Genomic DNA, 57,099 nt, shown 5'->3' on the forward strand with positions numbered 1-57,099 from the left:
TCGTGCAGGAGGAAAAAGGCACGCTCGACAAATACATCGGCGATGCCGTCGTGGCGATCTTTGGAGCGCCGTTGCCAGTGCCGGATCATGCGTATCGCGCATGTCTCGCGACGATTCGCGCGCAGGAGCGCATCGGCGATCTGCGCGCAAAATGGAAAAGCGAGGGCACGAAATGGCCGGCCGTGGTGCACGGATTGCGCGCGCGCATTGGTTTGAACACCGGCAGCGCGATTATCGGCAACATGGGCAGCCGCACGCGGTTCAGTTATACGATGATGGGCGACAACGTGAACCTCGCGGCGCGCATGGAGTCAGGCGCGAAGAGCTGGGGCGCGTTTATCATGGTGACGGAAGTTACCAAAACGACCTGCGAACAACACGGCGGCGACCGCGTCGTATTCCGTCCGTTAGCGCGCATCGTGGTGAAAGGCCGCTCGCAACCGGTGCCAGTTTACGAAGTCGTGGGATTGAAAGAAACGCTGAGTGAGAAAACGCGCGAGTGTCTTAAGATTTTCGCCGAGGCGCAGGCGAAGTATTACGCGCGCGATTGGGATGGCGCGCTCGAGCTGTTCAAAAAATCCGCTGCGCTCGAACCGCTCGTGCCGGGCGTCGACGCCGGCGTGCACGGGAATCCTTCTACGACCTACATAGAGATTTGCTACGATTACAAAGAGACGCCGCCGGCGGATAACTGGAACGGCGTTTACGTGATGACAGAAAAATAAGGATTGGCGCGTGCGCCACCATTCAGCGCAACACGCTATCCAGAAAATTGATCGCGCGCGCTTCGGAGCCGCCTTCGAAGATAAATGCGCCGATGTGACCCCGGCCTTCGATCCAGTAAATTTCATTGCTTACCCCCGCGCGATCCAACGCGTCTTTCATGACGCGCGCGTGCTCGGGCGGCACAAGTTCATCTTTCGTTCCGTGATAGAGGAAGAAAGGCGGATCGTCCTTCGTGACATGTGTGACAGGTGAAGCTTCGCGGAATTTTTCAGGAACGTCGTTCTGGAAACCGCCGAGCAGATCCGGCACGAGTTTGCCACCTGGATAAAGTCGCAGGTCGGTCGGTGCGCCGCCAGCAACCACGGCTTTAACTCGAAGCTCGGCGGGAGCGTCGAGGGTCCCGATGAGTGCCGCCAGATGTCCACCGGCTGAGTAGCCGTAAGCCGCAATCCGGTCTATTTGGATGTGATAGCGCGTGGCGTTGGCGAGCAGCCAGCGTTGAGCTTCACGCAGGTCGTCGATTTGAGCAGGGTAACGATAGCCGGGCGCGCCGCGATAACTTGTGTTCATAACGAAGTAGCCGCGCCGGGCAAGTTTCTCGGCGATCGATTTCATCTGGGAGCGATTGTCTTTCGCTTTCCAGCCGCCGCCGTAGATCAATAAAACTGCTGGCCTAGGTTGGCTGCCGTCGGGAATATAAAGATCGGCTTTCAGTTCTTCCGGCCAGCCGGCGGGAGTAAACACGATATCTTTTTCGCGCGTGTAGTCGGTGCTCACGGCCTTTGCCGACGTCGGCTGGGGAGCGGTGCGGGTTGAACCACAGCCGAAGAGAAGCAAGGTCATGGCGGAAAAAATAAGAGGGAGTCGCATAGCGGAAATACGTGTCACCGGCGGGAAAGGATTCCAGTATTCGAAATATTTACCCGGTGTTATTGTTATCGTTGCGAATTTCCGACCTTCTTCACGTTTACTCCGTTCCGGGTGTTTCCTGCGCGCCAATGAATGGGGCTTTTACCGGAGCGATTGTGAAGGGCGCAAAAAAAGCCGCGCTGGTCAGCGCGGCTTTGAAGAAATTAGCGACTGAAAATTACTTCGTCGCGGAGACGTAGTTTTTCTCCGCGGCATCCCAGTCGACGACATTCCAGAAAGCGGCGATATAGTCGGGGCGCTTGTTCTGGTAATTCAGGTAATAGGCATGTTCCCAGACATCGAGACCGATGACGGGTTTGCCTTCGATGCCAGCGACGGCTTTGCCCATCAGCGGGCTGTCCTGATTGGCGGTCGAACCGACGGCGAGTTTACCATTGTTGACGACGAGCCAGGCCCAGCCGGAGCCGAAACGCGTGGTCGCAGCTTTCGCGAAATCTTCTTTGAGCTTCGCGAAGCCACCGAGTTCAGCATCGATCGCGGCAGCGAGCGCGCCTTTCGGGGCGCCACCTTTGCCCGGGCCGAGAATCGTCCAGAAGAACGAATGGTTCGCGTGACCGCCGGCGTTGTTGCGGATCGGGCCGCGGATGGATTCAGGAACTTTCGAGAGATCGGCGATCAACTGTTCAACCGGCAGCTTCTCTAGATCGGGATGATCCTTGAGGGAGTTGTTGGCGTTGGTGATGTAAGTCTGGTGATGCTTCGAGTGATGGATTTCCATCGTCTTCGCATCGATGTGCGGAACAAGAGCGTCGTAAGCGTAGGGCAGTTTAGGTAGTTCGTATGCCATGATTTATGTGGGTTGAAGAGTGGGACTACGTTGCACGCAATAAGTGCCGCGTCAACTTGCGGGAAATTTTTATGCCGCGATCACGCGTCTCGATCTTCCGCGCGTTTCAGCCGAAAATAAGCGCGCAAAAGTTCCAAGCACGGCTGGTCGAGCACACCGCGCGTGATTTCCAAATGATGATTGGATTGCGGCAGGGCGTTGAGGTCGATCGCGCCGCCGAGGCAGCCCATCTTGGGATCGGGCACGGCGAACACGACGCGTTTGAGGCGCGACATCAGGGTCGCTCCGGAACACATCGGGCAGGGCTCTTTGGTGACGTAAAGGGTCGCGTCGTTCAGTCGCCAGTTCCCGATGGCTTGCGAGGCTTGGCCGAGGGCTAGAATTTCGGCGTGGGCGGTGGGATCGCGGGTGCTGTCGCGCTGGTTATGCGCCGAGGCAATGATCTCGCCACCGAGTTCGATCACCGCGCCAATGGGGACTTCGTCTTCCCTCCAGGCATCGATGGCTTGGTTGTAGGCGAGCCACATGTAGAACGTGTCATCCCGCTGCAGTTGCGACGGATGGACCTTTTCGAAAGGGCAGGGCAGGCTCGGGCGTGGTTCGTGATTGCTCAAAGCGGCGAAGGCGAAAGTGAGTTGTCACGCGGCGCCGGATTTGGGCGACGCGGGTAAAGCCTTGACTTACGTAGCCCTTATCGCAGTTACAAAGCTTTTTACGCACTTATTTCCTGCATGACCAACACCAGCAATCCACTCTCTTTTAAAAACCATGTCTGACGGCAAAGCGATCGAAGTAGAGGGTAGGATTACCACGGTGCTCCCGGGCACGATGTTCCGGGTGCAACTGACCAACGGGCACACGGTGTTGGCCCACATTTCCGGCAAGCTCCGCAAGCATTTCATCAAGATCGCCGCCGGCGACATGGTGAAGATGGAGATGAGTCCCTACGATCTCGATAAGGCGCGCATCACGTATCGCATTCGCGAACAGAATCCGAATCCGATGCCGGCCCGTCGTCCGCAACGTCGCTACTAAGCGACCGCGCCGCGCGATTTTCCATGGCGCGCAAGTCTCCGAGGAATGAGCGCGATCACGTCGCGGACGCGCCTGAAGCGTTTCAGGAAGATATCCGCTCGTATCTAAATACAATTTTGCTGGAGCGCGGACTCTCGCGCAATACCGAGGTATCCTATCGCAGCGACTTGATTCAGGCCGCCCGCGTTCTCGAGAAAATCGGTGCCAAAAATTGGGCAACGGTCACCGCCGCGCAACTGACCGCGTGGCTGCATTCGTTAGGCGGTGGCGAGTTCACCGAAGCGAGCCAGTCGCGCAAGCTCACGGCGGTGCGCATGCTTTGCAAACACCTCGTGCGCGAACGCGTCCGCGACGACAATCCGTCAGAATTGCTTTCCGGCCCGAAGATTCGTCGCAAGTTGCCGCAAACTCTTTCGCCGGCCGATATGGAAAAACTCCTCGCGGCTCCGATGGGCGGCGACGCTTACGCGATTCGCGACAAAGCGATGTTGGAATTATTTTACTCGAGTGGTTTGCGCATTTCGGAATTGAGCGGGCTGACGTTGCAGCAAGTCGATTTGGAGCACGGTTTCGTGCGCGTCTTCGGCAAAGGTTCGAAAGAGCGCGTCGTGCCGCTCGGCGGGCAGGCGCGTGACGCGGTGATGACTTACCTCGCCTCGGGTCGCCCGCGATTGGTGAAGCCGCGCACGGGGAGCGAATTGTTTATCAGCGAGCGCGGCAAAGCCATCTCCCGCAAAACCGTGTGGGTGATCGTCAAAAAACACGCGAAGAATGCGGGTATCGAAAAAATGGTGAAGCCGCACTCCTTGCGCCACTCGTTCGCCACGCATTTGCTCGGCGGGGGCGCAGACTTGCGCGCGATTCAAGAAATGCTCGGACACGCGAGCATCGGCACGACGCAGATTTACACGGCAGTGGAGAATTCACGTTTGCTCGATCAGCACGCGAGACACCATCCGCGCAATAAACTGAAGTCACGGAAGCAAGACTGACTCAGATGTGTTGGACGATACGGGTGCGCGGGAAACGCACCTTCGGCGCGGTCGCATATTTGTCCTGTGAGTCACGGTAGCCAAGGCCGACGATGACCGCGCTCGCGAGCCCCTGCTTTTTTAAACCGAGGATGTCGTCGTAGCGGGCGCGCTCGAAACCTTCCATCGGCGCGGCATCGATTCCGAGCAGCGCGGCGCTCGTGAGGAGATTACCGAGAGCGATGTAAGTTTGGTTAAATGCCCACGCGTGGCGTTCGCTGTCGTTCATGCCTTGCACCGTGCGTGTCGCCATCGTTCGCAAGCCGGTGAGGGCTTCGATCGGCACGCCGCGCATTTCCGCCATGTGGCGCACGTGGGCGTCGACGTCGGTTTCGTTATAATTCGTCTTGGCGGCGAGCACGACGAAGTGCGATGCGTCGACGACTTGGGGCTGACCATAAGAGGCGAGCAAAAGTTCGGCGCGCACTTTCGGGTCGTCGATGACTAGAAATTTCCAAGGCTGCAGGCCAATGCTCGAAGGCGTGAGCACGAGCGTTTCTTCGAGTGCGAGCCAATCTTCGGAGCTGATTTTTTTGGTGGGATCGAACTGCTTCGTCGCGTAACGCCAACGGAGTTGCGTGAGGAGTTGTCTGCCGGAGATCGTGGTTTCGGCTGCTGAATCAAGGAGAGTGGAATTCATAGAAAGGTGAGGTGAAAATTAAACTCAGGCGGCCTGCGTGATTGCGACGTGGGTTGGGCGGATGTGGAGTTGCGTCCAATCGAGTGCGTAGTCGGCGACTTCTTCCCAACCGCGTTGACCGGCGATGAGATGCGAGCGTCCGGCGAATTCCTTGTAGTCAGTGATGCCGGGTGAAGCGGCGTGTTTCTTAAACGTGTCCTTCACGGCGGCAGGCGGGACGATGTGGTCGTCGGAGCCGGCGATGAATAACAACGGCGCACGATCCGCTTTCTTGAAATTCACGCGATTCGGCGTCCACGGATTGAAGTTAGCCGTGGCGACTTCGAAGAGTGGGCGTGCCGGGCCGGGAATCACGTCGCGGTCGTAGGCGACGCGAGCGTCGGCTTCGCTCATGTTGTTGGCGAAGGCGTAGCGGAATTGCTCGAAGCTGAACGCGGGCGTGCGATTGAAATTAAACGGATTGGCGAGAATCTTGAAGGCCGAGCGCAGCGTGGTGAGCGGCAGCCGCAAAATGCCTTTCGGCGTGCCGGGTTCGATGGCGACGCCAGCCGCGCCGACGCCGCGATCAAGGAGCATTTGCACCACGAGGCCACCCATGGAGTGACCGACGAGGATCGGAGCTTCGTCGAGCGTGCGGATGAATTTCTCGTAGTGGTCGGCAATCTCGCGAAGTCCGAGTCCGTCGAGGGCAGAAGGATTGAGACGGGCTTCGGCCACGCTGCCGGCGAGCCGCGGCCAGGCGGGCGTGAAGACCCGGTAGCCGCGTTGTTCGAAACGGCTGCGGAAATTATCCCAGCTTTGGGGAGTCATCCAGAGGCCGTGGATCAGAACAATGGTGTTGGACGTGGGAGAGTTCATGGTAATTTGAATTGAAGCAGTGTGAGTGTAGAAGAGTGAGGATTAAGCCGCCGCGCCGCCGTCGATGAGGAGGCTGGCGCCGGTGATGTAGCTGGCGTCCGGGCTGGCGAGGAAGGCGACGAAGTTGGCGACTTCCTCAGGGCGACCGTAGCGTTTCAGCGCGGTGAGAGTGCGGAGGCTGTCGGCAAAGGCGCCTTGGTCGGGATTCATCTCGGTGTTGACCGGGCCGGGTTGAACGTTGTTGACCGTAATGCCGCGTGCGCCGAGATCGCGGGCGAGGCCTTGCGTGAAGCTGGCGACGGCGCCCTTCGTGAGGGCGTAAACCGAGCCGCCGGCGAAGGGCATCCACTGGCTGTTCACGCTGCCGATATGAATAATGCGGCCGTTGTCGCGCATGTGACGTGAGGCTTCCTGCGTGGCGACGAAGACGCCGGTGACGTTGACGGCGATAAGGCGTTCGTAGTCGGCATCAGTGAATTGCTCGATCGGCGCCATCGCGGCGATGCCAGCGTTGTTGACCAGGATGTCGATGCCGCCGAACGTGGCAACCGTTTGCTGAACCGCGGCGCGCACCGCGGCGGGTTGCGTGGCATCGGCTTTGATCGCGAGGGCGCGACCTCCGGTGGCTTCGATGGCGCGGACCACTTCGTCGGCCTTGGCCGGCGAGGAACTGTAAGTGATGGCCACAGCGGCGCCGTCCGCCGCAAGGCGCTGAGCGATGGCGGCGCCGATGCCGCGGGTGCCGCCGGTGACAAGGGCGACTTTACCAGAAAGTTTGAGTGAGGAAGCGGAGGAGGAAATAGCAGTGTTCATGGAAGGGAGGGAATGAGGGTTGAGTTGAATTGAAGAAAAACGAGTTGGCGGTTGGACGGTGGTTATTCGCTTTGCATCTCGGAACTGTCCCAAGAGATGAGGAGGACGAGGGCGGTGAGGGTGACGATGAGGGCGATCATGGTGATGAGTGGTTGAAGTGGTGCTTGGCGGGTGTGAGCAGAGAATATCGGAAAGCCGTCATTTCGCCCAATGCCGTGTTTTTGGCCTCGCTCATACTTTCAGTAATAGCTGAGCTGCGCGCGTGGAACTACGTCACTTGCGTTACTTCGCGGCTGTTGCCGCCCATGGGAACTTCAGCCGCGCGGCGGAGAATTTGCATCTCACGCAGCCGGCGTTGAGCCGTCAGGTGAAGGATCTCGAAGACGAACTGGGCGTGCCGCTGTTTGTGCGCGGTCAGAATTTTGTGAGCCTGACTCCGGCGGGAGAAATTTTTTACCAGGAAGCACGCGATTTGCTGGCGCGTGCCGACCAAGCGGTGCAACGCGTGCGCGGTGAAGTGAAACAGGAGACGCTGCGCGTCGGCTACGGGCCGTCGCTCACGGCGGGGATTTTGCCGAGGGCGCTCGAGAAATTTCAAAACGAGTCGCCGCGCGTGCGGATCGAACTCGAGGACTTGGCGCCCACGGAAATGGTCGACAAGGTAAAAGACGGTCGGCTCGACGTGGTGATTTCGCCCACCGGGCTCGAACTCAAATTGCCGGAGTATGAGTGGACGGAACTGCGCCAGATTTTCATGGTGCTCGTGCTTTCGCCCGCGCATCCGCTGGCGAAACTAAAACGCGTGCCCCCGGCGCGCTTGAAAGGCGTGCCATTAATCGGGCTCGGGCGCGTCAATTTTCCGGACTACCTGACGAAGATGCGCGCGGTCCTAAAACCGTTCGGCGTGGTGCCTGATTTTTTCACGACGGTGGAAGACGGCGTTAGCCCGATCTTCACAGCCTTGGAGGCCAAAGTGGGAGCGGCGATTCTGGCGGACGGGATCATGCACACGCTGCCGCGTTCGCTCGAGGTGCGACCGTTTTACCCGCCGCTGCCGCCGTTGTTGCTCGTTGCGGGTATTCCGGCCGTGCGACCGAATCCACATGCGGCAAAATTTGTCCAGCTGCTGCGCGCCGAGGCGTTGAAACTGAAAAGCGCGTGAGCTGCGGGCAGGATGGTCCCGTTACACTTGCTTGAGTTTCCAGCGTCCGGCTTTGAAGAGCCGGTAACTCCAGAGTGCGAGCACGGAAAAAGAAATGGTTGCGGCGATGAAAACGCCCGTCGGGCCAAGGCGCAGGGGTTGCGAGAGCACCCACGCAAGAGGAATTTGCCCGAGCCAGAAGCAAAAGAAATTCAGCCGCGTCGGCGTCCACGTATCGCCCGCGCCGTTGAAGGCACCTTCAAAACACATGCCGGCTGCGTAAAACGGAAACGCCAGGCTGATCACCCAGAGTGCGCGCGAGCCCTGCTGCAACACTTCGGGATCGGTGGTGAAAATCCCCACGATAGGCCGGGCGAACACGACAAAACTCAAGCCGACGAATCCGAGGAAGATCATGTTGAACTTCGTCGCGATTTTCACGGCCGCTTCCGCGCGATCGGGTTGTTGCGCGCCGAGATTTTGCCCGACAAGGGTTGCGGCGGCGTTGGAGAGGCCCCAGGCCGGCATGAGCGCAAACATCACCACGCGGATGGCGATGGTGTAACCCGCCATCGCGGAACTGCCGAACATCGCGAGGATTTTAAATAACCCGACCCAACTGGTCGTGCTAATGAGTAACTGCGCGATGCCGTTGCGCGCAGTGTTCATGATCGAGCCGATCAACGGCCAGTCCGGGCGCAAATCCAGCAAATGCACGCGCAACCGACTCTGGTTCCCGGCGAGATGCCAGAGTTGATAAATCACGCCGATGCCGCGACCGATATTGGTCGCCACGGCGGCGCCAGTAACGCCCATCGCGGGAATCGGGCCCCAGCCGAAAATGAAAATCGGCCCGAGCGCTATGTTGAGCGCGTTGGCGAGCCAGAGCGTGCGCATCGCAATCACCGCATCGCCCGCACCGCGAAAAACCGCGTTGATGAGGAAAATCATGAACACGGTCATGTTTCCGCCGAGCATGATGCGCGCGTAGGTGGTGCCTTGGGCGACGATGGCTTCCTCCGCGCCCATGAGCCGGAGAATTTCCGGCGCGAAGAAAGCGAGCCCGGCGCCCAATGCAGCGGAGATTGAAAAGCCCAGTAATAAAATTTGCCCGGCGGCTTGAGCGGCGCGTTGCGGATCTTTTTCGCCGATGCGGCGCGCAATGATGGCGGTGGCAGCGAATGAAATCCCCATGGCCACCGAGTAGATCAACGTCATGACCGACTCGGTGAGACCGACGACCGCGATGGCTTCCTTGCCGAGCCGTGAGACGTAAAACACGTCCACGACGGCGAACAGTGATTCCATAATCATCTCCAGCACCATCGGCACCGCGAGCAGGAGCACGGCGCGATTTAAACTGAGCGCCGTAAAATCATGGCTCTCGCCGCGCAACGCCAGCCGCACTGTTTTCCAGAAAGACATGGGCGGCGCAGGTTGCGCGGGAGCGGGCGGCGGTATGACGGACTCTGGCATGGGGTGGGCAAGGTGGACGAAGCAAAACGGTCGCCAAGATTTTCAGGCCTGCGCAGCTGAAGCGAGGCCGGAACTGTTACGCCAAGCGCACCAGGTTTTGCCGCAAGGCCTGTGCGACCGCCGCGGGCGCGTCGCCGAAATGGCGTTTGAATTCCCGACTGAATTGCGAGGCGCTTTCGTAGCCCACGCGCAAGGCCGCGCCGGCGGCGTTCATGCCATCGTGCACCATCAGCATGCGCGCTTTGTGCAAACGAATGGTTTTCAAATACTGGAGTGGCGACGATGACGTGACGGTTTTGAAATGTGCGTGGAACGTCGAGACGCTCATGCCCGCTTCGCGCGCGAGGGTTTCCATGTCGTGCGTTTGCGCGTAGTCGGTGTGAATGCGAGTCAGCACGCGGCTGATCTGGCCGAAGTGGCTGTGCGGTGCCGCGAGCGCGCGCAGGTTTGCCCCGAGTGGGCCGCGCAATACGCGATAGGTGATCTCGCGAACACACTGCGAGCCGAGGATGCGGGCGTCGTCGGCATTCTGCAAAGTTTCCATTAAACGAATGGCCGCGGCGGCGAGGGAGGCGTCGAGCGCGGCGGCTTCGATGGCTTGCGGGCGAGCGAGCGGGTCGGTCGGACTTTTTTCAATTTGCACGAGCAACTCGGCGACGAGTGCGGGGGTGACGCCGATCGAAACGCCTAACACCGGATTTTCCGGCGTGCCGAAAGTTTCGCATTCGAACGGCAGGTGCATCGCGAGCACGAGGTAGTGGTTGGCGTCGTAGGTGAACGTTTTTTCGCCGAGGCGCCCGCTTTTGCGCCCTTGCGCGACGATCACGATGCTCGGTTCGTAGGCGATCGGCGACGGGGCGATGTAGCGCGTGGAGCGCATGAATTTCACGCCGGGCAGGATGGACTGGCTGAAGCCTTCGCCTTTCGCGAGCGCGCCGAGCAGCGAGACCATCGTGGGTTTAGTCGAGGCGGATGTGGATTTGGTGACAGCCATAACGTTGGAGAAATAGGCAACGTTTCACGCTTAAAAGACAAATTCGTTCTACGGGTCTGGAGAATTAGGCAATATGTTCGGAGGCCTGTGTATTGTGGGTTCGAGCGTGTTTCGGTAGAGTAGGCGAGTCAGCAGCGAAGGAATGATCCTTCCGCTGACGCTCTTCACTCCCATGTCCAACCTCGCTCAAAAAGTAATCCTCGTCACCGGCGCCAGCAGCGGCATCGGTGAAGCCACTGCCCGCCACCTCGCCGCGAAAGGCGCACGCGTCGTCCTCGGCGCCCGGCGCACCGATCGCCTTGAAAAACTTGCCGCTGAAATCCGCGCGGCCGGCGGCACAGTGGAAATTCGTGCGCTCGACGTCACCAGCCTCGCGGACACGCAAGCGTTCGCCGACTTCGCACTCAAGCAATTCGGCCAGATCGACGTTATCATCAACAACGCCGGCGTCATGCCGCTCTCGCCGCTCGCCGAACTCAAGGTCGACGAATGGAATCGCATGATCGATGTGAACATCCGCGGCGTGCTGCATGGCATTGCCGCCGTGTTGCCGCATATGACCGCCCGCAAGTCGGGTCAGGTCATTAATGTTTCTTCCATCGGCGGGCACCGTGTGTGGCCGACGTGCGCGGTCTACAGTGGAACTAAATTTGCCGTCCGGGCGATTTCGGAAGGCCTGCGTCAGGAGACGGAAAATATCCGCGTCACGATCATCTCGCCCGGCGTCGTTGAATCGGAGCTCGCCGATACGATTACGTCGGCTGCGACCAAGGCGGCGATGGATGATTTTCGCAAAGTCGCGCTCACCCCGGATGCGATCGCGCGTTCCATCGCCTACGCGATTGAGCAACCCGCTGACGTCGACGTAAACGAAATCATCGTCCGTCCCGTCGCGAGCATCCACTAAAACCTCTCAAACCGAATGACACGTAATACGTGTCATTCCAAAAAATGCTCACTCTATGAAACATGAAAATAAGATCGCGCTCGTCACTGGCAGCAGTCGCGGACTGGGTCGCAATATCGCCATCACGCTCGCACGCTCCGGTGCGGATGTGATTGTCACTTACCGCAGTGGTAAAGCCGAAGCGGACGCTGTGGTGACCGAAATTAATGCGCTCGGTCGCAAGGCAGTGGCGCTGCAACTAGACGTCGCTACTGTTGCCTCGTTCGCGCAATTCGCGTTGGATCTAAAATCCGTTTTGCGCGCGACCTGGCTGCGCGAGCAATTCGATTTTCTTGTGAACAACGCCGGCATTGGCATCCACAAACCCTTCGCTGAAACCACCGAGGAGGATTTCGACGCGTTGATGAATGTGCATTTCAAAGGTGTTTTTTTCCTCACACAGAAATTGTTGCCCTTGCTGGCTGATGGCGGGCGCATCGTGAACACATCCACCGGACTCGCGCGCTTTAGCGCACCGGGCTATGCCGCTTACGCATCGATGAAAGGCGGCGTGGAAGTGCTCACGCGCTACCTCGCTAAAGAACTCGGCGCTCGCAAGATCAGCGTGAACACCGTGGCTCCAGGCATCATCGAAACCGATTTCACGAGTGGCGCCTTGTCGCACGCAGGCGCGGCTGAGTTTTATGCGAAGAATATCGCGCTCGGTCGCGTGGGCGTGCCGGACGACATCGGTGGCGTGGTGGATTTCCTCTGCTCCGAGGGCGGTCGCTGGGTCAACGCGCAGCGGCTCGAGGCTTCCGGCGGGATGTTCATCTAGCCCCGATTTGCAGAGGCAAAAAAGGACGAGCGACAAGCTCGTCCTTTTCTTGGGGGGAAAGAACTCGGAATCAGGTGCCGCGTTTTAATTTGGCCAAGTCGGCCTCGAATTTTTCCTGGGCTTCGGCTTGTTCTCGATAACGGGTGTAGTCGGCACCGGAGTTAATGGGAATTATCTCGGAATCAGAACTCGTCCCGAGTTCTTGGCGTGCAGCCCGTAGTGCATCGGCACTGGTGGCGTATTTGCCACTATCGATCAGTTCGCGCGAACGGTTCCAAACCGCACGCTCGTTGTGCACCGATGTGACGCCTTGCACTGGTGGCAACGGTCGACGCAGCTTGGCATTCGAGGCCTGCGCACGCGAATTACAACCAGTGAACAAAATTAATAAGCCGGTCATTACGACCGCCGCACGAACAGCAACCACTCGGGGTAAGTTCATGCACGATAGCTAACCTAGTCGCGTTACCGGTCAATGCGGCAAGTGCCGTGGTTGGTTCTAGGTGTTGAAATCAAATTTCACTTCGCCGTCGATCACCTTGAGCTTTGCCTCGAATTGCTTACCGGCCTTCGAGGTAAATCCGGTGAGCGTGCCGGTGACTTTCTCCGTCAGTAGTTGTTGCACGATGTCGGGGCCGATCTCTTTTTGCGCGATGGTTTTCCAGACGACGAATTTGCAACCGTTGCGCCAGTTCGAGCAGCCGTAGTTCTTTGCGCCGACGACCACGTCGCCGGCGCATACCGGACACGGGCCGAGCGACTCAGCATTGCCGGTTTTTTTGGCGACCTCGGCGATGTCGAACGCCGGTTTGTAATTTTTATCCAATCGCAGGTGGGCGAAATGAGGAACACCGTCGACGTCGATCGGATGCGGCGTGAGCGTGCGTTTGTGAATCAAGATCTCGCGCGCGAGGAGCGGGGAAATGGTCAAGCCCCACAGCGTCCCCGGGAGCACGAATTTGCAGCCTTCTTTCCACTTGGAACAACCATAGCCACTGCGACCGCGCATCACCGGCGCGTGGCATTGCGGGCAATCGCCCAAGTTCGCGAGATTGAGAGTGGCCTCGGCTTTACCTTCGAGAATTTCACGGGTGTAAGCGGCGACTTCGCTCATGAACACGCTGGGTTCGTATTCGCCGCGCTCGATTTGTTTTAAACGGTATTCCCAATCGCCGGTGAGTTCGGGGGATTTGAGGCGTTCGTCACGCACCAACGCGATCAAAGCGCGGCCTGAATCCGTGCTGACGAGATTTTTTTTCCGACGCTCGACGTAGTTGCGCGTGATGAGGACCTCGATAATCGATGCGCGGGTCGCAGGCGTGCCGACGCCTTTGTCTTTGAGTGCTTCTTTGAGCGTTTCGTCGGTCACTATTTTCCCGGCTGTTTCCATGAGTTGGAGCAGGCTGGCTTCGTTGAAACGCTTCGGGGCGGACGTTTTGAACTGAGGGAGCGAGGGCTCGTGCGGATTGCGTTCGCCTTCTTGAAAAGCGGGCAAGGCTTGCGCGGGTTCCTCGGCAGTGGCCGCGGCGTCGCCGTCCTTGGTTTCTTTCTTGGTGGATTTAGACGCGCCTTCGTCCTCGTCGGAATCGCCACCGTAGAGCGCCGTCCAACCTGGATCCACCAGCACGATGCCGCGGGCGCGAAACGGTTCTTCCGCCGCGACCGCTTCCACCGTGGTGACGGCGCGCACGCACGACGGATAAAAAGCTGCGATGAGTCGCATGACGACCGCGTCGTAGAGCTTGGCCTCATCGCCCTCGAGATTCTCGCCGAGAATCGTGGTCGGGATGATGGCGTGGTGATCGGAGACTTTTTTGTCGTCGACGATGCGTTTCGAGAACGGCAGCGCTTTGAGGTCGAGCTTGCTGATTTCAGTCGCCTTCAACACGCGAAGTTTTTCCAGGAGCGGCGCGACCGTGGGCTCCAAATCCTTGCTCAGGTAACAGCTGTCGGTGCGCGGATAGGTGAGGTGTTTGCTCTCGTAGAGCGTTTGCGCGAGCTTGAGCGTGTGGTCGGCCGTGAAGCCGTGGCGCTTGTTCATGTCGCGTTGCAGGCTCGTGAGATCGTAGAGCTGGGGTGGGTGCGCGAGCGCGTTTTTTTGCGAAACGGAGGTGATGACGAGTTCCTTCGCTGTGATTTTATCGATGATGGCCTGCGCTGCTGCCTGCACGGTGAACTTACCGGCGGTGTGAGTGAAACGCGCGCCGCGACAACGCGTGTGCACTTCCCAAAAATCCTCGGGCTTGAATCGCTCCACGTCGAGGTCGCGGCCGACGATCATCGCAAGAATCGGGGTCTGCACGCGACCCAGACTAAGCAATAAATTGCGCCGACCATATTCGACGGTGAAGAAGCGCGTCGCGTTAAGCCCGACGATCCAATCGGCCTCGCTCCGGCAGCGGGCGGCACGATAGAGACGGTCGAAGTCGGTGCCGGGTGCGAGTTGCGCGAAGCCTTTGGCGATGGCTTCGTTGGTCAACGAACTGATCCAGAGCCGGCGAAACGGTTTTTGGGCGCACCCGCTCCATTCGAGGATGTAGCGAAAAATGAGTTCGCCTTCACGCCCGGCATCAGTCGCGCAGATGATTTCTTCGGCTTCGGTGAAAAATCGTTTGATCGTCTCGAGTTGCTGCAGCGCGGAACCTTCGGCGCGCGGACGAAGTTGGAACGGTTCGGGAATGATCGGCAGGTTGGCGAGGCGCCACGCTTTCCACTCCGGGTGGTAGTCTTCGGGTTCTTGCAACTCGACCAAATGGCCGAACGCCCACGTCACGACCCAACCTTCGCCTTGCAGGAAACCGTTTCCGCGTTGGTTCGCGCCCAAGTGTTTCGCGATGTCGCGGGCGACCGAAGGTTTTTCTGCGAGCACAACTTTCATGCGGGCGTCAGGCGATTTTAGAGGAGTGGAGCGGCACGGCTACAGAAAGAAAAGCTGCGGTTCATGGGTCGATAACGGAATCGCACTCGCCGAAGATTTACAGGGTTGCGCTTACCGGAAGAAGGCCGCTGCGGTTAAGCAGACCGCTTCACGATGTGGTAAGGCGCAATAATCATTCAGGCTGGGACGCGAACGCCGCTTGCGGCTGTCGCGGGCGAGGGTAGCCTCAGCACCATGGACGACTTGGTTGCAGCCCGCGCCACGATGGCCTTCTCACTCGGCTTCCATATTATTTTTGCGGCGATCGGGATGACGATGCCGTTCTTTATGTCGGCGGCGCATTACCGCTACTTGAAGACCAAAGATGAAGTTTACCTCGAGTTGACGAAGATGTGGATGAAGGGCGTCGCGATTCTTTTCGCGGTCGGCGCGGTGTCGGGCACGGTGCTCTCGTTTGAGCTTGGGTTGCTGTGGCCGGGTTTCATGAAACACGCGGGTGCGATTATCGGCATGCCGTTTTCGTGGGAAGGCACGGCGTTCTTTTTGGAGGCGATTGCGATCGGATTGTTTCTCTATGGCTGGAAACGAATGAATCCGTGGCTGCATTGGTTCACTGGACTGATGGTGGGCATCTCGGGATTCGCGTCGGGCATTTTTGTGGTGGCGGCAAACGGCTGGATGAACGCGCCGACGGGGTTCGATTGGGTCGATGGGGTCGCGCAGAATATCGATCCGGTGGCGGCGATGTTTAATCGCGCCTGGGCGCACCAAAGTTTGCACATGCAACTCGCCGCGTTGCAGGCGGTGGGCTTTGCGGTGGGAGGAATTCACGCGTTGCTTTATTTACGCGGTCGCGCGCCGGACTTGAATTTAAAGGCCTTACGGATCGCCATGGTCTTCGGCGCGGCGGCATCAATTGCGCAGCCGTTTGCCGGGCATTTCGCGGGGCAACGCGTGGCCGAGTTGCAGCCCGCGAAACTGGCGGCGCTTGAGGGGCATTTTGAAACGGGGACGCGCGCGCCGCTCTACATCGGCGGCATTCCCGACATGGAGAAACGCACGATGGAGTGGGGTATTCCGCTGCCGGGCATGCTCAGTTTGATGGCGCACGACGACATCAATGCGGAGGTGATCGGCCTCGATCAGTTTCCGCGCGAGGATTGGCCGAATGTGCCGATCGTGCACATCGCGTTTCAGATCATGGTCGGCATCGGCACCGCCATGGCGGCGTTGGGTGTGCTTTATTTTTGGTTTCGAAGAAAAGCTGAGTTTCCGCGGTGGTTTTTGCGGGCGCTCGTCCTGTTTATTCCGATGGGCATGATCGCCATCGAGGCGGGGTGGATTGTCACGGAGGTCGGACGCCAGCCGTGGATCATCTATGGGTTCATGCGGACGAAGGACGCGGTGACGCCGGTGCCGGGCATGGTGTATCATTTCTATTTATTTCTCGCGCTCTACCTGACGCTGGCGGTGGCGTCGGCGTGGCTGTTGCGCCGGCAAATGCGTGCGGTGCAGAAAAAAATCGGAGGCTGAGATGATCGACATCCTGGTTTTCTTTATCGGTGCCGCGCTGCTGCTCTACGTGTTGTTGGGCGGATCAGATTATGGCGCGGGGATTCTCGAATTGTTGCCGGCGGGAAAACTACGCGGCGCGCAAAAGCATTTGGTTAACGAAGCGATGGGCCCGGTGTGGGAGGCGAATCACATGTGGCTGATCCTGGTGGTCGTGATTCTGTTCATGGGCTTTCCGAATATTTTCACGACGCTGATGGTGGCGCTGCATTTTCCGATGCTGGCGTTGCTGACGGGAATTGTGGTGCGCGGGGCGGCGTTTACGTTTCGACACTACGATGCGGTGCAGGAAGACGCGCGCACGCAACGTATCTACACGTGGCTGTTTGGGCTTTCGAGTTTGTGGACGGCGTTTTGGCTCGGGATCATTGTGGCGAGTTTAAATCGTGGCACGATTGACCTCGAAGCGCGCGATCCTTGGACGGCGTATGTCGCGCCGTGGGTGGGTGTTTACCCGCTGGCGGTGGCGGGTTTCGTGATCTGTATTTTTTTGTTTTTGGCCTGTGTTTACCTGACAGGTGAAACCGATGCGCCGGAGCTGCGGAGTCGATTCTCCCGGCATGCAGCGATTGCCAACGGGCTGGTGATTCTCTCAGGCGGGTTGGTGTTCGCGACGTCGTTGCGTGAAAAGCGGAGTTTGCCGGCGGAGTTCATGCACAATCCGAAACTCATCGCCGTGATGGTGCTCGCCACGCTGTTGTTCGTGGCCTTGTGGTGGTTCATCAATCGCAAGCGCACGCTGTTGACGCGCGTGGTCGCCTCGGGCCAGGTGACGCTGATTCTGGCAGGCTGGTATTTGCTCTACGCGCCCAACGCGCTCGTGACGGTGCAGGGGCCCCTCAGTTTTTATCGCGAAGCTGCGCCCGATGCGACCTTACGGCAGCTCGTGATCGCGTTGCTCGTCGGCAGCGTTTTTATTTTTCCGAGCCTGTTTTTTCTTTTTCGGGTGTTTAAATCGAAACGCCGAATCGAGCCGGATGAAGTCTGAATTTTTTAACCACGAATGGACACGAATTCACACGAACACAGACACAGTGGTATTCTATTCGTGTGAATTGGTGTCCATTCGTGGTTGATTGAATCTTGACGTAATCAGCGGTTACGTGAGCCCATGAGTAATGGCCACGCCGACCGAAGAAAATTTTAACGACTACAAGAAAGCCGAGCGCAAAGCGCTGGAGTTGCTGCGCGAAATGAAAGCGACCAGCCCCAAGAAAATGGACATCGAGCTGGCCTTGCTCGTGGCGGTGTTCGAGTTGCACAAGGATTCGCTGCCGGCTTCGACCATTGCATCGATCATCCAAGGGCACCTCAAGCAGATCGTGCCGCATTACTCGTCGACGAAACCGCCGGCGTCGCAGAACTAACGCGCGGTTTTCCGGACGCGGAAGTGAAGGAAGTAGGCGACGACTTGCGCGTCTTGTAAGATCGGCCAGCGCTCGACGGTCTCGTTGGCCGGTTTCGGTTCGCCGACGTATTCGATCTGAAAGCCGGCGGCGACGAGGAGATTGAACCATTCGCTGATCGGGCGGTGAAAGCGGGGCACGCGGAATTTTGGGTAACGGCCGCGCAGCGCTTCGGGTGCGACGCCAAACGTCCATTCGTCCACGCGGCCCCGAGCGTCGGTGAAATATTCGCCGACTTCGACCGCGTAGGTGACATTATCCTCGTCGCGGCAGTTGTGGCGATGCGGCGGATTGAAACAAGGGTGGAGAATCGAAAACTGCAGGAATCCGCCGGGACGAATCACGCGATGCGCTTCGGCGAGCACCAGTTGCGTTTCGGGAATATCCATCAGGCTCATGAATCCTGTCGCGAAATCGAATGCGGCGGAGTCGAACGGCAGCGCGACCGCACTGGCTGTCTGATACTGAATGCCCAGCGGAGAGATGGCTTCTTTCGCTTTGGCGTGGCGAATAAAAATCTCGGCAATGTCGATGCCGGTCATGCGTGCACCGCGTTGCGCCACGAGTCGCGTGTTGTGGCCTTCGCCGCAGCCGATGTCGAGGCCGTGAAGTCCGGTGACTTCGGGTAACGACGCGAGAAACGCCGGCGTGTTCAGGTGATCGCGATAGACGTCGTAGCCGGCACGCGACAGTTGCGTCCACGCTTCCGCGTTCGCGTTCCAGAGCGCTCCAGCTTCGAGATGGTTCATTTAACGGATACGCGGGTGCGGACTCAGGCGAGTTTGCGTTTGAAGAACGCGACGGTGCGCGTCCACGAAAGTTCCGCCGCTGCCTTGTCGTAGCGCGGCGTGGTGTCGTTGTGGAAGCCGTGGTTCACGCCCGGATAGATAAACGCTTCGTAGTCGATCTTCGCGGCTTTGAGCGCGGCTTCGTAGGCGGGCCAGCCGGCGTTGACGCGTTCGTCGAGTTCGGCGTAGTGCAGGAGAAGTGACGCTTTAATTTTTGGCACATCCGCGGCTTTAGGCTGGCCGCCGTAGTAGGGGACCGCGGCTTTGACGATTTCCGGCAGGCGCCACGCGAGCGTGTTGGCCATGCCACCGCCAAAACAAAATCCGGTCACGCCGAGCGAGCCGTTGCAGTCGGCGCGCGTGTGCAAAAATTTTGCCGCCGCGACGAAATCCTCGGTGACTTTTGCGCGATCGAGTTTCGACTGCATGGCGCGGCCTTCGTCGTCGGTGCCGGGATAACCGCCCACGGCGTAGAGCGCATCGGGCGCGAACGCGACGAAACCTTCGAGGGCGAGGCGACGCGTGACGTCTTCGATGTAGGGATTCAGTCCGCGGTTTTCGTGCACCACGATGACACCGGGGAGTTTGCCGGTGGCGTTCGCAGGTTTGGCGAGCAGCCCGCGCATCTCACCGTGACCGTCGGGCGAGGGATATTTTACGTAGTCGGAAGCGACGCGCCCGTCGTCCTTCGGCACTTGCGCGGCGAACGCATAATGCGGGCTCAACATTTCGAGCAAAGCGACCGCGGTCAGACCGCCGACGGCAAATTTGGCGGCGCGCTCGAGAAACGTGCGGCGGTCGATCTGGCCGTGCGCGTAGTAGTCGTAGAGGTAGAGCAGCTCCTGGTCGAATTCCTGGGCGTTTTTGCGTTCCATGGTGGCGGTGTTTTGGAGGTTAACGATGGGCGAGTTGCGCGATGACGGGAGGGAGTTCGCGCATGGTTTTTAACTTAAAGAGACGGTTCTCGTAGCCGACGGGCTCGCTCGCGCGTTCCATGGCCCACGTGAGATGATACGGAATGTAAGCGCCGGTGCCGCCGAGCTCGAGCACGGGAAGAATGTCGGACTTGAGCGAGTTGCCGACCATGAGAAATTGGCGTGGATCAATTGCATGGCGGCGAAACAGACGTTGGTAGGTGACGGTGTCTTTTTCGGAAACGATTTCGATGTGCCGGAAATGATCGGCGAGGCCGGATTTGCCGACTTTGCGTTCTTGATCGCGCAGATCGCCTTTGGTGATGAGCAGGAGGCGATGCTCGGGTGAAAGCGAAGTGAGCGTTTCGGCGACTCCTTCGAGGAGGTTCACCGGATGCGCGAGCATCTCGCGGCCAAGTTCGAGCAGCTGTTTTATTTCGGCCGGACTGATGCGGCCTTCCGTGAGTTCAATCGCGGCTTCGATGGCAGAGAGTGTGAAGCCTTTGATGCCGTAGCCGTAGAGTTCGAGGTTGCGGATTTCGATCTCGAGCAGAATGCGATCAACGGTCGCGGCGTCGTGGTAATTCGCCAGCAGCGCGCGATAACGCTCGTGCGTTTGCTCGAAAATCACCTCGTTGTGCCAGAGCGTGTCATCGGCATCGAAACCGATGGTGAGGTCGGGAAAAGGCATGAAGTGAGTCACGCCCGATGCGCGTGGCGAGTCAAGTTTGCCGGGCGTCGGTTCGAGTGCCCCGCCATTTCGTTTTTACGGGGAACATTTCACCGCAAACCGTCTCTGTAGTCGTTGAACATAATCCGTTGAGTGCGTGATTCACTCAACCCATCTTAAACCTTCAAGGAGCCTGTCATGGAAAGCCACTTCCCTAATATCGGTAACGCCCAAAGCGAACTTGCCCGCGAACGCGTGCTGGCGGACTTGCGCGCCTTGACTACGGACTCGGAGCTCTTGCTTAAAGCGACCGCCGATGATGTGAGCGAGAAGGCAGCGGAAGTGCGCGCGCGGCTCATGGCCAATGTCGACCGCGCCAAGGCAACGATCGCGGCGTTGCAGGAACGCGGTGTGGCGGCGGCGCGTTATGCGGATGAGACCATTCGCGAAAATCCATATAAATCGATCGGCGCTGCGTTTGGGGTCGGTGTTTTGCTCGGGTTGTTTTTGAGCCGCGATTAATGCGCGCGTGACCGGCTCGTCGGACGACGCTGCTCGCTGATTTTCCTCCACGATTTTACGTGGGGGTTTTCCCGCACCCCTAAAGAGGGATGAAGCATGCGACGGGTTTGTGTTAATTATTAGGTGCTGGTGCCACCCCCACGGGATCCCCTCCGTCAGGTGCCGGTAAAACCTCAGTTACGTAACCCTGAAATGAATATCAAAAAACTCAGTGTCCTCGTTAGTGCCGTCGCGCTTCTTGGCGGTTTAGCCTCCACCTCGCAGGCGCAAGTCGCCAATGGCCCATGGTCGTCCTGGTCGCCTTCCTACAACACGCAGACGTCCGGCAGCGGCTCGATCAGCGGCACCACGTTTTCGCTTTCGAGCAGCAGCTCGAGCGGCGAACACCGGGCCGAGCGTCGCTACGTCAGCTTCTCGTCCGGCTCGCGCCAGTTCGAAGGCACGGTGCGCGTTAACAGCCTCGGCGGCGACCGCATCTGTTTGAAACAAACTTTCCAAGATGGCACCGGCCCATGGAACATGATCGCGGTGAAGAAACCGGGCTCACTCTATGAAGTGCAGGGCGGCGCGACGCTCGCCGGCTACACGATTGGCAATTCGGTTCGCATCAACACGGTTTCCTACACCGGCAGTCAAAAAGTCGTGGTCTATATCAACGGCTCGCAAGTCGAGACGATCACGGGTGGCACGCTGCCGTTCTACGACAAGCTCGGCGCTTACCGGACCAACAGCGGCAACGGCCCGGTTTCCGTGACGTGGAGCGGGATCCGTTTCTGGCAAAAGTAACCGCGGTTATCGGTTAACTAACCCACTGATTCCGGCGACCGTTTCAGTCGCCGGAATTTTCCCGCCTTTCACTTCTTCCGCATGTTCCTCCGTGGTATTTTTGCCGTGTGTGTTTTCGGGACGTCGTGGCTTGCGTCGAACGCCGCGACTGCATCGAAGCTTACGCTGACCGCGACCTTGGTGTCGCCGATCGACATCAAACTGGCGTGGACCAATCCCGATCCACAAGCTGCCGGCCACGTCGTCGAATATGATACCGATCCGAAAGGAGAGTTTGTGATCCTGGAATTTTGCCCAGCCGGTCAGAGCGAATACCTGCATCCGCGCCTGGTGCCTCAGACTAAATTTTATTACCGCGTCCGGCCGTATTACGGCCCCGCGACCGATCCGGTGAAGGTCGTAATTGCCGAGGGCATCTCCGACGAAGCCTACGCGAAAGCTTACGAACTCGGCGAAGATTACTCCTGGGCCGCGCCGCAAAAAAATCCGGATGATGCCGGCGGCGCGAAGGAATCGATCAAGGGCGCCGCACGATCCCAAGAGGCTTCGCCCACGGCTTTAAAAGCGACCGTCATCAAGACCACCATCAGCGGATTCAAGCTCACGTGGAATGATCGCTCGAGTGACGAGACAGGGTTCATGCTGGAACGGAAACGCGCGCACGAAACGGGTTTCTCCGTGTGCGCGATTACTGAGGCCGACATCACATCGTTTGGCTGGGCTTTTGAGCCGCCGGAGAGAATGGCTGAGTTTCGGATTCGCGCGTATCATTTTGGTGCGCCAACCGCGATTGTCAGTCAGCAGAGCCAAGGTGAACCCGAACCGGAAGACGCTCCTGCGCCGGCGAAAACCAATTCTTGAGACACCTTTCGTTTCCGTGACGCGCGAAGAAAAAAAACGTCGTAAGTTCCCTCGCTGGGCGTGGGTCAGCGCTACGGTGGGAGCTATTTCAGTCGCGGCGTTCTTCCTATTCGAAACCTCCGCGCCCAAACCGGTCGACAAGCGCGCGGAGGAGGTCGTTCGTATTTCAAATATTCCACCTGCTCTGATGTCGCTCGATAAAGTAGCCGTTGTTGAGAGCGACTTCGATTTGTTAACCGCGCTGCGAAAGCGACTCGGCGCAGACGCATCGGCTGAAAGTATGATGGCTGCGCTGGAGGAAATCGCGGTGACGCAGCCCGCGCTGGCGATCGATTTTGCGCATGAGCTTGGCCGCACAGCCGGAGAAAAATCCATGTTGGTCAGCGAGCTCGCTAAAAATTGGACGACCAAGTCGCCGCAGGAAGCGTGGGCATGGCTGGGGCAGCTTTCGTATCGGCGCATCGATGAACTCGCCGAAGGCGGCGTGCCGGCGGTGGTGTTTGGCACGATCGCGCGAAACCAGCCTGAAATGCTTGTCACCAATCTGAACGACGCTCTTCGCGCCGGCGAAACCGCTCAAGGTGTCTCGCGAGCCGTGACCATTCACCTGGGTTTGGAGTCGCTCGTGGAAAACGACGGACTTGAAGCTGCGCGCCGCTCGGTGGAAGGCTGGGCGACGGATGCGTCGAAACCGGCGATCGGTTCGTCGGCGTATTTGACCGTCGCGAATGCGATGCACGAAAACGATCCCGCCGCCGCGACGCGTTGGTTGGAGGCGTTGCCGGCGTCGAATGATCGCGACGAAGCGTTTTCTGAATTTGCCGCGCACTGGGCGCAGAAAGATCCGCGGGCAGCCTTGCATTGGGCCGAGTCGTTGCCGGGGGCCGAACTGCAAATGAGCGCTGTTCAACGCACGTTTAACGACTGGGTCGAGCGCGACGCCGCGCCGGCGACCCAGTGGCTCGGGGATTTTCTTTCCCGCGCACCGATCAATGCAGAAACCGATCGCTTGATTGAAGCGGCGATCAATCTCAGTGGTTCGCTGAAAATCTCGCCGGCCGATGCGTTGCAGTGGAACGATTTGATTTCCGACGCGGTCAAGCGAGCGGCCTACGAAGAGAAAATTGCGCTGCGCTGGGGTCGTCAGGACCTGGCTGCCGCCACCAATTATGTGTGGAATAGTCGGAGTATTTCGAGCGAGCGGAAGCAAGCGGTCATTCAACAGATTAAGCAGCAGCAAGGGCGTGAGTTTAACGATTAATATCGTTTCATGACGCGCAACTTTGAGTAATGGTCTGCGTCTTCTTCTCCATGCTGCCCCAACTTCGCGTGCGTTGTCTGATCGGATGTCTCAGTGCGTGGTGCGCGCTTTCGGCCCACGCGGCCGATCCGATCAAAGTCGAGTCGAGCATCGAATTGCCGAAATACACGGTCATCGACACCCGACCGTTGCCCAAGCCTGAGCGTTGGCTCTACGCGGAGTTTCCCGGGTTCGAGGTGTTGTCGAATGCGTCCGATCGCAACACGCGACAAATTCTCGAAGATTTTCGTTTGTTCGAGCAGGCGCTGGAGATCGTCTGGCCGACGCTCAAAGGCAAAAGCCAGGTGCCCGCCACGCTGGTGCTATGCGGGAAAAATCATTTTGATTCTTTTGTCCCCGATGCAGCTAAGCTGACAGATGGCAGTCAGGGAACCGCGTCACTTTTTTTCGACAACGGCCCGCGTTCGGCCATCGTCGTCGACGTGGGCGTGTCGGTGTTGAACCTGAACACAACAGACAGTGCGGCGCTGAATTCAGCAGGTGTCACGACAGCGGGAATCGAAGTCGAAGAGGGCGAACAGCTGAAACGTGAATACATCCGCCTGCTATTGTCGCGCTTGCAGCCGCGGTGGCCCGCGTGGTTTGAAGAAGGGCTCGCCCAGTTATTGCGGGGGATGGAAGTGACGGAGAAGCGGATCACGTTCGCCAAACTGGAGGATCCGAACGAAATTTCGATCACGCAGGCGCAGGCGATTGAAAGTGCCCGCCAGAACGCGGACGCCGGAATCGATTTATCGTCCTCAGCTCCGGCGGAAGATCGCGGATTTCAATCGGCGCTCGCGCGCTCGGCGTTGATGGGGTTTCCGGAGATGTTTGCCGTGAAACGCGAATCCCGGCTGGCGCAAAATCCCATCGGCAGCTCGTGGGCGAAACAGTGCTACGCATTTGTGCACATGTGCCTCTACGGGGAAGGCCAGCGCTACCAAAAAGGATTTTTGAAATTTATCACCCGTCTCACTAAAGAAGAACCGAGCGAGGCGTTGTTCAAAGAATGTTTCGAAACGGGCTATCGTTCCATGGGCACGACGTTACGAAGTTACGTGACTGGGGCGGCCTACAAATCGATGGAGTGGAACGCTGGGAAGGGCAGCAAAGGATTCGCGGACTTCAGCAAAATTGTCCCGCGCGAAGCCACCCAAGGAGAAGTGGGGCGAATCAAAGGCGAAACTTACACGCTGGGCGGGCATCGCGACGAAGCGCAGCGCGAATTAATCACGGCCTATCGCCGAGGCGAACGTGATCCTCGACTGCTGGCCGCGCTCGGACTATTCGAGCAAAGCGGCGGCGACACGGTGAAGGCGCGCAAGTTTCTTGAGGCTGCCGCTGAACAAAAAGTTGTCCGCGCCGAGGCGTATCTGGCGTTGGCAAAACTACGTATTGCTGAAGCGTCAGCCAACGCGGGCGAGGAGAAACCGTTTACCGTCGCGGAAGTGGATGCGATCACGGCGTTGTTGCGCACCGCCGCGCAACAGCCGCCCGCGATGCCTGAGGTCTACGAAACGCTGGCGGATACATGGGCCCGCAGCCCGGAGAAACTGAAGCGGGAGCAAGTGGTGGTGCTGGTGCGGGCGAGTGTGCAGAATCCCGCGCGCCTGCGTTTAATTTATCAAACCGCGCAGTTCTGCGCGGATGCGGGCATGCTCCAGGAAGCGCACGCGCTGACTGATCACGGATTGGTGTATGCTCCCACGGAGAGCGTGAAGCAGCGATTTAGTGAATTGAAAGCCAAGTTGCCGCCGGCTCCTCCCGCCGCCAAATCCTCCAGCTGAACCGGGAAAGTGCGCCGCGCGTCGAACCAATGCGGCTTCGCGCGGTCGTTAGGCGTATGAGCTTTTCAATCGCCGATACCGTCCAGCTGGCCAGCGGCCGGAAAATGCCACGTTTGGGATTCGGGACGTGGAAACTAAAAGACGGAAAAGAAGTGAAGGAGGCGGTCGCTCACGCCATCGAGGCCGGTTATCGCCACATCGACACGGCAGCGGCCTATGAAAATGAAAAAGGCGTCGGCCAGGCGATTCGCGACTGCGAGGTGCCGCGCGAGAGTATTTTCCTGACGACGAAAGTGTGGAACGACGACATCCGCGGCGGCCACGCGGGAGTGAAGCGCGCGTTCGAGGCATCCCTCAAAACACTTGATGTGGGGCACATTGATTTGTTGCTGTTGCACTGGCCGATCACGCCCGCGAAAAATCGCGATGCGTGGAAGACGCTCGAAGAACTTTATCACGCCGGGAAAGTGCGTTCGATCGGGGTGTCGAATTACCTCGTGCATCATCTTGAGACGTTGCTCGAAACCGCCGAAGTCACGCCGATGGTCAACCAAGTGGAATTTCATCCGTATTTGTTGCAGCCCGAGTTGGCGACGTTTTGCCGCGATCACGGCATCGTGCGCGAAGCGTGGTCGCCGTTGATGCAGGGCGAAGCGGCGAAAGTCCCCGAAATTGTGGCGATTGCCAAGGCGCACAACCGCACGCCCGCGCAAATCGTGCTGCATTGGGATTTGCAGCATCAGGTCCTCACGATTCCGAAGTCGACGAATCCGAAGAGGATCAAAGAGAACGCGGGGCTGTTTGATTTCGAATTGACGCCGGATGATATCGCGAAGCTCGACCAGCTTGATCGTGGACAACGCTTCGGGCCCGATCCGGATAAGGTGGATTTTTGAAGTGGAAGAAAGTGACGCGGGCTTCGTGACGCGTCTTGGTAAATGAGCTAGACGGTGTCTCGGGTGATGTCAGGGTTCACGTGCACGTGAATTCTGAATCTCCAACTTTAGCGCCGAAGCGCTTGATCGAATGTGCGGACGCGATTCCGTGGATGCAGACGCGTGGCGTGATCGACGGAGCGTGTGCGATCACCTCGTTGCCAGACGTGTCGGAGGTTAACTTGTCGCTGCCGGCATGGCGCGAGTGGTTTCTCGGCGCGGTAAAACTGGTGGTTGATTCGGTGTCACCGGACAGCGCCGCGATTTTTTTTCAATCCGACATCAAGCGGGACGGCGCGTGGATTGATAAAGGCGCACTCGTCACTCGCGCGGCGGAAGACGCCGGCGCGCAGATTCTTTTTCACAAGATCGTGTGTCGCCGTCCGCCGGGCATGTTGACGATGGGGCGGCCGGGATTCACGCATTTGATTGTGGTGTCGCGAACGATGAAATGTCCGGACGTGCTGCCGATTCCCGATATCATCACCGATGCGGGTCGCCAGCCGTGGGTGCGCGCCATGGGCATTCGGGGCGCGGCTCACGCGGTGCGCTTCGCGAAAGAGCAGGTCGGCGCGAAACTCATCTTCGATCCGTTCTGTGGCGTGGGCACGGTGCTCGCCGTGGCCAATACTTTCGGCCTCGACGCGCTGGGCGTGGAGAAATCCGCCAAACGTTGCGAGCAGGCGCGGACGCTGCGCATCGAAGCCGCCGACCTCGCTTAGGTGTCAGCGTTCATTTCTCCGCTTTGGCGGCGGGATCGACGTAGGTCTGCGGTAACATCGGTCCGAGTGGCATGCCTCCGAGTAGATGCAGATGGATGTGAAAGACCGACTGGCCGGAATCTTCATTGGTATTGAACGTCAGCCGATAGCCCGACTCGGCGATGCCTTGCTCGCGCGCGAGTTGTTTCGCGACGACTAGGAGATGTCCGAGTAGTTTCGTGTCTGCTTCGGAAACATCATTGAGTGTGTTGATGCGCTTTTTCGGGACAATGAGCAAATGCACGGGCGCTTGCCGGCGGAGCGGCACGAACGCGACGCAGAGTTCGTCTTGGTAAACGAGTTGAGTGTCCGTTTTCCCGGCGATGATTGCTTCGAAAGGCGAGGGCGCGGCGAGCTTCGCAGTTTTCTTTGCCGCGTATTCGGGCGACCCGGCGTGAAGGGCAAGAACGAGACCGGAACTTAAGGTTAAAATGGAAAATAAGCGCACGCCGCTTTATCCCTCAGACGCGGGCACCAAGCAAGCGCGCGGGCAGAAAAAGGAGCGCTTTGATCAAAGCAAAGGTCGCGCCGAGGCAGGCGCCCAGCAGCAGGAAGGGAATCGATAGCAACCACACGAGGGGAGCCAGAATCAGCGCCAGCAACGCGACCGGCCAGCAGATCACGAGGAGCAGGCACCAGAGGAAAAATAGGCCGATGGTTTTCATGTGAATGGGATTTTGGGTGAAAAGACCCGCGAGATTGCCCTGAAGTTGCAGGTTTTTTCGGGTGTCCCGAAATTTGCTGCAACTCCACGCCTTTTTGTGGGGTTCTCCGTTTGTGAACGCACTTTTTTCCCTTACTGATCTCCGCCAAACCCTGCGCCGCCTCTCGCGAGAACGCGGCTTCACTGTTACCGTGTTACTGACGCTCGCGCTGTGCATCGGGGCGAATGTCGCCATCTTCGCCGTCGTCGATGCCATCTTGCTTCGCTCGCTGCCTTTCGAGCGGCCCAGCGAACTCGTCAACGTGATCAACAGTTACCCGAAAGCCGGCGTGGAGCGGGCGGGGGCGTCCGTCGCGAATTATTACGACCGACGTGGCAACATCCCGGCGTTTTCTTCGGTGGCGATTGCGCGCGAATCGAATGCGATCATCGGTGAAGCGGGCTCGCCGCGCCGCGTGCCAACTTATCGGATTTCCACCGATTTTTTCTCCACGCTCGGCGTGCCGCTGGCGATGGGCCGCACATTCACCGAGGAAGAAATGATTCCCGCCAGCAGCCGCGTGGCGATCCTCACAGATGGATTTTGGCGCTCACAATTCAACGCCGACCCGAATGTGCTCGGGCGCACGTTTCAAGTCGACGGGTTTGCCATCACGGTGGTCGGCGTGCTGCCGAAGGGATTTCGTTACCTGTCGACCAAGCCGCAGTTTTATCTGCCGGCGGCATCCGATGCGAAAGCGCGCGCGGCGGACAACCGGCATTCGAATAATTACCAGTTTCTCGCGCGGCTCGCGCCCGGAGCAACGCTTGCCGTGGCGCAGTCGCAAATTGACGCCTTCAACGAGAAACAGCTCACCGATGAACCTTACGCCAATCTCATCAAGGGCGCCGGGTATCACACCATGCTGAAGTCATTGCATGCCGACCACGTGAACAGCGTGCGGCCAGTTTTGTTGCTGCTGCAAGCGGGCGTGCTGGCGTTGTTGCTGATCGGCGGCGTGAATTTGATTAACCTCCTGCTGATCCGCGCGAGTGGTCGCGCAAAAGAACTCGCAGTGCGCCAGGCGCTCGGCGCGAGCCGCCGGCACGTGACGCGCGAAGTGATGCTTGAGACGATGATACTCGCGTTGGGCGGCGGTGTGCTCGGTCTCGGCGCGGGCTTTGCGGGCATTCAATTACTCTCGGCGCTCGGCACGGAGCAATTGCCGCTCGGTGCGACGGTGGTGTTCGATTTGCGCGTGGCCGCGGTGGCGTTGGCGGTCGCAATTCTAGTCGGCATGGCGCTGGCGCTGCCGATCATCTGGTTTAATTTGCGCGGAAGTCTCGCGCCCGTGTTGCAAGCGGAGACGCGCGGCGGCACAGTCAGCAAAGCGGCGCAGCAAATGCGTCATGGGTTTATCGTCGCGCAAGTCGCGCTCGCCTTCGTCTTGCTCGCCGGCGCGGGTTTGCTCGGCGTGAGTTTAAAACGCGTGCTGGCGACGGCGCCGGGGTTTCGCACGGAGCACGTGCTTACCGGCAAGATCGTGTTGCCATTTAAAAATTATCCCAAAACACCCGAGCGGTTGGCGTTTACGGAACGCTTGCTGGCCGAGCTGCGCGCGCAACCGGGCGTGACGTCGGTGGGCATTACCTCAGGTCTCCCGTTCACCGGTGGCGTCGATAATAATGCCACGGCGATCGAAGGCGTGAAGCCGAGTCCGACCGACGGGATTCGCGCGCATTTCACCGCCGGCGTGACGGGTAATTATGCGCAGGCGTTGGGGATTCCATTGATCGAGGGGCGTTTTCTCGAAGAGGCCGACAATCAACGCAAGCCGCTCATGTGTGTCGTCGACGCGGATTTTGCGAAACGTTACTGGCCGGGCCAGAGCGCGATCGGTCACCGCATCGCGAACGGGCCCGAATTCAAAGAGGAAAACGCGCACACGATCGTCGGCGTCGTCGGCAGCGTTAAACAAAACGATCTCGCTGATAAGAGCGGGCAGGGCGCGATTTATTATCCCTACGTCAGCTATGCGTCCTCGGATTTCTCCGTGGTGATTCGCACGGCGATGGAGCCAACGTTGCTCGCGCCGGTGTTACAAAAGACCGTGTTGAAACTCGATCCCGAGTTGCCAGTCGACGAATTGAAACCGATGCAGGTGCTCGTCGACGACAGCCTCGTGTCGCGCAAATCGCCGGCGTTGCTCGCGGGGATTTTTGCCGGCGTGGCGTTGTTGCTGGCCGCGGTCGGCACGTATGGCGTGCTCGCTTACGCGGTGAGCCAGCGTCGTCGTGAAATTGGCGTGCGCATGGCGCTCGGAGCGCAACCGGCGCAAGTGCTCGGGCAATTTCTCGGGCTCGGCCTGAAGCTGTTGCTAATCGGGATTGTCCTCGGCGTAGCCGGCGCATGGGGCGTGGGGATCGCGATGCAAAGTGTATTGGTGGGCGTGGGCGCGGTGCATGTCGGCGTGCTCGCCGCGACCGCGGGCGTATTGCTCGTGGTGGTGTTACTGGCGACTTTCCTGCCGTCGCATCGCGCGTCGCGTGTGTCGCCGATGGAAGCCCTGCGCAACGACTGACCGCCGTCGGTGGTTCCGCCCGTCAGCCCCAATGGGCTAAATGAACATGACACGTATTACGTGTCATGTTCGCGCGAGCCGGGGCTTGGCTCCGGGAAGGGCGGGTTGCTGCCTTTCATGGTTTTCATGACGAGATCGATCGCTTCTTCCGAAATGCCGTGGCTGATGCTGACGCTGTAACGCTCGCGCAGGAACGTCTCGACCGACACCCACTGGTCGCGCCAGCGCACGCGGCCGGTCCACGCGCAGAACGTCACAAAATCCTCGAGACGCTTCACCTGGCCGACCGCCGCCTGGAGCTCGAGGATGAGTTGCGCCTGTTTGGCTTCGAAGCGTTTTTGCTGCCCCATGGCCGCGGCGAGAAACAGCGCGGTGCCGATGCAGACGCCCATGAACACGTTGAGATAAAACATCCGGTCGCCAATCGGGATGCCTTGGAAATTGCCGTGTCCATTGAGCACGGCATCAAACGCCAACAACGCCAGCACGCTGCCCACCGACAGCGCAATCGACGGCACAAAGCGCACGGCGGCCCACACGAGCAGCGGCAGAATGAAAATAAGCGTGAGCGTAAGCGGCACGCCGTAAGTCGCCCACCGGCCCGCTGCAAATGCCCCGACGAGGCACGTGAGCACAGCAAGAACGGTGAGCTCCGCCCATTCGCGGCGGCTCTGCGCAGGTTTTTTCCAGCGAATCCATGAAAGCGTGATGGGCGCGATCAGCACCACGGCAAAAAGATTGGCGGCATACCACGCGGTGGCGGTGCTCCAGATTTGGTCCGCCGGCACACGATCGTTGAGCGCGAGCGCCGTGGTGCCGATGGCGGCGCTCAACGGTTGCAACAACACCAACTCGGCGATCAACAGGCCGACGACATCCTGCACGTTGTCGAATTCGATACGCCGGCCGATGCGATCATGAAACCACCAGCCGGCGAGCGCACACTCCAGCGCGTTGCCCGTCGCCATCAGCAGCGCGGTCGGGAAAATCGATTCGCCGCCCCACAACACCAGCGCAAGCTCGCCGAAAAATACCCCGGGCCAGACGCGCTTGCCCAACAGCAATGCGCACGTCAGGGCGAGGCCGGCGGGAATGAAAGGCATCCACGAAACGTTTTCGACGACTTCGGAAAACGTAATGCAAAAACGCCCGATCAGGCAGTAAACGACCGCGAGCGAAATCCAGAGGGAAATCCAAAAGGGTAGCGCTCGCGGTGTTTGCATGGAAAGATGCAAATCGCAGCCAAACCCGGGCCAAAGTAAATTCGCGATTTCAGATTCTCGCGGCCGTGGGCGCGCTAGAATTTTGCGTTATTTGCGTTCGTCCAGCGCGAGCCGCACGGCGAGGGCGCCGAGCACTCCGCCCATGATCCAACGCTGCGTGCGCAGCCACAACGGGCGGGTCGCGAAGAACGCCGCAATTGTCCCCGCCGTGAGCACGAGGCCCAGATTCACAGTGAAACTAATGGCCATCTGCGTGAGGCCGAGCAGCACGCTTTGCAAAAACACGTGGCCGCTTTCCGGGTGCACGAATTGCGGAAAGATGGAGAGGTAAAACACCGCGGCTTTCGGATTCAGCGCGTTGGTGAGAAAGCCCATACGATAAAGTTTCGCCGGGGAATCCGGCGGCAATTGCCGGGTCGCAAACGGTGACGCGCCGCCCGGACGAATCGCCTGCCACGCCAAATAGAGCAAGTAAGCCGCGCCTGCATATTTCAACACCTCGTAAGCGAACGGCACGGCGAGAAACAGCGCCGTCAAGCCGGCGGAGGCGGAAAAAATATGCACGAGCCAGCCGGAGACGACGCCGAGCAACGAAATGAATCCCGCGCGACGTCCCTGACAGATGGAACGTGAAAGCAGATACATCATGTTCGGCCCGGGCGAGAGCACCATGCCGAATGCCGCCGCGCAGAAGAGCAGCCACTCGTTGAGAGGAATCATATGAGCGCGAGCAAATCCCGGTCGCGAGCTGGGTGCAAATCACGAGTGCCGTGAGACCATTACAGCGCGCAAATTTTTCCGGCGGGCAGTTGCGTGGGGCGGCGTGGGCCAGCGCTCGCCAGGGGATCCACGCAGATTATTTGCGGGCCTTCAGTGTGACGAAGCTGCGGATTTTTTCGAGCAACGCCTCGGCGGTGAAAGGTTTCATCAAGAAATCGTCGGCTCCGAGCGTTTTGATTTCTTCCATGTAGGCGTGGTCGCCGGGCGAGGGGAGCATGATCACAGGAATGGCTTTGAGTTCCGGCGACGCTTTGAGACGCTCCAGCATCTCGAGTCCGCCCATCACCGGCATTACCACGTCGAGGAGAATCAAATCGGGTCGGGCGCGCTCAATGGCGAAGAAACCGTTGAAGCCGTTGTTGGATTCGTTCGCCTCGCAGTCAAACGCGCTGAGCGTCCTTTCCACGAAAATGCGGAGTGGTTTTGAATCATCGATGGTGAGAATGGTGACGGCCATGCCTTACCAATGTCGCGGGTTGCGGCGTATCCAAGCGAAGAGTGCTTCGATTTGGAGGCTTCCTTTGGAGAATGGGTTTGCTAGCACGTTGCCCATGAAATCCATCGTTGAAGTCCGCCGCTTGAAGTCGCCCGCCCCGAAACCGCAGGCATTGGCGTGGGATGGAAGCACGCTCTGGATAGGATCGCGCGACACAAAACTCATTCACGCGATCGACCCGAACACGTGGACGGTAAAATGGACGACGCCCGCGCCGGGCACGCCTTGGGGCATGACGGCGGTTGCGGGAGAATTGCGCGTGTTGTGCGGTGAGACGGCGGCGGACACGCGGATCATCCGGCGCTGCGTGCCGGGCAAAGGGTTCGATGCGGAGTTTGGGCTGCCGTGTCCGGGCGACATGGGTTCGCACCTCAGTCACGACGGGAAAAATTTAATTTTGAGCCAGTGGTATCCGAAGAAACTCATTTGGCTGCACGTCGATGGTTCTGCGGGCCGCGTGATCGAGGTGACGCGGGGAATTTGCGGGCACTGTTTGGTTGACGGAGTGTTTTATCTGATGACCACCGACTACGAGGAAACGACCGGCTATTTCCTCACGCGCGTGGACCCGCGCGGAGCGACGCCCACGATTGAAGATATCGCCACCGTTCCATTCCAAGCACGCGCACTGGCATTTGATGGCACGAACTTCTGGACGAATCATCGCGAGCAAGATGAGACGGTCTGCTTTGCGCGGCCTGATTAACAGGTTCCCGCAAAGCGCGAAAATTTAATTTCAGGGGAAGCGGTTTTGCCCTTGTGCGGCGTCCGGCATTGGCGACACAAAGAGCGCCTTTTTCATGCAGACCATTTCCCAAGAAATCCCCCTCGAGAAGATCAACATCTACGGCGGCACGCAGGCGCGCGTGAAGACCAACGACGATGCCATCGAAAGCTATGCCGACGAAATGATGCGTGGCGTGGTGTTTCCGCCGATTCAGGTTTATTTCGACGGTGCGACTTACTGGTTAGCCGACGGATTTCACCGGTTTCTCGCGACGAAACGCAACGAGCGTTCCACGATTTCCGCCGAAGTTCAACCCGGTGGCCGCACGGAAGCGTTGCGTCACGCACTGGGCGCGAACTCCACAAATGGCGTTTACCGCAACAACGGCGACAAGCGTAACTCTGTGGAAATCGCGCTCGAAGAATGGCCGGAACTGGCGAATCCGGTGATCAGCGAAATTTGCAAAGTGTCCGCCGAACTCGTGCGCAACTGCCGTCAGGCGATGCAAAAAGCGGGGCGCATTCCTGAAGTGACCACGGTCACGGGGCGCGATGGAAAACAATATCCCGGCGCCGTCGAGCGTCAGCCGCGTGGTAAAAGTGAAGAACCTTCCAGTGAAAAGGGCGGTGGTGGTGGCGGGAGCGGCGGCGGCTTTGCCAAGAGCGGTGGCGATGGCGGGGCGCTCGGCGGCTCGACCAACGAACTCGAATACGAGGCGCGTCAGATGATCCGCAACGGCGAGATCAATCCCTTTGAGTTGCGCAAGATGGCGAGCTCGACGCCCAACGATTACGCCGCCGCAACGATCAAATTGCTCGAAAGCATGCGCCGTGACGACCCGAAGCGCCGCGAAGGACTCATCCGCATCAAAGACTGGATCGAACGCGAACTGCGCGGCGAAAACGTTCTCCCGGCAAATCTGGGCGCGGCGGACACGGCGACTGCGGTGACCGAGAAAGTCAGTCTTCGTGACAGCGCCGACGATGATTCTGTTGAACTCGATGAAGACGAGCCGGAGGATGAAGAAGACGTTGAAGAATCGTCGGACGATGACGGTGACGAGCGCGAAGAGAACTGAGCTTCGATTCGCCTTTAGCATGCCGAACCAAACCCGCGAAGTTCGTCCTCATCCCACGCCGCGTCACGTGTTGAGTCACGACGCCGGCGTGCTCGCCGTGCCGGCGGAATGGGATTTGCTGCCGCCCGGCGATGCCGCCCTGAGCCGTCGCATCAAGCAGGACGGCCCCACGTGGACAGTGATCGAACTGAAAGGCCGGAAACGTTTCTCGCGCGGTATCTGGGCTCCGGCGATTCGCATCAAGGCACTGCGGATCGAATTGGAGTTGGAGCGTCGTGATCCCGCGTATCAGCGTAAACTCGAGGCGGGACGGGCGCGGCGAGCCGAGGAACAATTGGTTTACGTGGGCGACTTCCGGGACGCCGTGTTGGCGTTTCTCAATTTCCATCCCACGCACCGTTTTGCCGCGGACGCCATGGCCGAACGAATCGCCGCCCACGCCACACCCGTCGGCAGCGGCACCGTGGCGCGCACGGAGCGCATCCCGATCGAACGGCGTGCCGAAGCCGCGACGATCGCGTGGATGCGTCACCAAACGACGGGTTACGATTCGATGCGCATCCCGCTCGTGAAAGGAAAACGCCGTGAAGTCCGTCGCCTGCTCGCGCAACGCTCCGTCAAGTTACTCGAACGCTACCGCCGCGGCGTGGATATCGACCTGGCAACATGTCCGCTTTCACGAGCCTTGATGGGTCGCGCGTGATGATGTTGTCACTTTACCAGCGGTGCGTTTGAAACCGACTGTTTTATCAACGGAATAGGACCAACTGAAGACTGAGTGTCTCTGGCTAGAACTAAGGAATTACTTGGAAGGGTAATACCAAACCCAAAGACTAAATCCCGCAGCCGCTATTGATATTATTAAGGCAAAAATACTAAGCCGATTTGATGTTCTGGAAATTTCGTTCGCCTCCTTAGCAACATCGATTTGCTGGGTATGCCGGCGATTCTCCGCAGTTTCCGCCTCTTCACGTTCTATGCTTTTAATCCTCTGTGCTCGTTGCTCCTTGAGCCATGCCCGGCGCTCGATGCCGTCGCTTACGAGCGTAAAATAGCCTGGCTGCATTCGTTGGGATGCATAGTCGAACCATTCCAGCGGCCAGTTTTCCATTTCGCGTCTGTAGTCAGCCTCAGTGTGAAAATTTCCGATCACACGCTGCACTTCAGCTCTGTCGAGTGGAGTCATCATAGCGTCATCAAAACACTGTTTTTTGGGCTATCACGAACATATCAGGCCAGATTTCTTAGAGCTTCTTCACCGTGTTTATTGCGTTTAACTCAATCCACCCAATTCCGCGCGTTGTAGAAGAGCTGCATCCAGGGGCTGTCTTCGCCCCAGGTTTTCGGGGCGTAGCTCATGCACTTGCTGCGGAAGACGCGCTCGGGGTGCGGCATCATGATCGTGACGCGACCGGTGGTGGTCGTGAGCGCGGTCATGCCGAAAAGTGAACCGTTCGGGTTGAGTGGGTATTGCTCCGTGGCTTCGTGGAAGTTGTCGACGAAGCGCGCGGCGACGTAACCGGACTTGCTGCAGGCTTCGGCGTCGGCACGGGTTTTGAACTCGGTGAAGCCTTCGCCGTGAGCGACGGCGATCGGGACGACGGAGCCTTCCATACCGGCGAACAAGACGCTGGGGCTCTTTTCGATCTTCACGGAAACGAAGCGGCCCTCGTAACGCTCGCTTTGGTTTTGCACGAAGCGGGGCCAGTGGGCGGCACCCGGGATGATCGACTTCAGATTGCTGACCATCTGGCAGCCGTTGCACACGCCGAGGGCGAAAGCGTCTTCGCGAGCGAAGAACGCCGCAAACTCGTCGCGCGTGCGCGCGTGGAAGAGGATGCTCTTCGCCCAGCCTTCGCCAGCCCCGAGGACGTCGCCGTAGCTGAAACCACCGCAGGCGGCGAGGCCTTGGAAATCTTTCAACGAGACGCGACCGCTGAGGAGATCGGTCATGTGCACGTCGACGGCCCGGAAACCCGCGCGGTCGAATGCAGCGGCCATTTCCACCTGACCGTTGACACCTTGCTCGCGGAGGATGGCGACGGAAGGCTTCGCTGAACTTTTAACGCTGAACTTCGAACTTTGAACGTCGAAGGTCAGTTTCGGATTAATGCCGAGATCGCGGCGGTCGAGACGCAGGGCGTGTTCTTGATCGGCCGCGCTGGGGTTGTCGCGCATGCGGGCGATGCGGTGCGTGACGTCGGACCAGAGGGCGCGGAGCTTCGTGAGGTCTTCGGTGTAAAGTGTCTTGCCGCTTTGCACGACGTTCAGGCTGAACGTCTGGTTCAGTTTGCCGACGCGGGAGACGCAGGCTTTGAGGCCGTTTTCGCGGAACGCGAGCAGCACGTCGTCGAGGTGTTCTTCGCTGACTTGGAGGACGGCGCCGAGTTCTTCGTTGAAGAGGGCGGCGAACGGTTCGTGCAGATGCGGGATTTCGAGATCGACGCCGGTGTGGCCGGCGAAGGCCATTTCCGTGACGCAGGCAAACAAACCGCCGTCGGAGCGATCATGGTAGGCGAGGAGTTTTTCCTCGCGACCGAGCTTTTGGATGACGTTCCAGAAATTCTTGAGATCAGTGGCGCTGTCGACGTCGGGCGTCGCTTCGCCCATTTGCGAAACGACCTGCGCGAGGATCGAACCGCCGAGACGATTCTTGCCGCGACCGAGATCGACGAGGAGAAGAACGGACTCGGACTCCGGTTGAGCGTTGAGTGATGAGAGTTGAGTGTCGGCTGACTGATCGCTGACGGCTGAAAGCTGATCGTTCCGCTTGAGCTGCGGCGTGAGCGTTTGGCGGATGTCGGTCACCGCCGAGAACGCCGAGACGATGAGCGAGATCGGCGCGGTGATGCGTTTCGATTTTTCGCCGTCTTTCCAGACGGTGCTCATGCTCATCGAATCTTTGCCGACCGGAATCGTGATGCCGAGCGCGGGGCAAAGTTCCATGCCGACGGCGTGCACGGCGGCGTAGAGATCGGCGGCGTCGCCGGGGACGGCGGGCGCGGCCATCCAGTTGGCGGAAAGGTTTACTTTGCTGAGATCGCCGATTTGCGCGGCGGCGAGATTCGTGAGGGCTTCGCCGACAGCGAGGCGAGCGGAGGCGGCGGCATTATTGACGGCGACCGGCGTGCGTTCGCCCATCGACATGGCTTCGCCCGTGTAAACGTCGAACGAGGCGGCAGTGACGGCGCAATCGGCGACGGGCACCTGCCACGGCCCGACCATTTGATCGCGCGCGATGAGACCGCCGAGCGTGCGATCGCCGATGGAAATCAAAAATGTTTTGTCGGCGACGGCGGGATGCGAGAGCACGCGCTTGGCGGCTTCCTTGAGCGCCGCGCTGACGAAGACCGGGTCGTTGCGGCCGCGGCCCGCCGCGATTTCGGGTCCGACCAAAGTAAACAAGTTGAGCGGTTGTTGCGGGCGCTTGAGCGAAGCTTCCTTGCGGTGCATGCGCGGCGGTTTGCCGAGCAAGACTTCGAGCGGGAGATCGATGGGCGTATTGCCGAAATGCGGGTCTTCTAGAACGAGATTCTTTTCCTCGGTGGCTTCGCCGACGACGGCAAACGGTGCGCGTTCGCGTGCGCAGAGTTTGGCGAACAGTTCGATGCGGTCGGCGGGCACGGCGAGGACGTAACGCTCTTGCGATTCGTTGCACCAGATCTCGAGCGGCGACATGCCGGGCTCGTCGTTGGGGACATTGCGGAGATTAAATTTTCCGCCGCGGCCGCCGTCATTCACGAGCTCGGGCAGCGCATTGGAAATGCCGCCGGCACCGACGTCGTGGATGAAGGAAATGGGATTCTCGTCGCCGAGTGCCCAGCAGCGATCGATGACTTCCTGACAGCGACGCTCCATTTCGGCGTTGTCGCGTTGCACGCTGGCGAAATCGAGGTCTTCGCTGCCGGAACCACTCGCCATCGAACTCGCGGCGCCTCCGCCGAGGCCGATGTTCATCGCGGGGCCGCCGAGCACAACGAGTTTGTCGCCAGGGTTGATCGCGCCTTTCTGGACGTGGTCGGCTTTGATGTTGCCGAGACCACCGGCGAGCATGATCGGCTTATGGTAACCGCGCCACTCCGTGGCGCGGAGTTGAGAGTTGAAAGTTGAAGGTTGAGAGACCGAACCTGGTTTGTTTGCTGATCGGCTTTCACCTTTCAACTTCGGGCTTTCAACTGCAGGAAGTGCGGCCGGCACTTCCTGTTCGAAGGTGCGGAAATAGCCGTTGATGGCGGGGCGGCCGAATTCGTTGTTGAACGCGGCGCCGCCGAGCGGGCCTTCGATCATAATGTCGAGCGCGGAGACGATGCGGCCGGGTTTGCCGTGATCTTTTTCCCACGGCTGGATCGCGCCGGGGAGTTTTAAATTTGAAACCGTGAAACCCACGAGACCGGCTTTCGGTTTCGAGCCGCGGCCCGTGGCACCTTCGTCGCGGATTTCGCCGCCCGAGCCGGTCGCGGCGCCGGGGAAGGGCGAGATCGCGGTTGGGTGGTTATGCGTTTCGACCTTGCAGAGGATGTGGATGTCTTCGTCGTGCGCGGAGTATTCGGCCGTGCGCGGATCGACGTAGAACCGACCACCCCGGGAGCCGACGAGCACCGCGGCGTTGTCCTTGTAAGCAGAGAGAATTCCTTCGCTGTGGAGCTGGTAGGTATTCTTGATCATCTGGAAGAGCGACTTGTCCTTGGCGGAACCGTCGATCTCCCACGTGGCGTTAAAAATCTTATGGCGACAGTGCTCGGAGTTGGCCTGCGCAAACATCATCAGCTCGATGTCGTTCGGGTCGCGGCCGAGTTTGGTGAAGGCGGCGACGAGGTAATCGATCTCGTCATCCGCGAGCGCGAGACCGAGTGAGGCATTCGCTTCGACGAGCGCGGCGCGGCCTTTTTTGAGCATGGGCACGCTGGTTAGCGGGCGCGGTTGCTCATGTTGGAAAAGTTCGGCGCAGTCGGTGATCTTGGTGAAGACCGCCTGCGTCATGCGGTCGTGCAGCTTGGCGACGATCGTATCGAGTTTTTCGCTGCCGAGTTCCGCGTAAGGCACGGACAAGCTGAGCGTGTAAACGACGACGCGTTCGAGGCGTTTGATATTCGCCAGGCCGCAGATGTGCGCGATGTCAGTGGCTTTGGACGACCAGGGAGAAATCGTGCCCGGGCGCGGCGTGATCACCAACGTCACGGTGTCGCCGGTGAGGGCTTCGACGGCGCGGCTAGGACCATAGGTGAGCAGCTGTTCGAGGATGGTGAGTTCCTCGGTGTTCAGCTGGGTCGTCAACTCGGCGACATGGAAAAATTCCGCGGTCAGCGCGGTGACCGGAATGCCGGTGCCGGAGAAGTCCGAGAGGAGCTTCTGGATGCGAAATTGGGAGAGGGCAGAAGAGCCGCGAAGTGTCAGCATGTCGGTAAAAACGAGATGTTCGCGAACGTAGCGGGCGCGTCAAGTGGGCGCACGGCCATAGTTAAAATTCAAATAAAGACATCACCCTAGACCGCTCAGGATTAGACGGTTAGATTAAACAAAGCCGTTGACCTCGTGACGCCGCGTCCCGGATAAAATATCTCTATGCCAAATTCTGGCTTTAAGTGCGGTGGGTTGATGATCGCGGGGATGATTGCGGTCACTGTCGCGGTGGCGGACGAGTTGCCGGAAGCGCGTTTCCACAGCGTGAAAGCATGGCGCGGCACGTTTACGGCGTCGACGCGGAGCAACGAGAACCTGCTTCCGTTTAAAATTCCCGGCGCGAGATTCACCTATGATGCGACGCTGCGAGTGGAATTTTATCTCGATCAATTCGAAGATGAACCCGCAGTGTGGCGCGGACGCGTGGTGAGTTCGACTTTGGATTCCGCGTATCGTTGCGTGCTCACCGGAAAGGAAGGCACCGTGGTCAGCCGGTTCAGCACGAGCGGGTCGATGGAACTCGATTCAGACGAGGCTCCGGAATTGAGGTTTAGCCCGAAACTAGGCTGGGCGTTTCAAATGAAGGGCAGTGTCAAACGAAAGTCCGAGGTCCATAAAACCATCACCCTTAATTCCGGGCAGGTATGGCGTGACCAGCAAACTTCGAGCGTGTTTGGAATCAGGCGGACGCCGCGTTTTCCATTTCCCGCGAAGGGCTACGTGCTTGCCGGGAGCGGCCCGGTCGAGACGACGCAGATCACTTCGTCGCCTTTGATCGGCGTCGATCCGCATCCAACGTGGACTGTCACGGTGCATTTGGAGCCGGCTTCGCTGGAAGAATTGAAATTGGAAATTGAAGAGCCGGCGGATTACAAAAAGTGGCGCCCGAAAACCACCGCCGAGGCAGAAGCGGGCGAGCCGCTCGTCGTCAAAGCCAACGTCACGACCGCGAATGGCGGAAAACCTCCGGTGAAGGTCACGGAATTTATTTGGGAGTTGGTCGGAACGTCGACGGAACCGGGCGTGGCGATGAATTATCCTGTGATGGGCGATAACTTCTACGACGGACGTCGCGACCTCGAACTCGACGCCGACGGGGAATTTTTCGTGTTGGAAGAAGAGAAACAGCGCATGCGGCGCGCGGTGAAAGATGGATTTTCCGACACGGCGAAAATTGTGCCATTCGACATGGGCGGGTGGTCGACCTTGCAAGTGACTGCCGTGATGGCCGACGGGCGCCGCGTGCAGGGAAAGCTGACAGGGAAATCGGAGTTCGGTCTGCGGGTGCCGAAGCGGAATCCTGATTCGCACATCGCGGAGGGCTGGAAGGAGGAAAATAAATCCGGCGCGGACGATTTGGACGACGAAAATGATCCGGTCGGTGACGGCAACAAAGGCGACGGCTTCGCGCTCTACGAAGAATACCGTGGCTGGATTGTGAACGGTGAACCGATGGGCGGGGATCCGAAGAAAAAAGATTTTTTCGTGCTGAATCGCATCGGGCCGGACGCGGAGAAGGGCATTGGTTTGTTCGCGGCGCTCTCGGATTTAAATGTGCACGTGCTCGAATCGGAAAACGAGATGGCGGTCGATACGCGATTGATGAATCAAAATTACATGGAAGGTGCGCACGTGGTCGATCAGCACGGCGTGTGGATTAAAACCTTCGATTCGGCGGAGAAACTCGGCGGCTCGGGTGCGTTTACTGTGCCGACACCGGAGAACGAGGGTAAGCACATCGCACTGCGTCCCGGTCTCACGCGGGGCATCGGTATTTTGCCGCGTGGCCACGCGGAGAGTGATTTTAGCAAACCGTTCAATCTGCCCGCGAGCGAGGCATCCGGTGCTTACGATCGCGCCATCGCGCACGAATTGATGCACTCGGTCGGCGCAGTCGAACACGGCACCGGCGATGGTTCGGTGCGGCTGCAGTTTTACTCCGTCGATCATCCGGGAAATAAACTCGGCCGGCCGTATTTCACGAGCTTCGGCATCAACCTGGGCGCCGCGCCGGTTTACGAATTGCGTGATGAAGATGGTTCGGATGTCGCGCAAAAAATCCAGCAAAGCGAAAGTCTCGCGAGCGAGCGCCAGAAATGGAATGACACGATGCGTGGGATTTATCAGGGGCGACCGGGCGATGCGGACTATCCGAGAATGTCCGAGCGCGATTTCGATTTCTACCGCGAATCGTCGCTCGGAGGTGTCTTTCAAATCGAGGGACAAGTCGGCGTCCAAGGCGGCCAGCATTCCGGCCATCAGGAGTGCATCATGCGTTATTACTTCGCCGACCTTTATGAGATGGCGGGCGGCAAAGGATTTTACCGGATCGCGGCGGGCGCGGAGCACATCGGTTTTTATCTGTGTCGTTCGCCTGCTGGCACCGGCGTGAATGCACCCGGCCACAAACCGCAATCGCGGCACGGCCCCGCCGGCGCGGGGGGCGGAAATTGTTTCGGGCAACTCTGTCCCAACGACGCGATTCCTCCGCGGGCTTCGCAATTCTAATGAAAGCGCGCGCAATTTTTCTCTTTGGGCGAATGGGCTTCGTGTTGCTCGCGATGTGGTCGGCGATTGGCCTGCACGCCGCAACCAATCCCGTGGTTTCGTTTGGCTTTCGCGGGACGTCGGGCGAAACGGTAGAAGTGGGCGAGCCGTTGATGATTGGTGTCGAATTGCGCACGGCCCCCGGCGCGAAAGAAAGGCTCATGCTCGCTCCTGCGCAAGGCGCGTGGACCGACGCGGTCAACGTGGAGTTGGTGTCGACGGCAAATCGCGGAAACTCGGTGCGTGCGGTGTTGTTGGGGCGGGCAGATTCGCCGCGTGCGACGCTGGATGCGACGCGTCGCGCGGGTGGCGGTTGGCTGATATCGGAAGCGGCGATGAAAAGTGTCGCGCCGGGCGACTACGAACTGCGCGTGAAATTACGCGTCGACTCAGGCGACGGCTGGCGAGGTGAAGTTTCGGCGCCATCGCGCAAAGTGAAAGTCGTTGCGAGTAAATCGAACTCCGTGCAACGCACGCTCGCGCTGGCGGGCGAAGCCATGGTGGCCGATCGACTCGAGAGGGCAGCGCAAATGCTCGATGAATTTCTGAAGACGAATCCGAAGGAGCCGCGCGTGTGGGTCTTGCGCGCGACAGTGGCGGAACGCGCCGGAAATGTAGGCGCCGCGTTGTGGTTTGCGAATCAGGTCGTGTCATCGACCGGGCCGGTCAAAGGCCCACCGCCGTTGGAACTGGTTGAGCTTCGTCTGCGACTGCGAACTCAATTGGAGCAGCCCGAGAATGCCGCCGCAGCATCGCCGCCTGCGTGGTCGTGGCCGCCGCGCGAGTTGGTCGAAGCAACTCTGGCGGAAGCGAAGAAAGCGCTGCCGGTGGAAAAAGTCGCGCCCGTGGCGCCCTCGGCGCGACCGGCTGATCCGAACCCGCAGTCGGCGAAACCGGCGACTCCCGCAACGCCTGCACGGTCAGCGCAGGCGGCTGCATCGATAACTGCAATGGCGACTAAACCTGGCGCGCAGACGGTCGGCGTGCTGGTCGCAGCGAGCGAATTGTCAGAAGCTAAAATTCTCTCCGAACCGCTGGGCCAATGGGCGAGTGCGGCCACGGCGGGTTCTCGTTATTCGAATGGGGTCGGTTATTCGCCCGCGCAAGCAACGGGCGCGCCCAACGTGCCGAAGGGGAGCGACAATTCCAATGCGTGGTGTCACAGCGGCGACTCTAAGGAAATCGAATGGCTGGAACTGGCCTTCGCGACGCCGGTGCGTGCGACGGAAGTCCGCGTGCGCCAAACGTTGAATCCTGGCGTGATCATCAAACTCGAAGCGATCGAACCTGACGGCACGAGTCATGTGTGGTGGGAAGGCCGCGATGCGGCCGGGTTGGCCAATTCCCCCGGCGCGATCACGTGGTTTGCCGTGCGCGCGTCGCAGCCGGAGTATTTGGTCGCGCGCGTGAGGATCACTTTGGATCTTCGGCTGCGTGTGGGTTGGAAGCAAATCGACGCGGTGCAATTAGTCGGCGAGCCTTGAGCGAAATCGCGCGCATGCGGCGGGCCGCTTGTAAATTAGAAGATGTGACACAGATTCGTGCGCTCATGGTGACCATATCGAAAACACTGTTGGGCAACCCGCTGGCAGAGCGCGACCTGTGCCGGCTGAAAGGCTGTGTGCCTGCGGCTTTAGCTCTTAAGTCACACGAGTTTGAGAAAGCCGTTGACCAATCCGGCGGCGTTCGCGAAATCAGGACGCTTTCATGAGCGAATTCATTAGCCACGAATGCGGAATTGCCTTGGTGCGGTTGAAAAAGCCGCTCGCCTATTATCAGGAGAAGTATGGCACGCCGCTGTGGGGGTTTAACCAGCTGTTCCTCCTGATGGAAAAGCAGCACAATCGTGGCCAGGATGGTGCGGGTGTGGCGTGCGTGAAATTCGACGTGCCGGCGGGCGAGCCTTACATGTTCCGCGAGCGCAACGTGGAAACCAATCCGCTCGATAAAATTTTTCAGGCGTTGCTCACGCGCTACAACACGCTCGTGAATGAAGGTGCGGTGCATCCGGAATTTCCGGAGACAGCGAAGCGTCGCTTCGATTTTTGCGGCGAACTTTATCTCGGGCACCTGCGCTACGGCACTTCGGGCGGTTATAACATGAGCGCGTGTCATCCGTTTTTTCGCCGGAGTTCATGGCCGACGCGCAACTTGATGCTCGCGGGGAATTTCAACCTGACCAACACCGCCGAACTCAACGACTCGCTCATCGCGATCGGTCAGCATCCGATTTTCGCAACCGACACGCAGGCAATCCTCGAACGCATCGGCTTCTGTCTCGATGACGAACACGAAGACCTTTACCGCGCGCTGAAAACGCAGAGCCTGCCTGGCACCGAGATTTCACGGCGCATCAATGAAGAAATCGATCCGGGCCGTGTCTTGCGCAAGGCTGCGGCGAATTGGGACGGCGGTTACTCGCTCGTCGGCGTGCTCGGTAACGGCGACGGATTCGTCTGCCGCGATCCCTCGGGGATTCGTCCCTGTTACTGGTTTGAAAATGATGAAGTGGTGGCGTTTGCCTCGGAGCGCGCGCCGCTGTGCACCGGTTTCGAAGTCGAAGCTTCGCAGGTGAACGAAGTCGAACCGGGCTGCGCCGTCATCATGAAGAAAGGCGGCGAAGTGCGCGTGGAACGCATCCGCGCGGCGCTGCCGAAGACGCAATGCACGTTCGAGCGCATCTATTTTTCGCGCGGTAACGACGCCGACATCTACCGCGAACGCAAAGCGCTTGGCGCCGGCCTTACGGCGCAGATCTGGAAAGCGGTTAGCGGTGATCTCGCGAAATCCGTTTTCAGTTTCATCCCGAACACGGCAGAAGTCGCTTATTTCGGACTCATGAGCGAGCTACGTTTGCGCCGTCGTTCCGAAGTGAAACAGACGCTGCTCGACGCCGCGAAAAATGGCACACTCGACGAGAAACTCGTCGACCATCTGATTCTCGATAACTGGCCGCGTGGCGAAAAAATCGTCACCAAAGACGTGAAGCTGCGGACGTTTATCAGTCAGGAAAAGTCTCGCAACAATCTTGCCTCGCACGTTTACGACGTGACTTACGGCGTCGTCGAAGACGGCGATAATCTGGTGTGCGTCGACGACTCCATTGTGCGCGGCACGACATTGCGCCGCTCGATCCTACGCATTCTCAAACGCCTCAATCCGAAGAAAATCATCATCGCGTCGACGGCGCCGCAGATTCGCTACCCGGATTGCTACGGCATCGATATGTCGGAGATCGGCAAGTTTGTGGCGTTCGAAGCCGCGATCACCCTTTTGAAGGAACGCGGTCAAGCGAACATCATTCAAGAAGTGTATCACCTCTGTCGGGAGCAGTTGAAAAATCCCTCCGCTGAGCCGGTGAATCACGTGCGGAAAATCTACGAGCCGTTCACCGCCGAGGAGATTTCTGCGAAAATCACGCAGCTCGTCTCGCCGCCGCAAAACGGTTGGCAGGGCGAAATCGAAATCATTTTCCAATCGATCGAAAACTTGCACGCCGCGCTGCCGAATCACACCGGCGACTGGTATTTCACGGGAAAGTATCCGACGCCCGGTGGCTACCGCGTCGTGAATCAGGCCTACGTGAATTACTACGAAAAGAGCGAAGGCCGGAGCTATTGAGCCCATTACCTCATGAGCCTTTCCTACGAATCCTCCGGCGTTAATTACGACCAACTCGACGCGTTTAAGCGCGCCTGCCAACGCGCGGCCAAGACGACTGCGCCGTTGCTCACGAAGCACGGCTACGCCGAGCCGGCTTCGACGCGCGGCGAGAGTTCCTATTTGATGGAAGCGGCGGATCATTTCCTCGCGCACGTCGAGGAAGGTCTCGGCACAAAAAATCTCGTGGCGGACGTCGTGTATGCGCAGACGGGGAAGAATTTTTATCGCGAGATTTCCATCGATACCGTCGCTACGATCGTGAACGACCTGATCACGTGCGGTGCATTGCCCATCTCCGTGGCGATGCACGCCGCCGTCGGCGAGTCCGCGTGGTTTACCGATGCGAAGCGCATGGAAGCGCTCGTCGAAGGGTGGGCGGAAGGCTGTCGTCAAGCGGGTGCGGTCTGGGGCGGTGGTGAAACGCCGACGTTGCGCGGCATCGTGCACCCTGAAGCGATCGTGCTCGCAGGGTCGGCGATCGGTAAGGTTTTCCCGAAATCGCTCCGGATCACCGGCGATGTGAAAGAGGGCGACGCGATCATCTTTCTCGCGAGCTCCGGCGTGCAGACGAACGGACTTTCGCTGTGCCGATTGATTGCGGAAAAACTACCGCAAGGTTACCAGACTCCGATTGGCCATGGGGATGAGCGCACGTATGGCGAAGCACTGCTGGCGCCTTCTGTCATCTATGTCGATTTTGTAGCGCGCTGTCAGCAAGCGGGTGTGAAGCTGAATTACGTTTCGCACGTGACCGGCCACGGCTGGCGCAAGTTGATGCGGCTCGACGAACCGTTCATTTACGAGATCACGACGCCGCGCGAGATTCCGGCGCTGTTTAAATTCATGATGGAAGCCGGCCCGATCACGCTGCGCGAAGCTTACGCGACGTTCAACATGGGCGTCGGTTTTGCCGCTTACATTTCGCAAAGCCAAGTTGAAGCCACGCTCGCCGCGGCAAAAGCCGCCGGCAATGACGCGTGGGTCGCAGGTCGCGTGAAGAAAGAAGGCAGCCGCAAGGCAGTCGTTGTGCCGTCGCTCGGTCTCGAATATTCCGGCGACACGTTGCAGGTGCGTTGAGGCGCCGCGAATGTAGGTCGGGCATAAAGCTCGGCCTACAGAATAGCGGATCGAGGTGGGCGTCGGTCTCCGCCCCGACGCTTCAGTGTCTGCGCACACGCTGTTGCGTTCGCGGCCTGTCGCCGGAGCTGAGACTGGCGCTCACCTTTGTTTCCAAGGTAGGGCTCGATCTCGGAGCGGACCGCGCGTGGCGGGGATCTTTAGCGGCCTGCCCGGAGGTCAGGTCCGACCAATAAAAAAGGGCGGTTAGGGATAACCGCCCCTGCCTTATTTCTATTCCTTCTGGCGCGCTCAGTTCAGCAGCTTCGCGAGTTCTTTTTCGAGGGCGTCGCCGCGGAGGTCTTTGGCGACGATTTTACCTTCTTTATCCAAGAGGAACGTCGAGGGAATGGAGTTGATGCCGTTTTCCTGGGCGATCTTGCCATTCTCGTCGAGGTGGTGCGTCCACGGCATTTTGTTTTTCGCGAGGAAATCGTCGAGCTTGCTGCGTTCGCGGTCGAGGCTTAGGCCGATGATTTCAAATCCCTTGGCGTGGTATTTTTCGTAGGCGGCCTGAACGTGAGGCAACTCGGCTACGCACGGGCCGCACCAGGTGGCCCAAAAGTCGATGAGCACGACTTTACCTTTAAAGGCATCGAGCGAAAATTCTTTGCCGGCGAGATCGGTCGCGGTGAAATTAGCGAACGGTTTGCCGACGGCGAGGACGTTGGCGGAGGCGATTTGTTTTTCCACGGCGTCGATGATGCTATCCAGATTCTTGCCGACCTCGGTGTTCGGGAAATCCGCTTTGACGCTTTTTAAGATCACGAGGGCTTTATCCCCTTCGTCGAACACCTCGAGATAAAGGCGGGCCTTCATCAGGTGAATCGAAGCGACGTCGTCGGTCTTCTCGGCGGAATACTTGGCGAGCAGCGCGTCGAATTCTTTAATTTCCTCCGTGAGCGCGGCCTCGGTCGGCTGCTCTTTCAAGCTCTCGAGTTTCGCGGAGATTTTTGCGAAGAGGACTTTGAATTCCGTGATGACGGCGCTCTCGACTGGCGCGGGAGCCGCAGCGGGCATCGGGGCAGCAGTGGGCACTTCCGGTGTCGTCTTGGTTTGGGCACCGGCAAATGGCGCGAGAACGAAAGCCGCAGCAAGCGCTGCGGCGAAAAGGCGTTTGAAGTTAATCATGAGGCGAGGTGGGACTCTTAACGACGGTTCCAAGTTCCGCGGGAAAGACCGCCGAACTTACGAGGCGCAGGCTGCGCGCCACCTTGACCGCCCTGGCCACCTTGTGGGCCGGCGGGACGGTTGCCGGGCTGACCTTGACCTTGCGAGCGAGGGGCCGGGCCGTTGTCGCGGCGCGAATCCTGACCGCGCCCGCCACCGCCGCCCTGGCCACCTTGACGTTGTTGGCCGCCGCCGGAGCGCTGGCCGCCTTGATGTCCACCGCGTTGGCCGTGGCCGCCTTGGTGTTGCGGGTAGCCACCGGCAGGCATCGGAGGACGCACAGGTTGGCGTGAATAGTCGAAACCTTCGAGCTGAAGTTGCGGCACGCGCTGGCCGATGAAGCGCTCGATGGCGCGGATATCGTCGGCCTGATCGGGCGTCGTGAGCGTGAACGCATCGCCGACGGCGGCGGCGCGGCCAGTGCGACCGATGCGATGGACGTAATCTTCCGGATTCGCGGGAATGTCGTAGTTAATGACGTGCGAAACGCCCGCGACGTCGATGCCGCGTGCGGCGATGTCGGTGGCGACCATCACTTCATATTTACCGGATTTGAAGCCTTCGAGGGCTTCGACGCGTTGCGACTGTGAGCGATTGGCGTGAAGGACGGCGACGGAATGGTTCGCGGCCTTGAGTTTGCGGGCGATCTTGTCGGCGCCGTGTTTGGTGCGCGAGAAGACGAGACAGCTGTGGAAATCGGTTTTTTCAAGCAGCGCGACGAGGAGGTCGAACTTGAGGCCGGCGGACACGGGATAAAACGCGTGCGTGACGGATTTGTTAACGGTGCGGGAAACACCGATCTCGATGCGGGTAGGATTGCGTAGGGCAAACGACGCGATGGCGTCGATCTCTGGCGGAATCGTGGCGGAGAAAAACAGCGTCTGGCGCTCTTTCGGGCACATCGCGATGATCTTTTTCACGTCTTTGACGAAGCCCATGTCGAGCATGCGGTCGACTTCGTCGAGGATAAGGATCTTAAGGTTGTCGAGGCGGAGGGTCTTCTCGTTGAGGAAGTCCATGAGGCGACCGGGCGTCGCGATGACGATGTCGGTGCCGGCTTGGATTTCGCTGCGCTGGCGACCGTAGCCGACGCCGCCATGGACGACGGTAGCGCGGATGTCGGTGAAGCGGCCGAAATCGCGGAAGGCGGTCTCGACTTGGGCGGCGAGTTCGCGGGTGGGCTCAAGGATAAGGACGCGCGGGCCACGGGGCTCGTGTTTGCCGAGGCGGGCGAGGGTGGGAAGAGCGAACGCGGCAGTCTTGCCGGTGCCGGTTTGGGCCGACCCGATGAGGTCGCCGCCGCCGAGCACGACAGGGATGGCGCGCAACTGGATGGGCGTCGGTTCGGCGTAGCCCATGGCTTTCACACCGTTGATCAGGGAGGGCGGCAGCCCGAGTTTGGCAAATGGCATAAGGGTCATTAACCGTCAAAACGCACGTTAAAGCGAGGGGAATTTCCGAGTGAGGATTAAGGTTCTCTTTCCCAAATCTGCACGCACAGTGGGGCGCATGGAAAAACGTCCGTTCAGTGAACTCGGCTTGTCGCCGGAAATTTTGAAAGCCGTGGATAAGATGGGTTTCGAGGAAGCCTCGCCCATCCAAACTGCGGTGATTCCGTTCGGTCTGGCGGGCCGTGATCTCGTGGGCCAGTCGGCCACTGGCTCGGGCAAGACGGCGGCGTTTGCGATTCCGGCGATTGAGCGAGTCGATACGCACCTCAAAAAAGTCCAGGTGCTCGTGCTCTGCCCGACGCGCGAACTCGCGGTGCAAGTGGCGGAAGAATTCGGCAAGCTGGCGTTTTTCAAGAAGGGCCTGATGGAAGTGCCGATTTACGGCGGCCAAAGCTACGAGCGCCAATTCCGCGCACTCGACGCGGGCGCGCAAGTCGTCATCGGCACGCCGGGTCGCGTGATGGATCACATGGAGCGCGGCTCGTTACGTCTCGATGCGCTCAAGATGATCGTGCTCGATGAGGCTGACCGCATGCTCGACATGGGCTTCCGTGAGGACATCGAACACATTTTGAAATCGGTGCCGGCGGAGCGCCAGTGCTTGTTTTTCTCGGCGACGATGCCGCGCGTGATTCAAGAACTGATCAAGAAGTTCACGCGCAATCCAGAGTGGGTGCGCATCGAGGCGTCCGCGCAGAACGCGCCGCAGGTTGAACAGATTTACTACGAAGTGGATCGTCGTTCGAAAATCGAAGTGCTCACCCGGCTCATCGATCTGCATGATTTCCGCTTCGGGATTATTTTCTGCTCCACGAAAATCATGGTCGATGAACTCGACGAGCATCTGCACGCGCGCGGTTACGCGGTGGATCGTTTGCATGGCGACATTACGCAAGCCACACGCACGCGCGTGATGGACAAGTTCCGCCGCCGTGGTTTCGAATTTCTCATCGCGACTGATGTCGCGGCGCGCGGTCTCGACGTCGACGATCTCGAAGTGGTGTTTAATTTCGATTTGCCGAACGACGCTGAGGATTACACGCACCGCATCGGCCGCACGGGTCGCGCGGGACGCAAGGGCAAGGCGTTCACCTTCGTGTCGGGCCGCGAGCTCTACAAACTGCAGAACATGGTGCATTACGGTCGGATCAAAATCCGTCGTGAACGCGTGCCGTCACTCGATGAAGTCGAGCAGGCCAAGGGCAATGTGTTCGTGGAGAAATTGCGCACGACGCTCGAAGAAAAGAAATTCAAGCCGCAGGATCAGGTGCTGGATCGCCTGATGGAGCAGGGCCACACGAGCACGGATATCGCTTCCGCGCTCATCTACATGATGCAAAGCGACGCGGCGGCGGAGTCGCCAAAATCGCCCGCGAAGAAAATCGGTGGCGCATCCACCGCGGCACCAGCGGCCCCGACTGCCGGGCCCGTTCGTTCTGAGTTTCCGGCGCCGGCTCCAATTAAGGCTGCGGCCGCGCCCAAACCGTCGGCATTTCCCGCAACCGCGAAACCCGCTGCGTCGACCGCGCCAGCCTACATCGCGCCGGAACGTGAATACGTTCCCGAGAAACGCGCGCCGCGTGAACCCGCTCCGTCGGGCGACAAGTTCGCCGCGCAAAAACGCACTTACGAACGCAAGGCGCGCACCGGTCGCGAACCGGGGTTCTCCACGGTGTCGTTCAACGTCGGTCGCGCGCACCTCGTGACGCCGGCTGATTTGGTCGGCAAGATTGCGGGCGTCACGCGTCTGCCGGCAAATATCGTCGGCGCGATTGATATCCACGAAGACCAGACGCACGTCGATGTGTTGAGCGAACACGCTGAGCTTGTCGTGACGAAACTCGCGGGCATTCGCATCAAAAACCAATCGTTGAAACCGTCGATCGTTCCGCCAAGCGCGTGATGGCTGTCGTCGATTTTTCGGCAGACGGGTTGTGTCACACAGATATCACAGCCCGTCGCTTGACAGGGGTTTAGCGCGCCCGTATCCCAAAGCCCGTTGCTCATGGAAGTCGCTCTCGACCAACCGGTGCTCGTTTTAAACCGCCTCTGGCAGGCAGTAAACGTCATCGGCGCCCGACGGGCGTTTGCGCTGCTGGCGCGCGAGCAGGCGCAGGTTGTCCACCAAACTGAGGACGCGTTTCGCACTTACTCGTTGATGGATTGGATCGATTTCTCGGTCTTCAACCCGCCAATCGATGCGTTGGAAACGGTGCGCACGATCAATCGCAACATCCGGTTGCCGCGCGTGATTCTGCTGACGTTTTTCGACAGGCTGCCTTGCAAGGAGCTGAAGCTGACGCGGAACAATGTCTTCGAACGCGACGGCGACAAATGCCAGTATTGCGGCCAGGTGTTCGAGCGCGAGGCGTTGAATCTCGATCACGTGATCCCGCGTCACTATGGCGGCAAGACCACGTGGGAAAATATCGTGTGTTCGTGCATCAAATGTAATTCCCGCAAAGCGAACCGCCTGCCGCACGAAGCCCACATGCGCCTTATCCGTAAACCCGTGCGACCGAAGTGGCGCCCGGTCATCTCGCTCGTGCTCGGCAATCACAACCACGAGAAGTGGAAGGATTTCCTCGACGTCGCGTATTGGAACGTGGAGTTGGAAGAGTGATGGGGTCTCACGTGTAGGTTGCTCGCTCGCGGGCAATTTGGCGCGATAGCGAGCCACCTCTTGCTTAGCTGATGGCCCCGCCTCCAAAAAAGAGATTTTAGGAGAGGTCGAAAGCGCTACAGGCTCAACTAATCAGCGGCAGCGTGACGCGCATCGTCGTGCCGCGTGGGCCGGTGTTTGCCAGCGTCAGTTCACCGTGATGGTCTTTCATGATGCGTTTCGCGATGGCGAGGCCGAGGCCGGTGCCGTCGGCGCGGCCGGAAAGAAATGACTCGAAAATGCGCGGCTGAATTGCCTCCGGAATGCCACCGCCGGTGTCGGTGAAATCCACATGCACGCTGCGTCCGATGGTGGTTTTTTCGTCGGTGAGACTAATCGTGATCTCGCCGCCGTGAGGCATCGCTTGCAGCGCATTAATGGCGAGGTTGAGGAAAACTTGTTGAAGCTGGCCTTTATTCGCGTCGACCAGGAGCGGACGAGTGGGAGGTGTGAAGTGGAGTTGCACGTTGGCTTGAGCGAGCTTGGCTCGCAAAAGCACGAGGGTGTCGTCGAGGATTTCGGCGAGCGACCAGCGCGAGTGCATGGCGTTGGGCGTGCGGCCAAAAGAAAGCACACGGGAAACGATTTCTTCGAGTTGCTCGATTTTCTCGGTGATAACCTGCAAGTCGCGCAAGCGCGGATCTTCGGCTGAAAAATCTACGCCTAGCGTGCCGTGGAGTAGTTTGATGACGAGGAGTGGATTGCGGATTTCGTGCGCAATCTCTGCGGCAAGCATGCCGAGCGTGGTCAGCGTTTCGTTTTTGCGGAGCACTTCCTCGGAGTGAAAAACGCGAGCATAGAGGCGGGCGTTTTGCAGCGAGACGGCGGCGAAACTCGCGAGCGCGGCGAAGAGGCGTTTTTCGTTGTTACTAAAACGGTGCGGAGTGTCGTAGAAGACTGACAGCACGCCGGAGGGGACGCCTTCGAGAATGATGGGTGCGGCGAGCGCCGAGCAGAGCGTGCGATCGTTCGGCAGGTCGGCGGCTTCGCTAAAACCGGGATCGTTGATGTTTTGAAATTCGGTGGATTTTCCCGAGCGGATTACCGACGCGAGCAGCGAAGAATCGGCGGGGACGGTTTGCTGGTGCAGCGAGAGTTCGGCGGTGGCGGCATCGCCCGCCGTCGACCACGCGTGCAGGCGGAGTTCGCGGCGCGTGTTGTCGTAATCGTGGAGGAGGCAGAGCTTGGCGTTAAAGAGGGCGCGGCCGCTGTGCGTGAGCGTCGAGAGGAGTTCTTCGGGCGCGAGCTGGGTGACGAGCGCGTGGCCGAGTTCGACGAGCGTGGTGAGCTGCGTGGAGTTGGCGCGGAGGCGTTCGAGTTGCCAGAGACGGTGGAGCACTGAGCCGGCTTCCTCGGCATAGCGCGCGAGACGCTGCAGCGCGGCTTGGTCGAAGGCTGCGACGCGGTCGGCGTCGAGATTGATGACGCCAATCGTGCGGCCTTCGACGATGAGCGGCGCGGCCATTTCGCAACGGACGCCTTGGCGGGCGGAAATATAACGCGGTTCGGCGGCGACGTTGGCGACGAGAAATGCTTTTCCGTGCAACGCGACCCAGCCAGTCACGCCTTGGCCGGGACGCAGCGCGAATTCGCCGATCTCGGAAGGCAGGCCTTGTTTGGCGTAGATTTCGAGGCGGCCGCTTTCGGCACTGAGGAGCGCGAGCGAACCGCTGTCAGCGGGAAATGCGGCCATGATGGCGGCGAGAATTTCGTTTTGCGCGACGGTCGCGTCGCTCGCACGCGTCGCCAAGGCGGCGATGCGGTAGAGCACGGTTAAATCACTCGTCTCGTCCGAAGTCATTCGCGCGAAGCTGAACAGGATTGCGCGAGCTTGGGGAGAGAAATTTAAACCGCGGCTTTGGTCTCGACGGCGACCGGCGTGATGACTGCGCGCAGCGCGTCACGCAAAGTTTCCAAGCGTGCGAGATCGGGCTTCTCTTCCGGGTTGTGCGGCTCGATGTAGAACGTGTCGATGGCGATGCTACGCTCGGTGTTGATGCGGGCGAACGTCGTGTCGAAGCCGTGATCGGAAATTGATTTCACCAAACGATAGAGCAGACCGATCTGATCGTGCGCCTGCACTTCCACGATGGTGCGATTCAGGGAAATCTCGTGATACACTTCGACAGTCGGCGGGAACGTTGCGGGCAATTCCTGGCTTTGCGTGGTGTAGCGGGTGGCGGCGGCGTATTTTTTCGCCTGTGCCGTGATTTCTGGAAGGAGATCTTTGCTGCTCACGAGCGCGTCTTCGACGGTGCGCGCGAACGTCTCCATGGCTTTCTGATTCTGCACGACGCCGCGGCCGGGTTCGACGATGTGGAACGTGTCGATCGCGATGTGATCGGTGCGTGTGGTTATTTTAGCTGAGAGAATGTTGAGGCCCGCGACGCTGAACGCGCCGGCGAGTTTGTAGAAGAGGCCCGCGCGATCCCATGTGACCACGTGCACGGTGGTGTAACTGCGGTTGATGTCGTCCTTCCACTCGATGACCGGTTTGAGCGAGCCGAGCGATTCCGCGTTCGAAATCGAACGCAGGAGACGGTTCACCATTTGAATGTGCAGCGTGATTTCCGGAGCGTCGGTCTGAATGAAATAACGCTCGGGCAGCAGATTGAAATGCGCGCTGATTTCGTCGGCGCTGATGCCGGGAATGGTTTGGGCGATGAGATTCTGGCGGGTCATTTCCTTGATTTCGCGAAGTCGGGTTTCAACTTTTTCACCAAGGGTCAGGCGTTCGAGCGTGGTGTCGAACAGGCGGCGATGGAGTGAATCCTTGTAGCCATTCCAAAGGCCCGCTGACGTGCCGTTGGCGTCGCAATACGTGTGGACGTAGAGGTAGCGGAGACGGTCAGGGTCTCCAATAATTTCGGCGAAGGCTGCGGATGTTTGGGGGTCATCGAGATCGTGCTTCTGCCAGAACCGTGCCATAACCAGATGATTTTTGATGATAAAATTCACCGTCTCACGCTGGTCGGCATCGACTTGCAGGCGTTGCAAAACCGAGCGCGCGATCACGACGCCGGATTCGGCGTGGCCTTGGATTCCCTCGCTCTTGCCGATGTCATGGAGGAGCAAAATTAAATAGAGCAGCGCGGGCGCGGCGGTCTTGTGGAGTTCGTCGCGATAATTTTCCGCACTGGAGCCGGTCGGTGTAAAAATTTTGTCCAATTCCTTGATCGCACTCAGCGTGTGAATGTCCGCCGTGTAGCGGTGGTAATACTCGTGCTGGACGAGACACGTGAGCGGTTTGAACTCCGGCACGAAACGGCCGAGCACGCCGAGTTCGTGCATCAAGGAAAGCGCCGGATAAACCTGACCGGACTCTTCGAGCATCGTGCGAAACGCGAGGTTGGCGTCTACGGACTCGATGACTTTTTTGTTGATGAGATTGAGGGAACCGCGAATGAGCGCAGCGAGATCAACGTCGGGCGCGCAGCCGAGTTGTTGGCAGTGGCGGAAAACGCGGATAAGGCGGACGGGATCTTCTTTAAAAACGGTGGGAGTTTCCGCGGCCAGTTCGCGCCCGCGAAGAATAAAGCCATCGATGCGTTTCGTGCGTTCGGAGCGGCGCGCGAGCAGGATGTTTTTTAGCGAGCCGACAATACCCGGGCCCGCCGCGATGGTGAGGGCGAGGCGTTGCTCGATAATTTTCGAGATGCTGAAGATCGCCTGCACGTGGCGGTAGTAATCGTGCATGAACGCCTCGACGCGTTCGAGCAGCACTTCCTGTTTATAGCCGAGATTGGCGGCAAGCCGCGGCTGGATCTCGAGATTGAGCACATCCGTCGGATGCTTGCTCATGTAGTGCAGCTCGTTCCGCACGCGGAGCAGAAAATGATACGCGCGTTGGAAATCGCGGAGCTCGTTTGCATGCAGATAATTTTGCTGCACGAGCTCTTTCAGCTCCGTGATACCGAGACGCACGCGCGCCATCCATAGAGCGTTTTGATAATCGCGCAGCGCGCCGACGCCGTTTTTGATGTCCGGCTCCTGCATGTAAACGGTGTCGCCATGCTGCGCGCGGCGCGAACCTTGGTCGGAGAGGCGGGCGGAGATGTAGGCCTTGGGCTCGTCGGTCAGGTAATGTTTCCGGTAAGTCTCCGCAAAATTTTCGTAGAGCGTCTGTGAGCCCGCGATGAGACGCGATTCGAGCAGCGAGGTTTTGGTGCGGATATCGCGGCCCGCTTCGCTGAACACTTCCGCGAGCGTGCGGGTGGAGTGGC

General features: G+C 59.2%; 51 protein-coding genes (2 of these 51 running past the window's edge). 27 read left to right on the forward strand and 24 right to left on the reverse strand.

The annotated features are described in order from the left end of the window. A protein-coding gene (locus ACRRQW_RS15015; RefSeq protein ID WP_438482411.1) for a CHASE2 domain-containing protein crosses the window boundary here: on the forward strand, positions 1-725 show its 3' end. 1,534 nt of this gene lie to the left of the window's left edge; the window shows 725 of its 2,259 coding nt (coding positions 1,535-2,259); its start codon lies off the left edge, out of view; it ends in the stop codon at positions 723-725. A gap of 22 nt (positions 726-747) precedes the next feature. Here ACRRQW_RS15015 and ACRRQW_RS15020 read toward each other — a convergent pair whose 3' ends face one another. The 3 genes from ACRRQW_RS15020 to tadA form a co-directional block, all read right to left on the reverse strand. Further along, positions 748-1,569, reverse strand: coding sequence for a prolyl oligopeptidase family serine peptidase (locus ACRRQW_RS15020; protein WP_438482412.1), 822 nt, complete (start codon positions 1,567-1,569; stop codon positions 748-750). A gap of 244 nt (positions 1,570-1,813) precedes the next feature. Continuing rightward, positions 1,814-2,443, reverse strand: coding sequence for a superoxide dismutase (locus tag ACRRQW_RS15025; RefSeq protein WP_438482413.1), 630 nt, complete (start codon positions 2,441-2,443; stop codon positions 1,814-1,816). Between the two features lie 80 nt (positions 2,444-2,523). Further along, entirely contained in the window at positions 2,524-3,057 is a 534-nt protein-coding gene (gene tadA, locus ACRRQW_RS15030) for a tRNA adenosine(34) deaminase TadA (protein ID WP_438482414.1), read from the reverse strand. A 154-nt stretch (positions 3,058-3,211) separates the two neighbouring features. Between tadA and infA the strand changes: the two genes are divergently transcribed. Continuing rightward, a complete protein-coding gene (gene infA / locus ACRRQW_RS15035) occupies positions 3,212-3,478 on the forward strand; it encodes a translation initiation factor IF-1 (protein ID WP_438482415.1) in 267 nt (88 codons plus the stop codon). A gap of 23 nt (positions 3,479-3,501) precedes the next feature. After that, positions 3,502-4,470, forward strand: coding sequence for a site-specific tyrosine recombinase XerD (gene xerD / locus ACRRQW_RS15040; protein WP_438482416.1), 969 nt, complete (start codon positions 3,502-3,504; stop codon positions 4,468-4,470). Between the two features lies 1 nt (position 4,471). On the opposite strand, the gene ACRRQW_RS15045 is transcribed toward xerD, so the two are convergent. Genes ACRRQW_RS15045 through ACRRQW_RS15055 form a run of 3 tightly spaced genes read right to left on the reverse strand, consistent with a single transcriptional unit; the run spans position 4,472 to position 6,820 of the window. Then, positions 4,472-5,149, reverse strand: coding sequence for an NAD(P)H-dependent oxidoreductase (locus ACRRQW_RS15045; protein ID WP_438482417.1), 678 nt, complete (start codon positions 5,147-5,149; stop codon positions 4,472-4,474). Positions 5,150-5,173: 24 nt separating this feature from the next. After that, on the reverse strand, positions 5,174-6,007 hold the full coding sequence (locus ACRRQW_RS15050) for an alpha/beta hydrolase (RefSeq protein ID WP_438482418.1): 834 nt from the start codon (positions 6,005-6,007) through the stop codon (positions 5,174-5,176). Between the two features lie 42 nt (positions 6,008-6,049). Next, positions 6,050-6,820 (reverse strand): 3-oxoacyl-ACP reductase family protein, encoded by a 771-nt coding sequence (locus ACRRQW_RS15055; protein WP_438482419.1) that lies wholly within the window; start codon positions 6,818-6,820, stop codon positions 6,050-6,052. A 262-nt stretch (positions 6,821-7,082) separates the two neighbouring features. Here ACRRQW_RS15055 and ACRRQW_RS15060 point away from each other — a divergent pair, with 262 nt between their 5' ends. Further along, on the forward strand, positions 7,083-7,982 hold the full coding sequence (locus ACRRQW_RS15060) for a LysR family transcriptional regulator (RefSeq protein WP_438482420.1): 900 nt from the start codon (positions 7,083-7,085) through the stop codon (positions 7,980-7,982). A 21-nt stretch (positions 7,983-8,003) separates the two neighbouring features. Here ACRRQW_RS15060 and ACRRQW_RS15065 read toward each other — a convergent pair whose 3' ends face one another. After that, positions 8,004-9,386 carry an MATE family efflux transporter gene (locus tag ACRRQW_RS15065; RefSeq protein WP_438482421.1) on the reverse strand — a complete coding sequence of 461 codons (1,383 nt, stop codon included), beginning with the start codon at positions 9,384-9,386 and terminating at the stop codon, positions 8,004-8,006. A 127-nt stretch (positions 9,387-9,513) separates the two neighbouring features. Further along, complete coding sequence (locus tag ACRRQW_RS15070) at positions 9,514-10,431, reverse strand: AraC family transcriptional regulator (RefSeq protein WP_438482422.1); 918 nt, start codon at positions 10,429-10,431, stop codon at positions 9,514-9,516. Positions 10,432-10,603: 172 nt separating this feature from the next. Here ACRRQW_RS15070 and ACRRQW_RS15075 point away from each other — a divergent pair, with 172 nt between their 5' ends. Both ACRRQW_RS15075 and ACRRQW_RS15080 read left to right on the forward strand, forming a co-directional pair. Further along, positions 10,604-11,338: an SDR family oxidoreductase gene (locus tag ACRRQW_RS15075; protein ID WP_438482423.1), complete on the forward strand. Its 735-nt coding sequence runs from the start codon at positions 10,604-10,606 to the stop codon at positions 11,336-11,338. Between the two features lie 55 nt (positions 11,339-11,393). Next, positions 11,394-12,155, forward strand: a complete 762-nt coding sequence (locus ACRRQW_RS15080; RefSeq protein WP_438482424.1) for an SDR family oxidoreductase — start codon at positions 11,394-11,396, stop codon at positions 12,153-12,155. Positions 12,156-12,225: 70 nt separating this feature from the next. Here ACRRQW_RS15080 and ACRRQW_RS15085 read toward each other — a convergent pair whose 3' ends face one another. Beyond that, positions 12,226-12,597: a hypothetical protein gene (locus tag ACRRQW_RS15085; protein WP_438482425.1), complete on the reverse strand. Its 372-nt coding sequence runs from the start codon at positions 12,595-12,597 to the stop codon at positions 12,226-12,228. 57 nt (positions 12,598-12,654) lie between these two features. Next, on the reverse strand, positions 12,655-15,033 hold the full coding sequence (locus tag ACRRQW_RS15090) for a DNA topoisomerase 3 (RefSeq protein ID WP_438482426.1): 2,379 nt from the start codon (positions 15,031-15,033) through the stop codon (positions 12,655-12,657). A gap of 234 nt (positions 15,034-15,267) precedes the next feature. On the opposite strand from ACRRQW_RS15090, the gene ACRRQW_RS15095 reads away from it, so the two are divergent. The 3 genes from ACRRQW_RS15095 to ACRRQW_RS15105 all read left to right on the forward strand — a co-directional run bounded on the left by ACRRQW_RS15095 (position 15,268) and on the right by ACRRQW_RS15105 (position 17,972). Continuing rightward, positions 15,268-16,566, forward strand: coding sequence for a cytochrome ubiquinol oxidase subunit I (locus tag ACRRQW_RS15095; RefSeq protein WP_438482427.1), 1,299 nt, complete (start codon positions 15,268-15,270; stop codon positions 16,564-16,566). 1 nt (position 16,567) lies between these two features. Then, positions 16,568-17,593, forward strand: a complete 1,026-nt coding sequence (locus tag ACRRQW_RS15100) for a cytochrome d ubiquinol oxidase subunit II (RefSeq protein ID WP_438482428.1) — start codon at positions 16,568-16,570, stop codon at positions 17,591-17,593. A gap of 130 nt (positions 17,594-17,723) precedes the next feature. After that, positions 17,724-17,972, forward strand: a complete 249-nt coding sequence (locus ACRRQW_RS15105; RefSeq protein WP_438482429.1) for a hypothetical protein — start codon at positions 17,724-17,726, stop codon at positions 17,970-17,972. On the opposite strand, the gene ACRRQW_RS15110 is transcribed toward ACRRQW_RS15105, so the two are convergent. Genes ACRRQW_RS15110 through ACRRQW_RS15120 form a run of 3 tightly spaced genes read right to left on the reverse strand, consistent with a single transcriptional unit; the run spans position 17,969 to position 20,404 of the window. Further along, positions 17,969-18,760: a class I SAM-dependent methyltransferase gene (locus ACRRQW_RS15110; RefSeq protein ID WP_438482430.1), complete on the reverse strand. Its 792-nt coding sequence runs from the start codon at positions 18,758-18,760 to the stop codon at positions 17,969-17,971. The genes ACRRQW_RS15105 and ACRRQW_RS15110 overlap by 4 nt on opposite strands. Positions 18,761-18,783: 23 nt before the next feature. Further along, positions 18,784-19,674 (reverse strand): dienelactone hydrolase family protein, encoded by an 891-nt coding sequence (locus ACRRQW_RS15115; protein WP_438482431.1) that lies wholly within the window; start codon positions 19,672-19,674, stop codon positions 18,784-18,786. Between the two features lie 19 nt (positions 19,675-19,693). After that, entirely contained in the window at positions 19,694-20,404 is a 711-nt protein-coding gene (locus ACRRQW_RS15120; RefSeq protein ID WP_438482432.1) for an HAD family hydrolase, read from the reverse strand. A gap of 177 nt (positions 20,405-20,581) precedes the next feature. Between ACRRQW_RS15120 and ACRRQW_RS15125 the strand changes: the two genes are divergently transcribed. From ACRRQW_RS15125 to ACRRQW_RS15155, 7 genes are all read left to right on the forward strand, one after another. After that, the gene (locus ACRRQW_RS15125; protein ID WP_438482433.1) at positions 20,582-20,905 is read left to right on the forward strand and encodes a DUF883 family protein; all 324 of its coding nucleotides are present in this window, start codon (positions 20,582-20,584) and stop codon (positions 20,903-20,905) included. A 192-nt stretch (positions 20,906-21,097) separates the two neighbouring features. Further along, a complete protein-coding gene (locus ACRRQW_RS15130) occupies positions 21,098-21,691 on the forward strand; it encodes a hypothetical protein (RefSeq protein ID WP_438482434.1) in 594 nt (197 codons plus the stop codon). A gap of 81 nt (positions 21,692-21,772) precedes the next feature. Continuing rightward, positions 21,773-22,552: a fibronectin type III domain-containing protein gene (locus ACRRQW_RS15135; RefSeq protein ID WP_438482435.1), complete on the forward strand. Its 780-nt coding sequence runs from the start codon at positions 21,773-21,775 to the stop codon at positions 22,550-22,552. 187 nt (positions 22,553-22,739) lie between these two features. After that, on the forward strand, positions 22,740-23,813 hold the full coding sequence (locus tag ACRRQW_RS15140; RefSeq protein WP_438482436.1) for a hypothetical protein: 1,074 nt from the start codon (positions 22,740-22,742) through the stop codon (positions 23,811-23,813). A gap of 50 nt (positions 23,814-23,863) precedes the next feature. Continuing rightward, positions 23,864-25,642, forward strand: a complete 1,779-nt coding sequence (locus ACRRQW_RS15145; protein ID WP_438482437.1) for a tetratricopeptide repeat protein — start codon at positions 23,864-23,866, stop codon at positions 25,640-25,642. Positions 25,643-25,698: 56 nt separating this feature from the next. Then, positions 25,699-26,538: an aldo/keto reductase gene (locus tag ACRRQW_RS15150; protein WP_438482438.1), complete on the forward strand. Its 840-nt coding sequence runs from the start codon at positions 25,699-25,701 to the stop codon at positions 26,536-26,538. Between the two features lie 86 nt (positions 26,539-26,624). After that, positions 26,625-27,299, forward strand: coding sequence for an SAM-dependent methyltransferase (locus tag ACRRQW_RS15155; RefSeq protein ID WP_438482439.1), 675 nt, complete (start codon positions 26,625-26,627; stop codon positions 27,297-27,299). A gap of 10 nt (positions 27,300-27,309) precedes the next feature. Here the strand turns inward: ACRRQW_RS15155 and ACRRQW_RS15160 are convergent, their stop codons facing one another. Together ACRRQW_RS15160 and ACRRQW_RS15165 are read right to left on the reverse strand one after the other, a co-directional pair. Continuing rightward, the gene (locus tag ACRRQW_RS15160; protein ID WP_438482440.1) at positions 27,310-27,786 is read right to left on the reverse strand and encodes a histidine triad nucleotide-binding protein; all 477 of its coding nucleotides are present in this window, start codon (positions 27,784-27,786) and stop codon (positions 27,310-27,312) included. 13 nt (positions 27,787-27,799) lie between these two features. Next, positions 27,800-28,003, reverse strand: coding sequence for a hypothetical protein (locus ACRRQW_RS15165; RefSeq protein WP_438482441.1), 204 nt, complete (start codon positions 28,001-28,003; stop codon positions 27,800-27,802). Between the two features lie 112 nt (positions 28,004-28,115). Between ACRRQW_RS15165 and ACRRQW_RS15170 the strand changes: the two genes are divergently transcribed. Further along, a complete protein-coding gene (locus ACRRQW_RS15170; protein ID WP_438482442.1) occupies positions 28,116-30,563 on the forward strand; it encodes an ABC transporter permease in 2,448 nt (815 codons plus the stop codon). Between the two features lie 56 nt (positions 30,564-30,619). On the opposite strand, the gene ACRRQW_RS15175 is transcribed toward ACRRQW_RS15170, so the two are convergent. The 3 genes from ACRRQW_RS15175 to ACRRQW_RS15185 form a co-directional block, all read right to left on the reverse strand. Beyond that, the gene (locus ACRRQW_RS15175; RefSeq protein WP_438482443.1) at positions 30,620-31,786 is read right to left on the reverse strand and encodes an MASE1 domain-containing protein; all 1,167 of its coding nucleotides are present in this window, start codon (positions 31,784-31,786) and stop codon (positions 30,620-30,622) included. A gap of 87 nt (positions 31,787-31,873) precedes the next feature. Further along, positions 31,874-32,506 carry a LysE family translocator gene (locus ACRRQW_RS15180; protein WP_438482444.1) on the reverse strand — a complete coding sequence of 211 codons (633 nt, stop codon included), beginning with the start codon at positions 32,504-32,506 and terminating at the stop codon, positions 31,874-31,876. 136 nt (positions 32,507-32,642) lie between these two features. Beyond that, positions 32,643-33,023 (reverse strand): response regulator, encoded by a 381-nt coding sequence (locus ACRRQW_RS15185; protein WP_438482445.1) that lies wholly within the window; start codon positions 33,021-33,023, stop codon positions 32,643-32,645. A 94-nt stretch (positions 33,024-33,117) separates the two neighbouring features. Here ACRRQW_RS15185 and ACRRQW_RS15190 point away from each other — a divergent pair, with 94 nt between their 5' ends. The 3 genes from ACRRQW_RS15190 to ACRRQW_RS15200 all read left to right on the forward strand — a co-directional run bounded on the left by ACRRQW_RS15190 (position 33,118) and on the right by ACRRQW_RS15200 (position 35,570). Next, on the forward strand, positions 33,118-33,768 hold the full coding sequence (locus ACRRQW_RS15190; protein WP_438482446.1) for a hypothetical protein: 651 nt from the start codon (positions 33,118-33,120) through the stop codon (positions 33,766-33,768). A gap of 94 nt (positions 33,769-33,862) precedes the next feature. Then, positions 33,863-34,867 carry a ParB N-terminal domain-containing protein gene (locus ACRRQW_RS15195; RefSeq protein WP_438482447.1) on the forward strand — a complete coding sequence of 335 codons (1,005 nt, stop codon included), beginning with the start codon at positions 33,863-33,865 and terminating at the stop codon, positions 34,865-34,867. Between the two features lie 19 nt (positions 34,868-34,886). Next, on the forward strand, positions 34,887-35,570 hold the full coding sequence (locus ACRRQW_RS15200; RefSeq protein ID WP_438482448.1) for a DUF2293 domain-containing protein: 684 nt from the start codon (positions 34,887-34,889) through the stop codon (positions 35,568-35,570). A gap of 99 nt (positions 35,571-35,669) precedes the next feature. Here ACRRQW_RS15200 and ACRRQW_RS15205 read toward each other — a convergent pair whose 3' ends face one another. Together ACRRQW_RS15205 and purL are read right to left on the reverse strand one after the other, a co-directional pair. After that, positions 35,670-36,056, reverse strand: coding sequence for a hypothetical protein (locus ACRRQW_RS15205; protein ID WP_438482449.1), 387 nt, complete (start codon positions 36,054-36,056; stop codon positions 35,670-35,672). Positions 36,057-36,145: 89 nt separating this feature from the next. Then, positions 36,146-40,264 carry a phosphoribosylformylglycinamidine synthase gene (gene purL / locus ACRRQW_RS15210; protein ID WP_438482450.1) on the reverse strand — a complete coding sequence of 1,373 codons (4,119 nt, stop codon included), beginning with the start codon at positions 40,262-40,264 and terminating at the stop codon, positions 36,146-36,148. Positions 40,265-40,429: 165 nt separating this feature from the next. On the opposite strand from purL, the gene ACRRQW_RS15215 reads away from it, so the two are divergent. From ACRRQW_RS15215 to ACRRQW_RS15235, 5 genes are read left to right on the forward strand one after another with little or no spacing between them, the layout of a single operon-like run. Beyond that, entirely contained in the window at positions 40,430-42,775 is a 2,346-nt protein-coding gene (locus ACRRQW_RS15215) for a hypothetical protein (protein WP_438482451.1), read from the forward strand. Then, positions 42,775-44,298 carry a hypothetical protein gene (locus tag ACRRQW_RS15220; RefSeq protein ID WP_438482452.1) on the forward strand — a complete coding sequence of 508 codons (1,524 nt, stop codon included), beginning with the start codon at positions 42,775-42,777 and terminating at the stop codon, positions 44,296-44,298. Before ACRRQW_RS15215 ends, ACRRQW_RS15220 begins: the two co-directional genes overlap by 1 nt. Beyond that, positions 44,295-44,525: a hypothetical protein gene (locus ACRRQW_RS15225; RefSeq protein WP_438482453.1), complete on the forward strand. Its 231-nt coding sequence runs from the start codon at positions 44,295-44,297 to the stop codon at positions 44,523-44,525. Before ACRRQW_RS15220 ends, ACRRQW_RS15225 begins: the two co-directional genes overlap by 4 nt. Further along, positions 44,522-46,435 carry an amidophosphoribosyltransferase gene (locus tag ACRRQW_RS15230; protein ID WP_438482454.1) on the forward strand — a complete coding sequence of 638 codons (1,914 nt, stop codon included), beginning with the start codon at positions 44,522-44,524 and terminating at the stop codon, positions 46,433-46,435. Before ACRRQW_RS15225 ends, ACRRQW_RS15230 begins: the two co-directional genes overlap by 4 nt. 12 nt (positions 46,436-46,447) lie before the next feature. Beyond that, the gene (locus tag ACRRQW_RS15235) at positions 46,448-47,554 is read left to right on the forward strand and encodes an AIR synthase related protein (protein ID WP_438482455.1); all 1,107 of its coding nucleotides are present in this window, start codon (positions 46,448-46,450) and stop codon (positions 47,552-47,554) included. Positions 47,555-47,845: 291 nt separating this feature from the next. Here ACRRQW_RS15235 and ACRRQW_RS15240 read toward each other — a convergent pair whose 3' ends face one another. Both ACRRQW_RS15240 and ACRRQW_RS15245 read right to left on the reverse strand, forming a co-directional pair. Then, a complete protein-coding gene (locus ACRRQW_RS15240; protein ID WP_438482456.1) occupies positions 47,846-48,724 on the reverse strand; it encodes a TlpA family protein disulfide reductase in 879 nt (292 codons plus the stop codon). A 17-nt stretch (positions 48,725-48,741) separates the two neighbouring features. Further along, entirely contained in the window at positions 48,742-50,175 is a 1,434-nt protein-coding gene (locus ACRRQW_RS15245) for a DEAD/DEAH box helicase (protein WP_438482457.1), read from the reverse strand. Between the two features lie 97 nt (positions 50,176-50,272). Between ACRRQW_RS15245 and ACRRQW_RS15250 the strand changes: the two genes are divergently transcribed. Both ACRRQW_RS15250 and ACRRQW_RS15255 read left to right on the forward strand, forming a co-directional pair. Further along, positions 50,273-52,117 (forward strand): DEAD/DEAH box helicase, encoded by a 1,845-nt coding sequence (locus tag ACRRQW_RS15250; protein WP_438482458.1) that lies wholly within the window; start codon positions 50,273-50,275, stop codon positions 52,115-52,117. A gap of 102 nt (positions 52,118-52,219) precedes the next feature. Beyond that, entirely contained in the window at positions 52,220-52,837 is a 618-nt protein-coding gene (locus ACRRQW_RS15255) for an HNH endonuclease (RefSeq protein ID WP_438482459.1), read from the forward strand. Positions 52,838-52,961: 124 nt separating this feature from the next. Here the strand turns inward: ACRRQW_RS15255 and ACRRQW_RS15260 are convergent, their stop codons facing one another. Further along, complete coding sequence (locus ACRRQW_RS15260) at positions 52,962-54,677, reverse strand: GAF domain-containing protein (RefSeq protein WP_438482460.1); 1,716 nt, start codon at positions 54,675-54,677, stop codon at positions 52,962-52,964. 44 nt (positions 54,678-54,721) lie between these two features. Then, positions 54,722-57,099 carry the 3' portion of a [protein-PII] uridylyltransferase gene (gene glnD / locus ACRRQW_RS15265; protein ID WP_438482461.1) on the reverse strand. Its footprint extends 433 nt past the window's final position, so 2,378 of the gene's 2,811 nt are visible here — the last part of the coding sequence; the start codon falls outside the window, past its right edge; the stop codon is at positions 54,722-54,724.

Source organism: Oleiharenicola lentus, assembly GCF_051660365.1.
Taxonomy (GTDB): Bacteria; Verrucomicrobiota; Verrucomicrobiia; order Opitutales; family Opitutaceae; genus Lacunisphaera; species Lacunisphaera lenta_A.

Coding starts and splice junctions, on each gene's coding strand:
- ACRRQW_RS15020 (WP_438482412.1), bottom strand. CDS start 1,569: ATGACCTTGCTTCTCTTCGGCTGTGGTTCAACCCGCACCGCTCCCCAG.
- ACRRQW_RS15025 (WP_438482413.1), bottom strand. CDS start 2,443: ATGGCATACGAACTACCTAAACTGCCCTACGCTTACGACGCTCTTGTT.
- infA (WP_438482415.1), top strand. CDS start 3,212: ATGTCTGACGGCAAAGCGATCGAAGTAGAGGGTAGGATTACCACGGTG.
- xerD (WP_438482416.1), top strand. CDS start 3,502: ATGGCGCGCAAGTCTCCGAGGAATGAGCGCGATCACGTCGCGGACGCG.
- ACRRQW_RS15045 (WP_438482417.1), bottom strand. CDS start 5,149: ATGAATTCCACTCTCCTTGATTCAGCAGCCGAAACCACGATCTCCGGC.
- ACRRQW_RS15050 (WP_438482418.1), bottom strand. CDS start 6,007: ATGAACTCTCCCACGTCCAACACCATTGTTCTGATCCACGGCCTCTGG.
- ACRRQW_RS15055 (WP_438482419.1), bottom strand. CDS start 6,820: ATGAACACTGCTATTTCCTCCTCCGCTTCCTCACTCAAACTTTCTGGT.
- ACRRQW_RS15065 (WP_438482421.1), bottom strand. CDS start 9,386: ATGTCTTTCTGGAAAACAGTGCGGCTGGCGTTGCGCGGCGAGAGCCAT.
- ACRRQW_RS15070 (WP_438482422.1), bottom strand. CDS start 10,431: ATGGCTGTCACCAAATCCACATCCGCCTCGACTAAACCCACGATGGTC.
- ACRRQW_RS15075 (WP_438482423.1), top strand. CDS start 10,604: ATGTCCAACCTCGCTCAAAAAGTAATCCTCGTCACCGGCGCCAGCAGC.
- ACRRQW_RS15080 (WP_438482424.1), top strand. CDS start 11,394: ATGAAACATGAAAATAAGATCGCGCTCGTCACTGGCAGCAGTCGCGGA.
- ACRRQW_RS15085 (WP_438482425.1), bottom strand. CDS start 12,597: ATGAACTTACCCCGAGTGGTTGCTGTTCGTGCGGCGGTCGTAATGACC.
- ACRRQW_RS15090 (WP_438482426.1), bottom strand. CDS start 15,033: ATGAAAGTTGTGCTCGCAGAAAAACCTTCGGTCGCCCGCGACATCGCG.
- ACRRQW_RS15095 (WP_438482427.1), top strand. CDS start 15,268: ATGGACGACTTGGTTGCAGCCCGCGCCACGATGGCCTTCTCACTCGGC.
- ACRRQW_RS15100 (WP_438482428.1), top strand. CDS start 16,568: ATGATCGACATCCTGGTTTTCTTTATCGGTGCCGCGCTGCTGCTCTAC.
- ACRRQW_RS15105 (WP_438482429.1), top strand. CDS start 17,724: ATGGCCACGCCGACCGAAGAAAATTTTAACGACTACAAGAAAGCCGAG.
- ACRRQW_RS15110 (WP_438482430.1), bottom strand. CDS start 18,760: ATGAACCATCTCGAAGCTGGAGCGCTCTGGAACGCGAACGCGGAAGCG.
- ACRRQW_RS15115 (WP_438482431.1), bottom strand. CDS start 19,674: ATGGAACGCAAAAACGCCCAGGAATTCGACCAGGAGCTGCTCTACCTC.
- ACRRQW_RS15120 (WP_438482432.1), bottom strand. CDS start 20,404: ATGCCTTTTCCCGACCTCACCATCGGTTTCGATGCCGATGACACGCTC.
- ACRRQW_RS15125 (WP_438482433.1), top strand. CDS start 20,582: ATGGAAAGCCACTTCCCTAATATCGGTAACGCCCAAAGCGAACTTGCC.
- ACRRQW_RS15130 (WP_438482434.1), top strand. CDS start 21,098: ATGAATATCAAAAAACTCAGTGTCCTCGTTAGTGCCGTCGCGCTTCTT.
- ACRRQW_RS15135 (WP_438482435.1), top strand. CDS start 21,773: ATGTTCCTCCGTGGTATTTTTGCCGTGTGTGTTTTCGGGACGTCGTGG.
- ACRRQW_RS15140 (WP_438482436.1), top strand. CDS start 22,740: ATGTCGCTCGATAAAGTAGCCGTTGTTGAGAGCGACTTCGATTTGTTA.
- ACRRQW_RS15145 (WP_438482437.1), top strand. CDS start 23,864: ATGCTGCCCCAACTTCGCGTGCGTTGTCTGATCGGATGTCTCAGTGCG.
- ACRRQW_RS15150 (WP_438482438.1), top strand. CDS start 25,699: ATGAGCTTTTCAATCGCCGATACCGTCCAGCTGGCCAGCGGCCGGAAA.
- ACRRQW_RS15165 (WP_438482441.1), bottom strand. CDS start 28,003: ATGAAAACCATCGGCCTATTTTTCCTCTGGTGCCTGCTCCTCGTGATC.
- ACRRQW_RS15175 (WP_438482443.1), bottom strand. CDS start 31,786: ATGCAAACACCGCGAGCGCTACCCTTTTGGATTTCCCTCTGGATTTCG.
- ACRRQW_RS15180 (WP_438482444.1), bottom strand. CDS start 32,506: ATGATTCCTCTCAACGAGTGGCTGCTCTTCTGCGCGGCGGCATTCGGC.
- ACRRQW_RS15185 (WP_438482445.1), bottom strand. CDS start 33,023: ATGGCCGTCACCATTCTCACCATCGATGATTCAAAACCACTCCGCATT.
- ACRRQW_RS15190 (WP_438482446.1), top strand. CDS start 33,118: ATGAAATCCATCGTTGAAGTCCGCCGCTTGAAGTCGCCCGCCCCGAAA.
- ACRRQW_RS15195 (WP_438482447.1), top strand. CDS start 33,863: ATGCAGACCATTTCCCAAGAAATCCCCCTCGAGAAGATCAACATCTAC.
- ACRRQW_RS15200 (WP_438482448.1), top strand. CDS start 34,887: ATGCCGAACCAAACCCGCGAAGTTCGTCCTCATCCCACGCCGCGTCAC.
- ACRRQW_RS15205 (WP_438482449.1), bottom strand. CDS start 36,056: ATGATGACTCCACTCGACAGAGCTGAAGTGCAGCGTGTGATCGGAAAT.
- purL (WP_438482450.1), bottom strand. CDS start 40,264: ATGCTGACACTTCGCGGCTCTTCTGCCCTCTCCCAATTTCGCATCCAG.
- ACRRQW_RS15215 (WP_438482451.1), top strand. CDS start 40,430: ATGCCAAATTCTGGCTTTAAGTGCGGTGGGTTGATGATCGCGGGGATG.
- ACRRQW_RS15220 (WP_438482452.1), top strand. CDS start 42,775: ATGAAAGCGCGCGCAATTTTTCTCTTTGGGCGAATGGGCTTCGTGTTG.
- ACRRQW_RS15230 (WP_438482454.1), top strand. CDS start 44,522: ATGAGCGAATTCATTAGCCACGAATGCGGAATTGCCTTGGTGCGGTTG.
- ACRRQW_RS15235 (WP_438482455.1), top strand. CDS start 46,448: ATGAGCCTTTCCTACGAATCCTCCGGCGTTAATTACGACCAACTCGAC.
- ACRRQW_RS15240 (WP_438482456.1), bottom strand. CDS start 48,724: ATGATTAACTTCAAACGCCTTTTCGCCGCAGCGCTTGCTGCGGCTTTC.
- ACRRQW_RS15245 (WP_438482457.1), bottom strand. CDS start 50,175: ATGCCATTTGCCAAACTCGGGCTGCCGCCCTCCCTGATCAACGGTGTG.
- ACRRQW_RS15250 (WP_438482458.1), top strand. CDS start 50,273: ATGGAAAAACGTCCGTTCAGTGAACTCGGCTTGTCGCCGGAAATTTTG.
- ACRRQW_RS15255 (WP_438482459.1), top strand. CDS start 52,220: ATGGAAGTCGCTCTCGACCAACCGGTGCTCGTTTTAAACCGCCTCTGG.
- ACRRQW_RS15260 (WP_438482460.1), bottom strand. CDS start 54,677: ATGACTTCGGACGAGACGAGTGATTTAACCGTGCTCTACCGCATCGCC.